This is a genomic window from Kaistella rhinocerotis (assembly GCF_030243905.1).
Classification (GTDB): domain Bacteria; phylum Bacteroidota; class Bacteroidia; order Flavobacteriales; family Weeksellaceae; genus Kaistella; species Kaistella rhinocerotis.
Window position 1 is genome coordinate 1 of sequence record NZ_JASSYY010000002.1, and the last position, 57,671, is coordinate 57,671.

46 protein-coding genes, 2 tRNA genes and 1 pseudogene (1 of these 49 running past the window's edge) are annotated in these 57,671 nt (G+C 43.4%); 18 read left to right on the forward strand and 31 right to left on the reverse strand.

From position 1 onward, the window contains the following. Positions 1-13: 13 nt before the first annotated feature. The 8 genes from QEP06_RS05260 to QEP06_RS05295 all read right to left on the reverse strand — a co-directional run bounded on the left by QEP06_RS05260 (position 14) and on the right by QEP06_RS05295 (position 9,644). Positions 14-1,669: a tetratricopeptide repeat protein gene (locus QEP06_RS05260; protein WP_285269382.1), complete on the reverse strand. Its 1,656-nt coding sequence runs from the start codon at positions 1,667-1,669 to the stop codon at positions 14-16. 105 nt (positions 1,670-1,774) lie between these two features. Continuing rightward, positions 1,775-2,644, reverse strand: a complete 870-nt coding sequence (locus QEP06_RS05265) for a PstS family phosphate ABC transporter substrate-binding protein (protein WP_285269383.1) — start codon at positions 2,642-2,644, stop codon at positions 1,775-1,777. A 262-nt stretch (positions 2,645-2,906) separates the two neighbouring features. After that, entirely contained in the window at positions 2,907-3,746 is an 840-nt protein-coding gene (locus QEP06_RS05270; RefSeq protein WP_285269384.1) for an energy transducer TonB, read from the reverse strand. A gap of 22 nt (positions 3,747-3,768) precedes the next feature. Continuing rightward, positions 3,769-4,344, reverse strand: coding sequence for an ExbD/TolR family protein (locus tag QEP06_RS05275; protein ID WP_285269385.1), 576 nt, complete (start codon positions 4,342-4,344; stop codon positions 3,769-3,771). A gap of 7 nt (positions 4,345-4,351) precedes the next feature. Beyond that, entirely contained in the window at positions 4,352-4,954 is a 603-nt protein-coding gene (locus tag QEP06_RS05280; RefSeq protein ID WP_285269386.1) for an ExbD/TolR family protein, read from the reverse strand. A 91-nt stretch (positions 4,955-5,045) separates the two neighbouring features. After that, the gene (locus QEP06_RS05285) at positions 5,046-5,912 is read right to left on the reverse strand and encodes a MotA/TolQ/ExbB proton channel family protein (protein WP_251832894.1); all 867 of its coding nucleotides are present in this window, start codon (positions 5,910-5,912) and stop codon (positions 5,046-5,048) included. A 256-nt stretch (positions 5,913-6,168) separates the two neighbouring features. After that, positions 6,169-8,982, reverse strand: a complete 2,814-nt coding sequence (gene leuS, locus QEP06_RS05290; protein ID WP_285269387.1) for a leucine--tRNA ligase — start codon at positions 8,980-8,982, stop codon at positions 6,169-6,171. 140 nt (positions 8,983-9,122) lie between these two features. Further along, positions 9,123-9,644 carry a lipocalin-like domain-containing protein gene (locus QEP06_RS05295; RefSeq protein WP_285269388.1) on the reverse strand — a complete coding sequence of 174 codons (522 nt, stop codon included), beginning with the start codon at positions 9,642-9,644 and terminating at the stop codon, positions 9,123-9,125. Positions 9,645-9,745: 101 nt separating this feature from the next. Here QEP06_RS05295 and QEP06_RS05300 point away from each other — a divergent pair, with 101 nt between their 5' ends. Both QEP06_RS05300 and QEP06_RS05305 read left to right on the forward strand, forming a co-directional pair. Then, the gene (locus tag QEP06_RS05300; RefSeq protein WP_285269389.1) at positions 9,746-10,498 is read left to right on the forward strand and encodes a glycosyltransferase family 2 protein; all 753 of its coding nucleotides are present in this window, start codon (positions 9,746-9,748) and stop codon (positions 10,496-10,498) included. Then, on the forward strand, positions 10,498-11,109 hold the full coding sequence (locus QEP06_RS05305; protein ID WP_285269390.1) for a deoxyuridine 5'-triphosphate nucleotidohydrolase: 612 nt from the start codon (positions 10,498-10,500) through the stop codon (positions 11,107-11,109). The genes QEP06_RS05300 and QEP06_RS05305 overlap by 1 nt, the downstream gene beginning before the upstream one ends. Here the strand turns inward: QEP06_RS05305 and QEP06_RS05310 are convergent. The 5 genes from QEP06_RS05310 to QEP06_RS05330 form a co-directional block, all read right to left on the reverse strand. Beyond that, a complete protein-coding gene (locus tag QEP06_RS05310) occupies positions 11,101-12,336 on the reverse strand; it encodes a 3-deoxy-D-manno-octulosonic acid transferase (RefSeq protein ID WP_285269391.1) in 1,236 nt (411 codons plus the stop codon). The two genes, QEP06_RS05305 and QEP06_RS05310, sit on opposite strands and share 9 nt — an antisense overlap. Before the next feature lie 18 nt (positions 12,337-12,354). Continuing rightward, positions 12,355-12,825, reverse strand: a complete 471-nt coding sequence (locus QEP06_RS05315; RefSeq protein WP_251832888.1) for a DUF1648 domain-containing protein — start codon at positions 12,823-12,825, stop codon at positions 12,355-12,357. Between the two features lie 12 nt (positions 12,826-12,837). Continuing rightward, the gene (locus QEP06_RS05320; protein ID WP_285269392.1) at positions 12,838-13,545 is read right to left on the reverse strand and encodes a C40 family peptidase; all 708 of its coding nucleotides are present in this window, start codon (positions 13,543-13,545) and stop codon (positions 12,838-12,840) included. A 9-nt stretch (positions 13,546-13,554) separates the two neighbouring features. After that, positions 13,555-14,202 (reverse strand): O-methyltransferase, encoded by a 648-nt coding sequence (locus QEP06_RS05325; protein ID WP_285269393.1) that lies wholly within the window; start codon positions 14,200-14,202, stop codon positions 13,555-13,557. 90 nt (positions 14,203-14,292) lie between these two features. Beyond that, complete coding sequence (locus tag QEP06_RS05330) at positions 14,293-15,126, reverse strand: OmpA family protein (RefSeq protein WP_251832885.1); 834 nt, start codon at positions 15,124-15,126, stop codon at positions 14,293-14,295. A gap of 109 nt (positions 15,127-15,235) precedes the next feature. Between QEP06_RS05330 and tilS the strand changes: the two genes are divergently transcribed. Both tilS and QEP06_RS05340 read left to right on the forward strand, forming a co-directional pair. After that, positions 15,236-16,510 carry a tRNA lysidine(34) synthetase TilS gene (gene tilS / locus QEP06_RS05335; protein ID WP_285269394.1) on the forward strand — a complete coding sequence of 425 codons (1,275 nt, stop codon included), beginning with the start codon at positions 15,236-15,238 and terminating at the stop codon, positions 16,508-16,510. 34 nt (positions 16,511-16,544) lie between these two features. Then, positions 16,545-18,620, forward strand: coding sequence for a protein-disulfide reductase DsbD family protein (locus QEP06_RS05340; RefSeq protein ID WP_285269395.1), 2,076 nt, complete (start codon positions 16,545-16,547; stop codon positions 18,618-18,620). A gap of 75 nt (positions 18,621-18,695) precedes the next feature. Here QEP06_RS05340 and QEP06_RS05345 read toward each other — a convergent pair whose 3' ends face one another. The 7 genes from QEP06_RS05345 to ruvA form a co-directional block, all read right to left on the reverse strand. Further along, positions 18,696-19,100, reverse strand: a complete 405-nt coding sequence (locus QEP06_RS05345) for a hypothetical protein (RefSeq protein ID WP_251832882.1) — start codon at positions 19,098-19,100, stop codon at positions 18,696-18,698. A 184-nt stretch (positions 19,101-19,284) separates the two neighbouring features. Beyond that, positions 19,285-20,223, reverse strand: a complete 939-nt coding sequence (locus tag QEP06_RS05350) for a hypothetical protein (RefSeq protein ID WP_285269396.1) — start codon at positions 20,221-20,223, stop codon at positions 19,285-19,287. A 251-nt stretch (positions 20,224-20,474) separates the two neighbouring features. Further along, positions 20,475-23,132, reverse strand: coding sequence for a 4-alpha-glucanotransferase (locus QEP06_RS05355; protein ID WP_285269397.1), 2,658 nt, complete (start codon positions 23,130-23,132; stop codon positions 20,475-20,477). A gap of 179 nt (positions 23,133-23,311) precedes the next feature. Further along, positions 23,312-24,781 (reverse strand): cysteine--tRNA ligase, encoded by a 1,470-nt coding sequence (gene cysS, locus QEP06_RS05360; RefSeq protein ID WP_285269398.1) that lies wholly within the window; start codon positions 24,779-24,781, stop codon positions 23,312-23,314. A 132-nt stretch (positions 24,782-24,913) separates the two neighbouring features. Next, positions 24,914-25,579 carry a GTP cyclohydrolase I FolE gene (gene folE / locus QEP06_RS05365; RefSeq protein ID WP_285269399.1) on the reverse strand — a complete coding sequence of 222 codons (666 nt, stop codon included), beginning with the start codon at positions 25,577-25,579 and terminating at the stop codon, positions 24,914-24,916. A 185-nt stretch (positions 25,580-25,764) separates the two neighbouring features. Then, entirely contained in the window at positions 25,765-32,835 is a 7,071-nt protein-coding gene (sov, locus tag QEP06_RS05370) for a T9SS outer membrane translocon Sov/SprA (protein ID WP_425256188.1), read from the reverse strand. Between the two features lie 3 nt (positions 32,836-32,838). Beyond that, positions 32,839-33,423, reverse strand: a complete 585-nt coding sequence (gene ruvA / locus QEP06_RS05375) for a Holliday junction branch migration protein RuvA (protein ID WP_251832877.1) — start codon at positions 33,421-33,423, stop codon at positions 32,839-32,841. Between the two features lie 161 nt (positions 33,424-33,584). On the opposite strand from ruvA, the gene guaB reads away from it, so the two are divergent. The 5 genes and pseudogenes from guaB (at position 33,585) to QEP06_RS05400 (ending at position 38,211) form a co-directional block, all read left to right on the forward strand. Continuing rightward, on the forward strand, positions 33,585-35,045 hold the full coding sequence (gene guaB / locus QEP06_RS05380; RefSeq protein WP_285269400.1) for an IMP dehydrogenase: 1,461 nt from the start codon (positions 33,585-33,587) through the stop codon (positions 35,043-35,045). A 112-nt stretch (positions 35,046-35,157) separates the two neighbouring features. Further along, complete coding sequence (locus QEP06_RS05385; RefSeq protein ID WP_285269401.1) at positions 35,158-35,601, forward strand: DUF6759 domain-containing protein; 444 nt, start codon at positions 35,158-35,160, stop codon at positions 35,599-35,601. A gap of 136 nt (positions 35,602-35,737) precedes the next feature. Beyond that, positions 35,738-36,757 (forward strand): annotated as a pseudogene (gene nirK / locus QEP06_RS05390) (copper-containing nitrite reductase); the annotation flags it as partial. 87 nt (positions 36,758-36,844) lie between these two features. Further along, positions 36,845-37,630, forward strand: a complete 786-nt coding sequence (locus QEP06_RS05395) for a formylglycine-generating enzyme family protein (protein ID WP_285269402.1) — start codon at positions 36,845-36,847, stop codon at positions 37,628-37,630. Positions 37,631-37,638: 8 nt separating this feature from the next. Then, entirely contained in the window at positions 37,639-38,211 is a 573-nt protein-coding gene (locus QEP06_RS05400; protein ID WP_285269403.1) for an SCO family protein, read from the forward strand. A gap of 57 nt (positions 38,212-38,268) precedes the next feature. On the opposite strand, the gene QEP06_RS05405 is transcribed toward QEP06_RS05400, so the two are convergent. From QEP06_RS05405 to QEP06_RS05415, 3 genes are all read right to left on the reverse strand, one after another. After that, positions 38,269-39,336 carry a DUF4407 domain-containing protein gene (locus QEP06_RS05405; RefSeq protein WP_285269404.1) on the reverse strand — a complete coding sequence of 356 codons (1,068 nt, stop codon included), beginning with the start codon at positions 39,334-39,336 and terminating at the stop codon, positions 38,269-38,271. 247 nt (positions 39,337-39,583) lie between these two features. Further along, complete coding sequence (gene ruvC, locus QEP06_RS05410; protein WP_285269405.1) at positions 39,584-40,138, reverse strand: crossover junction endodeoxyribonuclease RuvC; 555 nt, start codon at positions 40,136-40,138, stop codon at positions 39,584-39,586. An 88-nt stretch (positions 40,139-40,226) separates the two neighbouring features. After that, positions 40,227-40,808 (reverse strand): outer membrane beta-barrel protein, encoded by a 582-nt coding sequence (locus QEP06_RS05415; protein WP_251832870.1) that lies wholly within the window; start codon positions 40,806-40,808, stop codon positions 40,227-40,229. Positions 40,809-40,902: 94 nt separating this feature from the next. Between QEP06_RS05415 and QEP06_RS05420 the strand changes: the two genes are divergently transcribed. The 3 genes from QEP06_RS05420 (at position 40,903) to QEP06_RS05430 (ending at position 43,216) form a co-directional block, all read left to right on the forward strand. After that, positions 40,903-41,826 (forward strand): MBL fold metallo-hydrolase, encoded by a 924-nt coding sequence (locus tag QEP06_RS05420; RefSeq protein ID WP_285269406.1) that lies wholly within the window; start codon positions 40,903-40,905, stop codon positions 41,824-41,826. 82 nt (positions 41,827-41,908) lie between these two features. Then, complete coding sequence (gntA, locus tag QEP06_RS05425; RefSeq protein WP_285269407.1) at positions 41,909-42,619, forward strand: guanitoxin biosynthesis heme-dependent pre-guanitoxin N-hydroxylase GntA; 711 nt, start codon at positions 41,909-41,911, stop codon at positions 42,617-42,619. Then, entirely contained in the window at positions 42,620-43,216 is a 597-nt protein-coding gene (locus QEP06_RS05430; protein ID WP_285269408.1) for a DUF1989 domain-containing protein, read from the forward strand. Here the strand turns inward: QEP06_RS05430 and QEP06_RS05435 are convergent. Next, positions 43,208-44,317, reverse strand: a complete 1,110-nt coding sequence (locus QEP06_RS05435; RefSeq protein WP_285269409.1) for a serine hydrolase domain-containing protein — start codon at positions 44,315-44,317, stop codon at positions 43,208-43,210. The two genes, QEP06_RS05430 and QEP06_RS05435, sit on opposite strands and share 9 nt — an antisense overlap. 139 nt (positions 44,318-44,456) lie before the next feature. On the opposite strand from QEP06_RS05435, the gene QEP06_RS05440 reads away from it, so the two are divergent. Next, positions 44,457-44,777 (forward strand): four-helix bundle copper-binding protein, encoded by a 321-nt coding sequence (locus QEP06_RS05440; RefSeq protein WP_285269410.1) that lies wholly within the window; start codon positions 44,457-44,459, stop codon positions 44,775-44,777. A gap of 214 nt (positions 44,778-44,991) precedes the next feature. On the opposite strand, the gene QEP06_RS05445 is transcribed toward QEP06_RS05440, so the two are convergent. From QEP06_RS05445 to QEP06_RS05465, 5 genes are all read right to left on the reverse strand, one after another. Continuing rightward, positions 44,992-48,354 (reverse strand): methylmalonyl-CoA mutase family protein, encoded by a 3,363-nt coding sequence (locus QEP06_RS05445; RefSeq protein ID WP_285269411.1) that lies wholly within the window; start codon positions 48,352-48,354, stop codon positions 44,992-44,994. A 159-nt stretch (positions 48,355-48,513) separates the two neighbouring features. After that, a tRNA-Glu gene (locus QEP06_RS05450) sits at positions 48,514-48,585 on the reverse strand. Between the two features lie 17 nt (positions 48,586-48,602). After that, complete coding sequence (rpsT, locus tag QEP06_RS05455; RefSeq protein WP_015806952.1) at positions 48,603-48,857, reverse strand: 30S ribosomal protein S20; 255 nt, start codon at positions 48,855-48,857, stop codon at positions 48,603-48,605. Positions 48,858-48,946: 89 nt separating this feature from the next. After that, positions 48,947-49,018: transfer RNA gene (locus QEP06_RS05460), tRNA-Glu, on the reverse strand. A gap of 59 nt (positions 49,019-49,077) precedes the next feature. Continuing rightward, complete coding sequence (locus tag QEP06_RS05465; protein ID WP_285269412.1) at positions 49,078-50,364, reverse strand: N-acetylmuramoyl-L-alanine amidase family protein; 1,287 nt, start codon at positions 50,362-50,364, stop codon at positions 49,078-49,080. A gap of 56 nt (positions 50,365-50,420) precedes the next feature. Here QEP06_RS05465 and QEP06_RS05470 point away from each other — a divergent pair, with 56 nt between their 5' ends. From QEP06_RS05470 to QEP06_RS05480, 3 genes are read left to right on the forward strand one after another with little or no spacing between them, the layout of a single operon-like run. After that, the gene (locus tag QEP06_RS05470; protein ID WP_285269413.1) at positions 50,421-53,012 is read left to right on the forward strand and encodes a putative LPS assembly protein LptD; all 2,592 of its coding nucleotides are present in this window, start codon (positions 50,421-50,423) and stop codon (positions 53,010-53,012) included. A gap of 55 nt (positions 53,013-53,067) precedes the next feature. Beyond that, entirely contained in the window at positions 53,068-53,448 is a 381-nt protein-coding gene (locus QEP06_RS05475) for a RidA family protein (RefSeq protein ID WP_285269414.1), read from the forward strand. Then, on the forward strand, positions 53,449-53,910 hold the full coding sequence (locus QEP06_RS05480; protein WP_251832860.1) for a hypothetical protein: 462 nt from the start codon (positions 53,449-53,451) through the stop codon (positions 53,908-53,910). It abuts the gene before it with no gap. Between the two features lie 32 nt (positions 53,911-53,942). Here QEP06_RS05480 and QEP06_RS05485 read toward each other — a convergent pair whose 3' ends face one another. Beyond that, positions 53,943-55,457: a trypsin-like peptidase domain-containing protein gene (locus tag QEP06_RS05485; protein WP_251832859.1), complete on the reverse strand. Its 1,515-nt coding sequence runs from the start codon at positions 55,455-55,457 to the stop codon at positions 53,943-53,945. A gap of 261 nt (positions 55,458-55,718) precedes the next feature. On the opposite strand from QEP06_RS05485, the gene QEP06_RS05490 reads away from it, so the two are divergent. Then, positions 55,719-56,633 (forward strand): dimethylarginine dimethylaminohydrolase family protein, encoded by a 915-nt coding sequence (locus QEP06_RS05490; RefSeq protein WP_285269415.1) that lies wholly within the window; start codon positions 55,719-55,721, stop codon positions 56,631-56,633. On the opposite strand, the gene QEP06_RS05495 is transcribed toward QEP06_RS05490, so the two are convergent. Continuing rightward, positions 56,634-57,296 (reverse strand): copper homeostasis protein CutC, encoded by a 663-nt coding sequence (locus tag QEP06_RS05495; RefSeq protein ID WP_285269416.1) that lies wholly within the window; start codon positions 57,294-57,296, stop codon positions 56,634-56,636. 78 nt (positions 57,297-57,374) lie between these two features. Here QEP06_RS05495 and ctlX point away from each other — a divergent pair, with 78 nt between their 5' ends. Then, positions 57,375-57,671, forward strand: partial view of a citrulline utilization hydrolase CtlX gene (gene ctlX, locus QEP06_RS05500; RefSeq protein WP_251832856.1) — the 5' portion only. Its footprint extends 627 nt past the window's final position; 297 of the gene's 924 nt are visible here — the first part of the coding sequence; the start codon lies at positions 57,375-57,377; its stop codon lies beyond the right edge, outside the window.

Genomic DNA, 57,671 nt, shown 5'->3' on the forward strand with positions numbered 1-57,671 from the left:
AATTATAAGAAGATTATTTCTTGCTTAGATTATTATTGAGATTAATCGCGTCCTGATAAGTAGGATTAAGTTCAACAGATTTCGCTGCATATTGTTTAGCCTTTGCAAGATCACTATCCTGAACTAAATATGCGATTGCAAAATAAGCGTAAGACAATGTTTCCTTATTGGCCTCCAGGTCGGCAGGTTTTACCGTAGTAATGAATTTTTCATAAGCGATTTTCGCTAACTCATTATTTCCGGCTTGCTGGTACGCATAACCCTGGCTATAATAAGCCGGCGCCCAACCTGGAAGTAAACCGCTCATCTTTTGCCATGAAAGGATTGCTCCGTTCCAGTTTTTGGCTTCATGATAGGCATTTGCCAAACGAAACAGAGCGTCTGTATCCTGTGGCTTAGTGGCTACTTCTTTCTTTAAAGCTTCGATTTGTGGGTTGGTAGGACCAGCATCAACAGACGCCTGGCTTACACCGCCACCACCTTTAATCTTAACGAGCTCCAAATCCCAGTTCAAAGTCTCATCCTTAGCAGCTTTCGCAAGTGCAATCTTTTGCTGTGCATCTGACATCAAAGCAGATTTTTTCGCAGCATCAGATTCCTTTTCGGCCAGGCCGGCTGAAATAAGACCCAATAAACCCTGATCGGCTGGCTGAACTCTGCTTTTTTCAGCTTTAGCTAAAAACTGATCCATGCTTGACTTCGCACCTGTATAATCTCCATCTGCATATAATAAGTATGCACGCAACTTGAATTTAATAGGATCACTTACTTTATCGAATACTTTGTCCAGATATAATTTCGAGTTTCCGTAATCTTCATTCGTGAAAAAGAGTTTTGAAATCTCAAGCTGAGTATCCGGATCTTCGTCGGCATATTTGGCATAATTAAGCAAATCTTGTGTTGCAAGCGCATTCTGCTGATATCTGATATTATAGGCCGCTTTTGCTTTATAAGCTGGCGCAAAAGATGGATCGGCGGAAATGGCACGGTCAATATTTTCTTTTGCTTTCTGCCACTGCTGCGCCTGCATCCACAACGTTCCTATTCTGGTATAAACTGAAGCTTTGTTTTTTGCAACCGGCAATGCTTTGTCATAAGCTGTCATCGCTGATCCCGCAACTTGAGGGCTATTTGTAAGTTTCAGGCGATAAGCATCACCTAAAGTATAATAGTAATAAGCCGGCGTACCGCCTTTCTGAGATTTCTCCACAGCCCGATTGAGATAATCAATAGCCAAATCTGCGTTCGGAGCTCCACCGAAAAGCGTAAGTGCTTCCGCTGCGCGGTACAAAACTTCCGCATCTTTATCACGTGCATCCTTTACAATATTTTGGATCTCAGTGATGCCGGACTTATCTCCCTTGCCCAATTTCACTGAGGCAAGACCTATTTTATTAAGATTGCTCTTTTTATCTGCTGTTAAACCTTTATTAAAGTTTTCCTGCGCTAGTTCGAAATTGGGTTCAAACTGCGTGAGATATGAATTTCCTAAGTAAAAATAATTCTCTGCCGTAGGTGATTTTGCGATCATCTCTGTGAATACGGACTTGGCCTTTGCATATTTATGGCTATCTGCATTCGCAATCCCTTCCTGAAGGGTCTGTGAAAACGCAAAATTCGAAAAGAAAACCGTTGCAATTCCTAGGGCAACTTTCTTTGATACATTCATCTTTATTCTTAATTTTTAATTTGTTAAACGTTATGATTCCGTTCCGATAATATTTCCAACTATCGTACCATTAATCAAGGTCACGAATCTGTGGCTAAACTATGCTCAACGCATCTGGACTTCCCGCGGAATAATGTTGTATGGCTGCAAGCCTTCTTTTTGCACAACAATCTGCCCGAGTTGCTGGCAGGAAAACCTGATCAAGCCATTACCTAATCCATAATAGGGTTCATTGGTAATGAAATACAAAACCCGCGTAAATGGATAAGACATATTCCGAAGCGTAGTAATATCGGGTGAGTAAACTTTTCCTTCAGATTCTACCCCAAGTATTTTTACTGAATTCCGTAATTCCTCTGACTCCTTATCATATGGCCGGCTAAGTGTATTCAAACTCACTACACCGATCTTACCAGGGTAATTGTTGATTTGTTGAATAATATTGCGGTTACCAGCGATCACCGAAAACTTAAGGTCTGACGGCAACATTTTAAACTTCTGCGCTACAAAATTGAGGTTGCTGGCATTGGCTCCATCGAAAATAATATTTTTCTCATCGGATAGAAGCTCACTTTTAAGATGCTCCAAAGAGACAGAAGTTAAAGGAGAGTTCTTGGCCACAACAAATACTACGGCATCAACAGCAAATTTTGCCGGCTGGATTTCCAGATCAATTTTGTCTTTGAATGCCTTCTTTTCACGGACGGTAAGATCTCGGGATAACACGATAGCGCGAACCTTGTTTTCCAATAAATCCAAAAAGGCTAAATCTTCCTTCTTTATTTCAACATTAATCTTGGTAGCGGGGTTAAGAGCCATGTAGCGACTGGTGAGTGCTTCTGTAACGCTCTGGAAAGATTCATCCGCCGCGATCGTTATGGTTCCCTGGCTGGGATCGTCTATCACACGTTCATTTTTCTTACATGATGACGCGAGTGTGAAAAGCGCTATTAATAATATGATTCTATACTTCATTTCTATCCTGTCGTAATCTGTAGATTGCACGGCCAATTCTGAACAAACCGTAGAGTATTAACAATGCACCCAGCGAATATGCGATAAGCGGTTCGAGGTAAATAATAAAGAATTTATAAATAATCACCACAACACCTAAAATGATATAAAATATTCCGGTTATCAGGGACAGCCAATTAAAGATCATAGACAAAAATAAAGAAAATAAAAAAGAGAAGCGGTGTGCTTCTCTTTTAAATAATGTTAAACTTTATTAAGATTATTATTCAAACTGCATCGTAAGAGGCATCCTGAATCTGTATCGAACTGCCTGACCATTGATTTTTGCAGGCGCCCATTTATTCTTAATAGATTTTACTGTACGTATTGCTTCCGCGTTGAAATCCCTATTGCTACCATTAGCTTTCACATCAGTAATAGTGCCGTCACGTTCCACAACGAAAGTAATTTCAGTTCTTACAGTCCCTTCATCACCATCCATCACCGAACCATCAAAACTGTTCTGAACTTTACTTCTGAACGAGTTAATACCTCCAGGGAATTCAGCCAGCTGCTCAACCTCCGTGTAAACTTGTGTTTCTGAAACCTGAGGCTTCACTTCCACAGTAGTGGATCTGGTAGGACCCGGTGGCGGTGGCGGCGGTGCGTAGGTCGGTGTTTTTACACCTTCCTGGTTTACCAAACCTGTTGTTGTTTCTAATTGCTTAGTAATTGGCGGCGGCGGTGTTTCCACTTTCGGCGCTTTCACCGGCTCCGGTACCACGTTCTGGATGATTTCCTGCTTAGGCTCCTCTTTTGGCGGTGGTGGCGGCGGTGGTGGTTCTTCCTCTTTTATCTCTTCGATAATTGGCTCTTCCTCTATGATGTCAATCAGATTGGCATTCACTTCGGTAGATTCTTTAGCATTCATCTCCTGGATCTTCATGATCACAAACGGAGTCAAAGCTGCTACGAGGAAAAGTATGGTTCCAAAAATAAATGACTTTGTGAGCACGGACCTGTAGTTCGTCCGCAGATCATAAGCGCCATATGCTTTATTTCTGTTCTCAAATACAATTTCATCTAATGTAAGATTGCTATTGTATGCGTTATCTTCTGCCATTTTTCTTCTTTATTTACTACGATTAATTTGTATCCGCAGCCGGTGCAGCCGGTGCTGCTCCTCCTACCTTTCTGTCATAAATAGCCTGTTCCCAAGGTTTCACATCGGTAATACCGTAAATTTCGTTCTTGGTAATAGCCATTTCATCCAGAATGTCTACAAAGTTCTTATATACGGCATCGTCAGTCGGTTTAATGATCACAGTGAATTTACTTTGATCTTTAGCTCTTGCTTTTGCCTGCTCGATTACTTTTGTAATCCCTTCTCTATCAAAAGATGTTTCCTGAAGCGTCTGCTCATTGAGACCCGCCTGATCAAGTTGATGATAGAAAATCCTGTTGTCTTTTCCTATGATTAATGAAATCGAATTTGAAAGGTCAATCTCAGTTGTCTGCGGTTTAGGCATATTCTCTTTCGGTTTTGCCGGAAGGCCCAAATCCATCACATTCGGTTTGTTAAACGTGGTAACCAACATAAAGAATGTAATCAAAAGGAACGCCAAATCCACCATTGGGGTAAGGTCTACGTGGGGTGGCTGCTTCTGCGAGCGCACCTTGCCACCTTTCCCGCTGCTATCTTTTACTTGTACTTCTGCCATTTCTTTATTATTGTGCTGTCTCCTGACTTGTGATTAACCAGAATTTCAAGAAATCTATATCACGCAATCCTTCGAACAGAGATTTTACTTTTGGATATTCTGTCTGAACATCGCCCTTGATAGCCAACTTATAGTCGGGATTTACGGCTAAGCTTTGCTGTACCCAATCGATTACCTGCTTGTTTGTGCTGTCCATCGGAATCCCGTTAGGGCTCTTGTAAGCTTTACGTTCCTCATCAGACAGGTTCAGATATCCTTTCAGCTGGTTCATAGGCACGCCTACAGACTGAATATTTGCGAAGTTCACTTTCTCCTGGTTAGTGAAACTCATTCCATATTTTGCTCCCATCTTATCGAGTAGCTGCATTCTTTCCGTTCCGTTCTCTACCGGCGTGAAATAGAATTTCCCGTCAGTAGTAGCCAGAACAGTCATTAAACTCGCATCTGGAAGTAACTTCTCAGAAATCGAAGATGGCGTGGTTACCGTCTCGACATCGGGTACGTTGAACTGAGCCGTGAGGATAAAGAACGTAAGGAGTAGAAACGATACATCGGTCATCGCCGTCATATCCACCCTTATGTTATGTCTTTTTGGTTTGACTCTCGCCATTATTTTTATATTTATTTATTATACTTCACTACTTTAGACCACCACACAACCATCAGGTTAAATATGAAGGTCCGCACTCAACACAGATTTCTTAGTGAAATTCTGCGAATGACTGCTGGATTGACATTGCGATCTCGTCAATTTTGAACGTTAATCCGTCAATCTTAGAAGTAAAATAGTTATAAAGAATAATTGCAACCGCAGATGTACCAATACCTAATGCAGTATTTACAAGTGCTTCAGAGATACCGATAGAAAGTGCTGCTGAATCTGGTGTTCCTCCACCTGCACCCAGCGCGCTAAATGCCTTGATCATCCCGATTACCGTTCCAAGTAGTGCTACAAGCGTTGCAACTGTACCTAAGGTTGAAAGGATCATCATGTTTTTCTCAAGCATTGGCATCTCAAGTGTCGTAGCTTCTTCGATAGACTTGTTCAGTGCTACCATTTTTTGCTCTTTATTCATTGCTGTATCGTGAGCCAAAGCTTTGTAAGTCGTAAGACCTTCTTTCACTACGTTACCTACAGAACCTTCCTGTCTGTCGCACTCTTCTAAAGCTTCGTCTACTTTATTCTGGTTAAGCAGGTTTCTTACAGTAAGTACAAACTGGTCTACGTTACCTTTACCTGAAGCCTTGCTAAGAACCATTGCTCTCTCTACAGAGAATACGATTACGATAATCATGAAAGAAATAAGGATTGGTACGATAGGTCCACCCATGTAGATAATTCCCATAAAACCGTCAGGATGCAGCTCCTTTGTTTCCAAACCTGAGAATGATACTGAAGAAAGACCTTCAAGTCTTGGATCAGCCTTAAAGTTACCCGGACTACCCAAAACAAATAAATAAATAGCCACACCTATCAGGATAAGAATAGGTATGATTAGCGCAGGATTCAATCCTCCTACTTTTTTAGCAACTACTTGCTCCCCATTGTTTGAAACATTCATTTCCATACTAAACTAAATTATAATTGTTATTTTTTAAATTTTTCGAGTGTAAATTAAAGTCAAATTAATTTATCGTGCAAATGCAAGCCGTTGTATGCGTGCTTTTTCACTGCTTGAAAGACTCGGCTTCCATTATTGATTTGATAAATTTTAAAATGTATTTTATTTAAAATTGGCGTTTACAAAAATACCTTTGAAAACAAGCGTAAAATCTGGAAGGATTTTTACGATTACAGCACAAAAATTTTTTTTCCAATAATTTTTATGAGACAATATTAACGATTTTTTTCTGTACTACGATTATTTTTTTAGGCGTATTTCCCGCCAGTTGCTTGATAACCCGTTCGTCTTTCAGCACATTTTCTTCGATTTGTTCAACGCTTAAATCTGAAGGTAATGAAAGCTTAAATTTCATCTTACCATTAAAGCTCACAGGATATTCAAATTCATCTTCCACAAGGTATTTCCCCTCAAATTCAGGGAAATTTTCAAACTCAATGGAAGTTGAATGCCCTAGACGGCTCCATAGATCCTCACAAATGTGCGGTGCATACGGTGAAACCACTATTGCAAGGGCTTCCAGGATCTTCCGCTTGTTTGTTTTCAGCTTCTGATATTCGTTCACCGCGATCATAAATGACGAAACAGATGTATTGAATGAAAAATTATCAATGTCTGAAACCACTTTTTTAATAAGTGTATGCAGTATCTTATATTCTTCTTTAGTTGGCTCTTCATCTGAAACATTGAAGCTATCTCCGTCAAAATAAAGATTATAGAATTTCTTCAGGAAACCGTAAACACCACTCAAACCCTGCGTATTCCATGGTTTGGACTGTTCTAATGGTCCAAGGAACATCTCATAGAGTCTTAAACAGTCAGCGCCGTATTCTTCGCAGATATCGTCCGGATTCACGACGTTGTATTTAGACTTCGACATCTTCTCCACTTCGCGTTCGCAGATGTATTTCTCGTCCTCCAAAATGAATTCAGCGTCAGCAAATTCCGGACGCCAGTTTTTAAATTTCTCGATATCGAGCTCGTCTGTTGTTCCTTTTAATAAGGAAACGTCCACGTGAATTTTTTGGGTTTGATGCTCTGGCGCAGCATTTTTAGACACGAATTTGTTAGAACCTTCGATTCTGTAAACAAACGCACTCATACCTAAAATCATGCCTTGGTTGATCAGTTTTTTGAAAGGCTCATCATTATTGATATATCCGCGGTCCTTCAAGAACATATTCCAGAAACGCGAGTACAGCAAATGTCCCGTTGCGTGCTCGCTTCCACCAATGTACAGATCTACCTGACCCCAATAATCCGAAAGGTCTTTTTCCGTGAAAACCTCATCGTTCTCAGGATCCATATAGCGCAGGAAATACCACGAACTCCCTGCCCAACCCGGCATTGTAGAAAGTTCTAACGGAAAAACGGTAAGATTATCAATCAGGTCCGTATCTACAATTTCCTGTGTAGCTTCATTCCAGGCGAATGTTTTGGCATTGCCCAAAGGCGGATCACCGTCTTCAGTAGGCAAATATTTCTCCACTTCCGGAAGTTCCAACGGCAAAGCTGAAATGGGCAAAGTATACGGCATACCGTCTTTGTAATAAACCGGAACCGGCTCTCCCCAGTAGCGCTGACGTGAAAAAATGGCGTCGCGCTGGCGGTAATTGGTTGTTCCATGACCAATTCCGAGTTCTTCAATCTTTTGAATGATTGCTTTTTTAGCATCATTAAAATTCAGACCGTCCAAAAAACCTGAGTTGACGCAAACAGAATCCTTAGAATCAAATGAAGTTTCATTGATATCCTGATCATTTTTAATGACATTTCGGATTTCCAAACCAAACTTTTTCGCAAAACGGTGGTCACGTTCGTCGTGTGCCGGAACTGCCATCACAGCGCCAGTTCCATAACCCATCAAAACATAATCTGAAATATAAACCGGCATTTTCTGCTGTGTGAACGGATTCATCGCATATGCACCCGTGAAGGCTCCGCTTACGTTTTTCACGTCCGCCATCCGGTCGCGTTCGGTTTTCTTTGATGTTTCTAAAATGTATTTTTCTACTTCCGCCTTGTTGGCTGCAGCCGTAAGGGCCTCCACAAGCGGGTTTTCAGGCGCCAAAACCATGAAGGTTGCACCAAAAATAGTATCCGGACGTGTGGTGAACACCGAAATATTGGCATCAGATCCGTCAACTTTAAAATGTACTTTTGCACCGACAGATTTCCCGATCCAGTATTCCTGCGCATCTTTCAGCGGCTGTGGCCAGTAATTATGCTGCAAACCCTGCAAAAGTCTTTCAGAATACGCCGTGATACGCATACTCCACTGCATCATTTTCTTTTGGAATACCGGAAAACCGCCACGTTCAGATTTGCCGTCTTTTACCTCATCATTCGCCAACACGGTCCCCAACCCCGGGCACCAGTTCACTGTTGTTTCGGCGCGGTAGGCCAAACGGTAGTTCAAGAGGATGTCCTGTTTATCAAGTTCGGAAGCAGTATTCCACTCGTCTGCAGTAAAGTTTAGTTCTTCAGTTTGCGTCGCTGAAAGATTTTGCGAACCGTTTTGTTCAAAATATTCAATCAAACTGCTGATCGGCTCCGCTTTATCGGTGGTTTTATTGTACCACGAATTAAAAAGCTCGATGAAGATCCACTGCGTCCATTTATAATAGGATGGATCTGAAGTGCGGACTTCGCGGCTCCAGTCGAATGAGAAACCTATTTTACGCAACTGCTCTTCGTATCTGGTAATGTTCTGCTCCGTCGTGATCGCCGGATGTGTACCGGTTTGAATGGCATACTGCTCGGCCGGCAAACCAAAACTGTCATATCCCACCGGATGTAGCACATTGAAACCTTTGTGCCTTTTGTATCTCGCATAGATATCAGACGCGATATATCCTAGTGGATGCCCTACATGCAAACCCGCACCTGACGGATACGGAAACATATCGAGCACGTAAAACTTTGGTTTTTCTGTATTATTTTCGGTGCGGAATGTCTGATTTTCGTGCCAGAACTTTTGCCACTTTTTTTCAATCGATTGATGGTCGTAAAACATTAATGAAGTTTGTTTTCGTTTAAATTTTCCTTTAAAAGATGTGAATCTGCTGCAGAAATCACATCCCACAAAAATAGCACTTTCACACGAGAAATCCCCACTCGGGAAGTGGGGACCTACTGTTTTGAAGCCTGCTGGGTTTAATCTTTAGCGCGTCGGGCTGTAACCGTCGTCGTCACCTTGACATTTGGCTCGCCCTGGAAGGTATAAGTGCCGGAAACTTCATAAACGAGTTCGCTGTCACTAAGCGCTTTCACCAAACCGGTCTGTTTGATGCCTGCAGCGTCTGTAATACTAAATTCCATCGTCACCGGATTAAAAGTATAACTGAAATTGCTTTCATCCTGCAGTACACACGAACCTCCTGTTTCACCGTAAGTCTTGGCGGTAGCCGTTCCGTCCATGTTAAAAATAATTCTTCCGCGTTGTTGGCAGCTTGTGTACGCTACATCATTTACATAGGCTCCGGTGCTTAGCGTGGCAGTTTGTGATAATTTATAAGGTTGCCAAATTCCCACGATTGTGTTTTCGGGGATATCGGTTTCATCGTCATCGGTTCTGCAAGCGGATAAAGTAAGGATGGCCAGAAGCGCAAGCACAGGAAATTTAAGGTAAAAAAGCCAGGAACTATTAGTTTTTGAGCTGTTAAAATAATTTTTCATGACATTTTGATTTTGTGGATTATCAAAAAAGGGTTCCAAGTATTATGCCAGCAATACTTTCAGCTTAAGTGATATTGATATCTTTGTCCAAACATAATTAGATGCCGGAAGTTTCAATCATCACGCCCGTTTACAATTCTTCAAAATTCTTAAAGCAAACAATCGGCTGTGTCCTGAACCAGACCTTCACCGATTTTGAATGGCTGATTACCGATGACGCCTCCAGCGATGATTCGGTGGCAATTCTTCATGAATGTAAAGACCCGCGTATCAAACTGACTTTCTCTGAAACTAACGGTGGCGCCGGTCATGCCCGGAATATTTCACTTTCAAATGCAACGGGCCGCTATATCACTTTTCTGGATTCAGATGATTTCTGGGAACCCAATTTTCTGCTGGAAATGGTGCAGTTTTTAAAACAGGAAGGCGCAGAACTGGCCTATTCGAATTACGCGCGGTGTGAAGAAAATCTAACACCCATCCTCGATGATTTCAAAGCGGACAAAGAAGTTGATTTTCACAGTTTGCTGAAGACTTGCAGACTTTCGCTTTTAAGTTCAATGTATGATTCGCGTCGTGTCGGTATTGAATATTTCCCAAACGGCAGCAAGCGCGAAGACCACGTAATGTGGCTTAATCTTTTGAAAAAAATCCCGACAGCCAAACCATTAAACAAAACCATGGCAAAATACCGGATGCACAGCAACGGAATCTCGCGGCGGAAATCATCGATCATCAAAGACCAATATTTGGTTTACAGAGACCATATGAGATTCAACACTTTAAAATCGGGGTTTTACACCGCACAATGGGCGCTGAACGGTTTCCTGAAATATTCTAAATTTTTTAACTGATGGAGTACTCAAAAGAATTTAAGCAGGCCATAAGCGCGTTTTCGTCGGTTGAAAAAGACAGGCTGATCATACGTTTGCTGAAAAAGGACAGAATTCTATCGGAAAAATTATATTTTGAACTCATCGATCCCGAAACTCAGGATGAGAAACGGGCGCAACTGGAAGATTCAGTAAAGGAAGAGGTCGCAGCGGCGTCAAATTATATAAAGAATGCCAAACATTTTCTGCGGCTAATCCGCAAAATCAGCGCAAAAATCACCGAACACGTAAAGATAACTTCGGACAAATTCGGCGAGGTTTCGTTGAATCTGCTCCTAATCAATGAGATTTTAGCGCTCGCCACGCACTTCCGCGATGGCTACAAGCTTTATATTTATCTGCTTAATAAAATTTTCAGGACGCTGGTACTCACCCAAAAACTCGATTCAGATTATTTTATAGAACTGAACGAATACTTTGAAAATCTTCACGAATCGATCCTCAAAAACACTGAACTTGCGCAGCTCGCCTTGCAGCACGGCCTCGATTTAAACTGGCTGCATCCGGAAAACATCCCCGAACATATTGCCATTATTCTGAAAGATCTGAAAAGCGACGGATTTTTAAGATAAGATTTTAGACAAAATAGCTTGTGTGGCGTTCGGTTGTGAATCTATGAAACGCCGCGCGTTCTCGCCGATTTGTCGCCTAAGTTCATCATTCCGAAGAAGTTCGAGCAAATACGGCGCTGCAAAGAATTCATCTTCGAAACATTTTGCACCGGAGATTGCAATCAAACCATCGGCCTCAGGATTTTTGCGGAACTGGTCGCCAAACAGCACGGGAACGCCAAAAGCTGCAGCCTCCAGGATGTTGTGCAGACCTTTGGTGTGAAAACCACCGCCAACTACCGCTACATCTGCGTAGGAGTAAAGTTTTTGAAGCAGTCCGATGCAATCTATTATTAAAATCTGAGCATTGGTAAATTGTGCAAGTGTGGAATTATCAAATTCCGAATAGAGAACCGCCGATGGAAATAGTTGGCGGATCGCGGGCACACGTTTCAGGTCATGCGGCGCAATGATGATTTTCACCTCGCGGTTTTTTGAAATCAAAAGTTCTACCAGCCTTTCCTCAGATTCCCACGAGCTTCCGAAGACAACCACTTTCCGGCTTTGTATAAAATCATCGATACAATCCACAAAATTATCCTGGCCACGCAATTTCTTCACCCTGTCAAAGCGTGTGTCGCCGGCTGTTGAAGAGTTTTTCAGGCCAAGTCCTTTCGCGAGAGCAGTAGACTGCGGAGTCTGATGAAAAAACCAGTCGACATTGTTTTTGAGCTGACGAACAAACCATTTCCCATAGGCTTTGAAGAAGACCTGTGTTTCGTAAAACAGCGCGGAAATCACGTAAATTTTTACGTTACGTTTCTTTAAAATATCGAGAAGATTGTACCAGTACTCGTATTTTACGGTAATGAAAATTTCGGGTGTAAAATTATTCACAAATTCGCTCACCCACTTATCTGTATCGAACGGCAGATAACATACAGCATCAGCAATGTGGTTTTTCCGAATGACATTATCATAACCAGAGGGCGAAAAAAATGTAACTAAAATCTTGTGTTCGTGAAATTCTGTTTTTAATCTTTCCAGAACCGGCAAACCCTGCTCATATTCGCCGAGGCTGGCGGCATGCATCCAGATCACGCGGTCTTGCGGCGAAAAAACATTTTGCACCACATCACAGCTCTGTCTTCTGCCGGCCAGACCTTTCTTGAGTTTATAGTTGAAAACCGCGCCAATCTTCATGGCGGTTATCAGCAGACTTACGAATATGTTGTAGATGGTTTTCAACAGTATTTTCTTTAAAAGTTAACCAGCTTGGTTTTTACTGATCCTTGCCGAATAAATTAAGATTGCCACAACAAGCACCAGGCAAAATCCGAGCAGATAACTGATCGCAGAACTTAACCCTTCAGCATTTCCGAGGCCGGCCTGAATACTTTCAAATGCAATTATCGCGAAAAGCGTAACCACCAAAATCATTAAAATGCAGACAATCAACTGAGTTAAAGGCTTATTCTGGCGGATATTATCCGGAATATTAAGCAAACCTGAATCAGTGTTTCGGAACAGATAATTCAGGAAGATAAAAACGGCAGTATTAATCGATAAAAGTAACCAAATTGAGTGGCGCGAACCATATCGGTCCGGAGAACCTGAAAAATCGTAATGAACAGGAATCTGATCTGGCAAATGCTCAAAATTCAAGGCGGTGTAAGCCCAGACGCCGATCAGGATTATAAATGAAATAATGCGTAAAATGAGAGAAACATATTTCACTGCTATTATTTTTTAATCGCGCTGCATTCTTTTCACGAAGCGCAGTTTGTGGGTGTGCCTGTTAAGGTCTTTATTGAATATCCCAAGAGAATCCAGCGTATCGATGCGTACCTTTCCATAGGCATGAATGATCTGCTGATCGGCTAACATTATGCCTACATGCACAATTTTGCCTTCACTGTCATCGAAGAAAGCCAGATCGCCGGGTTCACTTTCTTCAATAAAATCAAGCACACTGCCAATCTCAGCCTGCTGATACGCATCGCGCGGAAGCTTGCGGCCGTGAATTTTATATACAATTTGGGTAAATCCGCTACAATCTATACCGAAATAGCTTCTACCGCTCCACAGATACGGCACATTCAAAAATGACAACGCAGTTTCGCTTATTGTGGATACCGTATTTTGAGCATGCGATAAATATTTTACATCAACTTCACTTCCTGCAGATAACAGAATCTTACCTTCGGGAAGTTCTGTTGAAATAAAATTATCAGTAATTATTATGCTATTTGAATCTCCAGAATCGAACATATTAATTTGCTTAGAATCTACCCAACCTTCATACTGATCAAAATCCATCCGGATTTTTGAAAAACCGCCCAGCGTTTCTAAAATCTCAACGCTTTCTCCGTACAGCAGCTGAGAAACCATCTCCGACTGATGCGAATTTTCTCCGCGCAAAGGCGCTACTGAAACGTTGCAAACCGCTCTTTTCATAGGCAGAACTTATATTTTCCGGATTAAATTTACCCCGTCACGCAAAGGTAAAATAAGATTTTCGAAATCGGTATCCGCGGCCACCAAATCGTTGAGTTCTTTAATTTTTTGTGTTGATTTCTGTTTTGGGCTTTCATCAAGAACTTTCCCGTACCAAAGTACATTGTCAAAAAGCACCACCGATCCGGAGCGCAGCTTTGGCGTGATCAGATTAAAATATTCTACATAGTTTTCCTTGTCTGCATCGATGAATACAAGATCGAAAACCATATCGGTTTCTTTAAGGAAATCTTTGGCGTCCTGAATGCGGAAATCAATCTGTGCTGAAAATTCACTTTCGTTAAAATATTTTCGTGGCAGGTATTCTAATTCTTCGTTTACATCAAGTGTGATTATTTTTCCGTCTTTGTGCAGACCTTCAGCAAGGCAAAGCGTGGCGTAACCGGTAAAAGTACCGATCTCTAAAACCATTTTCGGACGCATCATCTTCGAAATTATCGTGAGCAGCCTACCTTGCTGATAACCGGAGATCATATGTGGCTGCGTAGTTTTGCGGTATGTTTCCTGGCGCAGCCTTTTCAGGATTTCGGGTTCCCGGGAAGCATGGATTTCTAAATATCGGTCCATCTCAGGATAGTTTTCTTCAAAAAAACTCATTCATTCTATTTTTTTCAAATTTAAAGCTTTAAAAACAAAAAACGCCGCCCGGACTCACCCGCGCGACGTTTTTGTTCTTTTGAATCCCGATTATTTCACCGGTGCGATGTCCATCAGTTTCATGAATTCATCAAGTTTCGGCATGATGATGATTTCAGTTCTTCTGTTTTCCGCTCTTCCGCTTACAGAAGCGTTGGTGGTTTTAGGATTGTATTCGCTGCGTCCACCTGCAGTGATTCTCGCAGGATTCACGCCAAATTTTGTCTGAAGGATTTTGGCCATAGAAGTTGCTCTAAGCGCAGACAGATCCCAGTTGTCTTTCGGCAGAGTGGAAGAATTAAGCGGCACATTGTCTGTGTTACCTTCGATCAGTACAGAATAAGTATCGTAATCATTGATCACCTGTGCTACTTTGCCCAAAACATCCTGCGCAGCCGGCAAAACATTATAATCTCCGGTTCTGTAAAGCATTTTGTCGCTAAGTGAGATCATCACCACGCCTTTCAGCACTTTTACCTGAACATCGTTATCTGCAATGTTATCAAGAGAACGCTTAAGTTTGTTAGACAGCGCAAGGTTTAGGCTGTCGTTTTTCGCGTTGGTAGAGATGAGTTGTTTGATGTATTTGTTTGAGGCATTGATCTCGCCAATCAGCTTATCAATATTTGCGGAACCTTTGCCGGTATTAGACAGACACGCATCCAAGGAAGATTTAAGGGCTTCGTTTTGGCTTTTCAACAGGTTGTTTTCACTTGTCAGACCCGAATTCAATGATTTTAGGTCCTGAATTTCACGCTGTCTTTCGCCGATATTTGTGATACATTGGTTGTAATTTTCGTTTAATGCGTCAAACTGCTTCCTGCTTACACATGATGTCAGTGTGAGAGCCATCATCACGATCGCAAAAATTTTTCCTGTTCTCATAAGTATATTTTTAGTTGTTTCAAAAGTAGAGATTTCATTTTAAACGGAAGAATTATCTTTGCTAAATATTCCTTAAAAATTGCTTACTGAAGCCACTTTCCGAGAGAAATTGAATCAACTTGCAGCAGACGCTGAAAATTCCACTTACCTGTTAGCAGTAAGTGGCGGCGCCGATTCCATGGTACTTCTAAACCTGTTTCTAAAAGCAGACCTGAAGTTTCATGTAGCCCATGTCAACTACAAGTTGCGTGGCGAAGATTCAGATGCTGATCAAAGGTTGGTTGAAGAGTTTTGCACCTTAAATGAAATTCCGCTGCACGTGTATGAAGTCTCAGTAAAGGACGAAAAACCCGAAGGTTCCATTCAGGTTTGGGCCAGAGATCTACGGTATCGCTTTTTTAAGGAAATTAAGGATTCCAACGGGTTCAATTACCTTGTAACCGCGCATCACCTGAATGACCAGCTTGAAACTTTTGTCATTAATCTTTGCCGCGCGGCCGGTCTGCAGGGACTTTCGGCCATTCCGGCGAATAAAAACGGAATCATCAGACCTTTGCTTTCATTTACGAAAGACGAAATCTACGAATTTGCGAAAGCAGGAAATATTGCATTCCGCGAGGACTTGTCAAACAAAAAGAACGACTATCAGCGAAATTTTATCCGAAACGAAATCGTGCCTGCACTTAATAAGATGAACCCGAATTTTCTTCAGAATTTCTCTAAAAGCCTTGGGTTTCTGAGCCAAACCAACGATTTTGTTGCACAACAAATCCTTGCAATTGAAAGCAAACTGATCACACACCGTGACGGATCCGTCTTGGTCGACAAGCAAAAATTAGGACAAGAAAGCGATTTTGTACATTTTGAAATCCTTCGGAAATACGGATTTGAAGCCGTCAAAGAAATCAAAAAAATTCTTGCCGCACCCAAGGGTAAGATCTTCCGTTCGCCAACGTTTATACTTGAAGTTGACCGGGATTTTTTAATCATCAAAGATCAAAATCCTTTAGAATCAGATTTGAAAAACGAGGAGATTACCGTCGCTGAATCTTTACCCGAAAACCGCTGTATAAATTTGAAGCAAATAATCAATAAGCAAAAGACTTCTAAAAAAACACAGTGGGAAATCGATGTTTCAAAGATCAGTTTTCCGCTCAAACTCCGGAAAAAAGCATCTGGAGACCTAATTTGTCCGGTCGGGATGAGCGGCCGCAAGACCGTTGCCAAGTTTTTTAAGGACGAAAAATTGCCTACCTTTGAGCAGCAAAATATTTGGCTCCTCACAGACGGTAACAACAATGTTTTAGGCATTGTTCCGCTTCGGCAAGACCGGCGTTTCGCCGCAGGTGAAGACTGCCAAAATAAAATTCTGATTACACTATAGCAGGCATTTCAGCCGCACAAAAGCGATATTTATAATGAAATTAAAGCATTTCTTAGTTCTCTCTTTACTATTTCTCTCACAGGTTTTCGCGGCTCAAATAAAAAATCCGGTAAAATTCAGCTACAGCGTCAATCCACTTCCAAATAACGAATACGAGGCTGTACTGACAGCAACAATCGACAAAAACTGGAAGATATATTCCAAAGACCTTCCGCCAGATTCCGGCATCCCAACGGAAATGATCGTACGCTCAAAACAGGGTATCGAACTGATCGGTGGCGTGGTGGAAGTAGGTAAAAAGCATGACGAGTTTTCAGAAGCATTCGGGGTGCAAATCGTTTATTATTCCGACCGGGCACTATTCAAACAAAAATTCCGGCTTAAAAATAATGCGGCGCCAGCGACGGTAACCGCTGAAATCACCTACATGACGTGTGATGACCGAATCTGTCTCGCGCCAAATACGCTGGAATTTGATCAAACCATCAAACCTACCGCGGCTGCAGGAAGTTCCGAAGAAGTAGAAGTACCGGCTGAAGTGACGCAAACCGCTGACTCCGCTATTACCGCCGCACCTGAGGAAGCTCCAGTTGCTGCTTCTGAGATTGTGACGGAAAACAAAAAAGACCTGAAGGTGGCGACCATCGACTTTCAGAATCCGCTGACAAACTGCGGGACGCAAGCACCACAAAATTCGGAGAATTTCTGGACCTACCTTCTGCTCGGTTTCATCGGTGGGCTGATCGCCTTGCTTACACCATGCGTTTTCCCGATGATTCCACTTACTGTTTCGTTTTTCACCAAGGGAACTTTAAACAAATCAAAAGGAAAGCGCGACGCGATTATCTACGGATTTTTCATCCTGTTGATTTTTGTGCTATTAAGCGTTCCGTTCCACATCATCGACGGAATCGCGGGTAATATTTTCAACCAGATTTCAACAAGTGTTTGGCTGAATGTGGCCTTTTTCATCATCTTCCTGTTTTTTGCCGGAAGTTTCTTTGGCTATTATGACATCACATTGCCGAGTGCGATCGCAAACCGTTCATCAAAGGCAGAAGATGCGGGCGGAATCATCGGGATTTTCTTCATGGCGCTGACATTGGTAATCGTGTCATTTTCATGTACCGGACCCATCCTCGGAAGTTTGCTGGGCAGCGCAGTAACCGGTTCGGCAGACGTTCCGATGCTTTTGACGCTTGCACTTGCAGGTTTTGGTCTTAGCTGGGCAATTGTTTTTGGTCTGTTAGCACTGTTTCCACAGGCACTTCAGAATCTGCCAAAATCGGGAGGTTGGATGAACACCGTAAAAGTGGTTTTAGGATTTATTGAACTTGGCCTTGCCTTGAAGTTCTTATCAAAAGCAGATTTGGTTTCGAAGACATTCTTCCTCAAAAGAGAACTTTTTATCGTGCTGTGGATCCTCATCGCCATCGGTTTGGTGCTGTATCTGTTTGGAAAAATTCGTTTTCCTCACGACGACAAAAAACCACAGATTTCGCTTACCCGCACGATCATCGGCTTCCTCGGCATCGGTTTCATCATTTATCTGGTGCAGGGATTAATTCCGGGTGACCGACCAAAACTCCAGCATTTGAGCGGAATCTTGCCCCCGATCAATGTGAGTTATCTTCACAACGAAGAAGACGGAATTCTGGGCATGCATCCTTCGCACGATTATTTTGATGCCATTGAACTTGCCAAAAAAGAAAATAAACCACTGTTAATCGACTTCACCGGTTACGGTTGCGAAAACTGCCGTAAGATGGAAGAGTTCGTGTGGAGTGAGCCTGATATCCTGCCGATTCTTCAGAACGATCTGGTGCTGGCATCACTGTATGTTGATGATAAGGAAGCGCTGCCCGAAAATGAGCAGATTTCAATTGACATGGGCAACGGTCAGCGTAAAAGGATAAAAACCATCGGTGATAAATGGAGCCTTTTCCAGCAGATAAACTTTAATAATAATTCGCAACCGCATTATGTCTTGCTGATGCCGGACGGAAAGGTGATCAACACGCCGGTGAGTGGATATATGTCTAAGGAAGATTTCAAGGCATTTCTCACGTGTGGAATTGAATACTTTAAAAATTCAAAGTCAGCCGAATAAATTACAAGCTCATATTACCAAAACAAAAAGCGGAAAATTTCTTTTCCGCTTTTTTAGTTTAGTGAGAAATACACTTTAGTTGGCCGCCGGCATTCTTTTCATCTGCATCTTGCCTTGTCGCGCCTGCATTTTTGCCTTTTTGTTAGCTTCCCATTTTTGGTACTGTGCCGGCGTAAGGATTTGTCGCATTTCCTCGTTCATCGCCTCACGCTTTGCTTTCATATGCTCCATCTTCGCTTTTCTTTCCGCCTGCATTTGAGGAGCAACTTGCTTTCTTTCGGCCATTCTTTTGTCCTGTAACTCTTTTATTTTGGTTACCTGAGCATCAGAAAGCTGTAGCTCGGTCTGCATCTGCTTCATTTTTTCCTGTCTCATCTTCTCCATTTGAGCCGGATCTTTCTTTTGCATCACTGGAGACTGCTGTGCCATCGCGAAAGTTCCGATTGCTACGAATGCTGCACTTAAAAATAACTTTTTCATTTTTAAAAATTTTATTATTGGTAATTTGAGGTTTTGATACTGAATGCTTGTTTAGGTTAAATCCGAACTCAATTTATTTTTAAGTTTTTAAACTTTATGTTACAGACATGAATAAAAAAAGAAAGCAACCGCTCAAAAAACGGTTGCTCTCAAAAAACACATCAATATAACTTAACCTAAACACTTATCTTGAAGTAAGCCTCATCCCAGGCGTTCCGGCTGACATACCCGGATTTCCCGTTGCGGGAGACTGCTGACGCGGGCTCGGTGCACTGTTTTCCATTTTTCTCAACGGAGCTTTGGTGTTGCCCGAGTTGTTATCATTTCTGAAACCACTGTCATTGCGCAGAGATTCGTTTGGCGTGCGCATTCCGTTTTGTCTTGTATTATCATTTTGACGAGGAGCAGTGCGTGGCGCCGGCGCCGTTCCGTTTCTCAAACCTTTTGTATCCGCCGTGTTCGGTGTAGAATGATCACGGAAACCATTTGCCCGCGGCGCGACATTTTGCGCATTTGCATTTCCATGGGTATCACGGAAGCCAATTTTCTGGCGCGGATTGGTTTTATGATACTGAACACGGTCTACGCGGTAGCGATTTACATTGATATTCCGGTAGCGTGGCACAATATACACGTGCGGCGCATAGTGCTGACGGCGGTAATTCTGATAATAAATCACAGGATTGTATCCGTGATAATAATTATTCTGGAAGATTACAAAAATCCGCGGCCCGAGAATTCGCTCAAGTGCGTAGAAACGGTCATAATACCAACGGTCCGGATTATAGCGGTAGAAGGAATTCCACGCGTTATAGGACTGGAACTGGTCGTTGAGCATCATGATCTCGCGGATTTGCCATGGAGACAGTCTGTACATAGAGAAGAACCGGTTCCAGTTCACATCATAGATACTGCGGCGATAATCATCATAGTAAGACCTGTAGAAATCCTGCGTATAATAATCTGAGGGATATTCATAATAATAATCGTCCGGAAAATAAAACTCGTCGTATTCTTCGTAATAACCCACCGAACTTCCGGAGGTAGGATAATAATCCTGATAAATCTGTGCGGACATCCAGCTGCTGAAAACCACTGCAAGTCCAAAAAGTAATTTTTTCATTTCAAATATTGCTTTAAATTGCTGTTCGCTGAAGGCTATAAGAATAACGTGCCAAAACAAACATTAAAAACAGCCTAACACGCTATAAGTAAATACTTTACGGGCAGCATGCTTATGTTGGATTGCGAACTAAAAAAGAAGTTAAACCCGGGGGTCTAACTTCCTGTTAATTTCAGCTAATAAGCTGATTTTCAAATTGTAAAAAATAAGCTGTTGTTGAGCCGTTTTTTATCTAAATTCTTAAAATAAATTTAAAATCTGTTCGAATCTTTCACCCAACCTGCAATCTTCGTATTAAAATCCGTCTCAGTCAGCAAAGATTCAAGGTTGAGATGCATCCTGTAACGCCAGTAATGTGGGAAAACCGCTGGATTGTTGATCCTTTCCTCGTCCATGTTTTCACGTGTAAGCGCAGCATCGGTCGCCAAAAACTCCTGGATTGGAAATATGGCAAGCATCGCTTCATTATAAAGATGCTGCTTCATAATGATCTCCGCGAGCTCCGGTTCCAGGTTTTCAGGTGCGGTTCCGGCTTGGCCAAGCTGATAGCGGAAGTATTGCTGCGTCACTTCCCGATCCTCATGCCACCACTGCCGCAAAGTAGAACTGTCATGAGAACTCGCCGTCACCACGTTCATGTACGAAGCGTTTTTTGGGTCGTACCAGGACACATCGTCGGACGGCATACGCTGTACTTTGAGAGCGGTGATTGCCAAACGCTCCATCACGAGCGGAACCGATTCCGGTACAAGGCCGAGGTCTTCACCGCAGATCAGCATATCCGTCGCATTAAGGATCATCGGGAGCTTTTCCATTGCCATTCGGTACCACAGACCATCTTGCCGGCGGAAGAAATAATCGTTGTAGAGATCCTGTAGTTTTCCTTTATCCGCATCCGGCAAATATTGGAAAGATTTCGTCTGCGCAAAATTAAACCGCGGATGATAGACTGTTTCGCCATCATCTTTGGTTTCCTTCAGAAAAAGAACATTCGCACATAGCGAAATAAGCTTTTCCTCTGCCCACGAATGTGGATTTTGCTTAAAATAGTTGGTGAGCTTTCTTTGGGAATTAAATTCATCTTTAAAACTATACGTCCCGTTAAAATGATTATTCATAAACTGATTATGAATTGCATCACGCTCATTGCCAAATTCATCCCAAAGGACTTGATCATTAATGAACGGCTTGCAAAATCGGTCCTCATCAAATGCGATATCCCTTGTACCGAATTCAGCCCGTGTCACCGGTAAAGCCGGGTAGAAATAGCCTAAAATCCCCTGCGTGGCGTCCATCGGCATCCGCCAAATCCTGAAAAATCCGAGGATATGGTCGATTCGCATCGCGTCAAAATAGTGCTCCAACGCTTTGAAGCGGTTTTTCCACCATCGGTAACCGTCTGCTTTCATCGCCTCCCAGTTGTACGTTGGGAATTCCCAGTTTTGTCCGAGTTCCGTAAACTGATCTGGCGGTGCACCCGCCTGGAAATCCATTCCGAAAAGATTCGGCTCCGTCCAGGCCTCCACAGAATGGCGGTAAATACCGATTGGTAAATCTCCCTTCACAGAAATCCCTAGTTGATGCGTATAATCTATCGCATCTTTCAATTGCAGATGAAGCTGAAACTGAACCCAGGCGTGCAGCATTGTGGCCTCAAAATCTTTGCTTTTCGGGCTGAAAAACTGTGCAACTTTGCCCGGAATGTACTTCCGGTGCGTTTTCCAAAGTTTAAAATCGGGTGTATTGTATTTATCTCTTTGAACACAGAAAGCCGCGTACGGCAAGAGCCACGCTTCATTCTCCTTCAGGAACTTTTTAAACGCGCGGTCTTTTAAAATTTCGGTTTTGTTAGCTTCAAAAGTGGCATTTAAGTATTTCCATTTGCCACGGATCATCCTTTCATAATCTATGAGACCAAGTTCGTTCAGCTCATTTTTTTCATTTTTAAATGCTTCAAGCACATCCTCGGGCAACGTATAAGAAAGATTTTCAAGTGCAAGGTATTGCGGATGCAGCGCGTATACCGAAATTGCGGCGTACGGATAAGAATCCGTCCAGGTATAATTTGCCGTGGTATCGTTTATCGGTAAGATTTGCAGCACCGAAAGGTTGGTTTCTTTAGCCCAGTTGGCCAGGTCTTTGAGGTCAGCAAATTCTCCGACCCCAAATCCGTTTGCTGTTCTTAATGCGAAAACCGGCACCGCGACGCCGGCCGCATGCCACATCTCAAAACCTTTGAACCTGAAAAAGTGATCCGCATTTATCTGAAGTATATTTTTCTCTGTATTTCCCCCTGCGAAGCGGTTTTCACCATATTCAATATCGAAGACTTCGCCGGACTGCAGATCCTTTAAGCCATATTTATATTGAAATCCTTTGCTTTCAGTACTTTCGATTGCCGCTTCCCAAACACCAAAATCGGTCTGTGTCATCGGCACGGTCTTGAAATATTCCCAGTTGCCTAAAGCTTTGCCATCACCCAAAAGCACAACCTGCCAATTCGGATTATAAATTGGCGCCTCAAGACGAAACAGGTGCGTATGTCTCTTCAGAACCGGCAGTTTCGAAGCCTTAAAACCACTTAATTTATTCTTCAGGATTTTGTTGTTAAGGTAATTTTCCGGAAAGTTTTTCAGATTCCAGACATCATAGATTACAAACTCATCATACTGATAAGGAAAATCGAGCTGATGCAACCTGAATTCTTCATCCAGGACATTGCCAGTGTTGTCCGTAACCTGATATCGGTACGAAATATTTCGTGTGAAATAGTCGAGTTCTGCTTCCCAGTTACCGTGACCGGCATATGAAAGCGGAAAAATCTTACTTACGTGCTGATTTTCAATGATAAGGAGCTGCAGATTCTCACCAACCTTCGTCTGGAAATTAATACTGAAAAATAGTTTCATTTTAAACGTAATTTGTTCTGCAATTTAGGAATTTACGCCCTTTTTTCTGGAGTTTTCAGTATTAAATTTAAAGTCCTTAGCTATTGAAAATCAGTTGTTTAAAGAGAATAATTATTCCTACAAAGAAAAACTTCCGGAAAAACAGGTTTTCCGGAAGTCTATGATAGATTAAGAACAGTTTAAAAAAGTGAATATGTGGTTCCTTCGCGGCCGTCTTTCAGCTCAATACCTTCAGCCAGCAGCCGGTCGCGTATTTGGTCTGAAAGTTCAAAGTTTTTGGCTTTGCGTGCCTGGTTCCGAAGCTCAATTAATACCTGAAGGGCCTGATCAAGCTTTTCGGGGTTACTTTCCTCAGTGGTTTTCAGACCGAGTACATCAAACACAAATCCGTTCAGCAAGTTCTGTAGTTCCTTGAAATCTTCAAGTGCTAAGCTCTCCTTTCCGTCCTTAAGCTTAAATATAAAGTTTACAGCCTCAAAAAGATGCGAGATCAATATCGGCGAATTAAAATCATCCGTAAGCGCTTCATAACATTTGTCTTTCCACGTTTTAAGATCAAATGTTGACTGAGATTTACAACTGCTTTCATCGAACTCAGACACGATTTTCACCGCTTCCATAAGCCTTTGGTGACCTTTCTCGCTCGCCAGCATCGCCTCGTTCGAAATATCGAGCACACTGCGGTAATGCGCCTGCAGGAAATTGAACCTTACAACCGACGGATCAAAAGCTTTGTCAAAAAAATCGTTACTGCCCGATACCAGTTCCATCGGCAGGATGTAGTTTCCGGTTGATTTGCTCATTCGCTGGCCATTCATGGTAAGCATGTTGGCATGAAGCCAATAATTCACAGGTGACACGCCGTTGCAGGCTTTCCCCTGCGCTATTTCACATTCATGGTGCGGAAATTTAAGGTCCATCCCGCCACCGTGTATATCGAAGTTTTCACCTAAATATTTGGTTGACATCGCCGTACATTCAAGGTGCCAGCCGGGAAAACCTTCGCCCCACGGCGAATTCCAGCGCATGATGTGTGCTGGTGACGCGGCTTTCCAAAGCGCGAAGTCCTGCGGGTTTTTCTTTTCGTTTTGCCCATCAAGATCGCGGGTATTCGCGAAGAGTTCTTCAATATTTCTGCGCGAAAGTTCACCGTAGTTCAGTCCACGTTCGTTATAAGCTGCCACATCAAAGTACACCGAACCATTGCTCTCGTACGCGAATCCGCTGTCGATGAGCTTTTGGGTGAGTTCAATCTGTTCGAGGATATGTCCCGTCGCAGTTGGCTCAATGGTTGGCGGCAGCAAATTGAAAACATCCAGAACTTTGTGGAAATCTACCGTGTATTTCTGCACGATCTCCATCGGTTCCAGTTTCTCGAGCCGCGATTGCTTCACGAAACGATCATTATCCACATCGCCATCATCGGTCAAATGTCCGGCATCGGTGATATTCCGCACATAACGTACGTTGTAACCGAGATGGGTAAGTGAGCGGAAAATAAAATCGAAGGACATGAAGGTGCGCACGTTGCCGAGATGCACATTGCTGTAAACCGTAGGACCGCAGACATACATGCCGATGGTTTTCGGATTGATGGGTTTGAAGACTTCTTTTTCGCCGCTAAGGGAATTGTATATTTTTAAGGTCATCGGTTTCTGTTCTAGGTTTAAGTTCGTTCAAGAATGTTTAAAAATTAAAAAATGCGCTTGCCATTAAAGCAATTTTCACATTTTTAAATTCACACATTCTCAAATCATCAAATCACCATATTCAAATTAATTCTAATCCAGTTTTGCGTGGCTACCCACATAATGCAGGAATTCCTGGCGCGTGATTGGATTCGTCCGGAAGATGCCGCTGAGTTCTGCGGTGATAGTTGAGCTGGCTGTATCTTTTATGCCGCGGCAGTTTACGCACAGATGTTTCGCATCAATAATACAAGCAACATCTTTGGTATTCAGGGCAGATTTTAATGCATCAACGATCTGCATCGTCAGCCTTTCCTGAACCTGCGGGCGCCGTGCATAATAATCAACCAATCTGTTGATTTTTGAAAGACCAATCACCTCGCCATTTGAGATATAGGCCACATGTGCGCGACCGATGATCGGCAGAAAATGATGCTCGCAAAAAGAATACACCGTGATATCTTTTTCCACCAGCATCTGGCGGTATTTGTATTTATTCGAAAATGTAGAGATTCCGGGTCTGTTCTCCGGTAGAAGACCACCGAAAATTTCGTTTACGTACATCTTTGCGACGCGTTTTGGAGAATCTTTCAATGAATCGTCTGTCATATCCAGACCTAAAGTTTCCATAATCTGGTGGAAATGGTGCTGGATAATCTCCATTTTTTCCGCGGGCGTTTTGCCGAAAGCGTCATCGCGCAGTGGCGTGTGCTCTTTTCCCGTGAATACATCGTCGTCGTTATCGATATCCTGGTTCATATTTTGAATTATAAAGGACAAATTTAACGATTTAATCTTTTTAAACCTTACGCGTACGGCGGTTGTGTGAAATGCGCTGCCTCGCGAAAAAATAAATATCGGGAGTTGAATAAAAATTAAAAACGCTTCACCGGTCATTTTAAAAATAAAAAAACTCAGAACTGAAGTCCTGAGTTTTAGTTTGATTAGAATCCGCCTGCACCCGAGAAGGTGAATGTTGCTGATATTCCGGCCCGAATTGTTGATAGCGGGAAGGAGGTCGAAATTTTATACTTCGTGAGCAGCTGGTCGTAGAAAAACCTTAGATTAAAATTCTGCGACATATTATAGTCCGCCGAAAGTTTCACGCTCATCATACGCTGTCCGCCCGTCACCTGAGAATCATTCTGCAGGATGTTCGTGATGCGTGTTTGGCTGTCTCTAAGTGAGAAATCTCCGCGGATATTGAGGTCACTCTTGATGTTTCGGGCCTTACCTTTAAAGTTGATTTTCATCTTCAAATCTTTCAGTATATAACCAAAACCTACGATATACTCATTACCCGCGTCTTCGGTGAGAGTATGATTGATGAGTCCGAGCATATACATACGGTCACGGTTATACTGCGCACGGAACTGCATGTTGTTTCGCATGGTAACGTCAGCACCGATAAGTGGCGCGAAAGTTTCCACATAACCTACCTGCGAGAACGTATACGGATTAAATTCATTCCTGAAAGTATCAAATCTCGGCGCATCCGCATTGTTTTGAAGGTTATAATAGTCAACGCTCGACTGGATCCCGGAAGCGGTGTAAGTAGAACTGTAGCCGTGAAGAATATCGAATTTAGAGAACTGGCTGTTCACCAACGGGATATTTTTAAGCCCTGAATACGTCACACGCCAGTTCGGCAGCGGGAAGCCGGATTTTTTAGGATCCGTGAGCTCACCGTTTACAGATTTACCTTCGATTGCCGCCTGGAAGGCCGGAATCAAAATATACGCATCTCCGAGACCTTTTCCGGCTGCAAACTCAGCTTCGTTGTAGGACGCACCCGTTTGCTGATAAATCTGGCGGGCGTTATTCACCATCGTTTCGTAGATGTTTGTGCCGTCCTGGAACGCCGTTCCGAATGTCCATGCAGTGCGTGAATAGGTGATCATATCCGTCCCGAAAGAGAACTGGAACCCGTTCGCGGAGTTAGAATCTGCATCCACATTATAACCGCCCTGCGTGAAGATGCTGTTGTAATTTTTAAGGAAATTTACATCAATCCTGAACTCATTCACCGGCACGATCTGCACATTGGCGAGGAAGTTTTGGTTCTTCAGCTGGGTGTACGGATCATTCATATACGGAGAATCTGAGATCCAGCCGTTTTCAATTACCGTTCTGCGGATATCGGCCTGCGAACCTAAAAGGAATCCATACGTCGGGCCTCCCAAAGTCTGGCCGTAACCATACCAATTTGGCGCAGAAAGCAGTCCCGGAAGCACAGTCCCGTTGTTTTCGTTGTACGAAATGTCAAACTGTTTGATCGAAGTCAATGCGTACGCGATGCTCTGCATCGGGTTCAGTTTGTTTTTAAACTTATAGGATTTGAAGTTCCGCTTCGTATTTTTCTTCTGCCACGCAAGGTTGTAAACGTTGTTCAAGGAATCTATTTCCTGCTTGCGTTTCTGCATCTTGGCGTTGATATTCTGGAAATATTTAAACTTACTGAAGAATTTAGGCACATCAACAGTTGAAGTAGCAACTACATTATTTGTATTCTGCCCGATGCTTCCCAAGCTTTCACTGATGCCGGTTTCCGGATTCGTAAAGCCCGTCATCACTGTACTCCGCGCATTCCAGTTATAGGTGAATCCATAGCCGAGTTCTGCGTTGATAAAGTCGAGATACGGCAAATATTCGAACGGGAAGCGGTAGTTCAGCTGCACGCGGTGGTTGTAAAGTACCGGACGGCCAGCACGCAACGGATCAGAGAATATCGATTTCGAGTTCATATCCGCCACGTTAAGGTGATCGTTCAGCGTACGCATGGCCGAATTGATCTCAAGTTTCAGAGATTTAGTAAAATTAAATCCTAAACCATACTGCCAGCCGAAATAGAAATTCCGGTTTTTGATCACATCGAAATTCTGTCCGCCGGTTCCATTTAATATGGCTTCAATATTCCTGAATTCAAGCTCGTTATAATTCCTGTCAATTTCTGTTCTGAATGACAAACGCGTCGGAACAGGGTTAAAGTTGACTTCTTTGATGAACCTTAAATATTTATAAGATTTCGCGGTATCACTTACTATTTTGTTGAACGGACGTAGCACCCACGGCTTGAAATTGTAGTTGTAATCTACATAGCCGCGCAGATACTGGCGGTAGTTTTTCTTGGTATAGACATCGCGGAAATAATCGTCATTATAAACCGTAGTAAGTGACAGATTCTCTACGTCATAGAATTTCGGTTTTTTCGCGGCATTCATACGTTCTTTGCGCATGTTCACCACGCCGATGCTTCGCTGTTGTGTGTAGGTACGCGCGACGGTTTTAAGTTCGTCTTTGTTTGGCGCTTCTTCAAAAGTCACATCGTTATCAAGCGGATTGTATTTCGGATCTTCGATGGTCTGTGTGTAAGAGTAATTCACCGGAATTTTTATCCCTAATTTTTCCGGCAGGAATTTATCTACGTTCACCGTAGTGTTTACGTTGTAAGCTGATAAAGTAGACTGCGCTCTTTCGGCCGGCTTTTCAGTGATTCCTCCAAAGCCGATTGTAGAGTAAGACGCGTTAGCATTTACCAGTGCAAAATCCCCAAGATTGAAATTAAGGCTTGCATTTCCGGCATAACCACCTTTATTCTCGATTTCCGAAAGCCGGATCTCATTCACCCACAAAACCACTTCTTTTGTTTCGGCTGTGGCGTTGTTTCGCATCCCGAGCATAATAGTCGTTACATTTCCGAGACTTGGGCGACCTTTGATGAAGATCTTCTTATCCGGATCCAAACTTCCGAATTCGAAATCTTCTGTTCTTTCATCGATCTGAATCTGGTCATTTCCGTCGCGGCGAAGTTTTGCATCCACGAAACTTTGAATCATAAGATCCACATTGTTTTCAGAAGGCCAGATTTCTAGCGGTGAAGTAGCATTTTTCGCGGTGTATTTCAGCGAAGTTTCATATTCATAATAGTTGTCCGTCGCATCGCTACCAAAACGGATGAAGAATTTGGCATCAGGATCCAGTCTGCTGCTGCTCACATCACGAAGGTCTTCCGCATGCACGAAAAGCTCAAGTTTTTTGTAACGGCGCATATCCAGTGCAACATTTTTGAAGACACCACGTGACGTTTTCGGTTCCATCGGCGCCGCCTTTAAGTATAATGATGCTTCGTTCTGTCTCTGTGCGCCCGCATTTCCACTGAGGATCTGTCTGTCGATTCCCGGAGGCAAGACGTATGGCGGCTGGTTCAGGCCGTTTTCTTCAAGATTCACACTTCCTACATCCAGATTTTTATTGTCGATCTGGTTTACACCTTCGCTGTCATTACCTAAGGCCGCGATGTCTTTCGTGTACTTTCTCCAATCGCTTCGAACAAGGTCTAAAGTTCCGAAACGAACTGTAGAAGTTTGGTCAAAACCTGTAAGAAGCATTCTCGCAAAGCGAACGTTATTTAAGATCGAAAGATCGCGAACACCACCAGCATTCGGGTCATCATCGAACTGCGTCACCGGGATGCGGAAAAGATACCACTTGTTGCTGCCCGTCTGCCCGTTCTGGAATTTTACCTCTACTTCCTTTTCATCGACGATGAATTTCTGACCTTTCGCAAGGCTGGCTTTATCAAGATTAATGGTGTATTGTGTATAATTTTCGTTCTGGTCAAGGTTGTAATCGCGGTTGATGTCTTCAGCATCCGGTGTTTGGGTGGCTACTTCTAGGCTGTTGCTCTGGGAGTTTCCTTCCGGGTTGCGGAAATATTTGTAACGTTCCGTCAGCGATGAAGCTTGCGCACCCTGGAATTTATCAGACAGATAAAAAACAAAGTCATCTGAAGCAGGATCGGGCGTATTGGTCACAGGATTAATGAAGTTTGTGCCGAACCTTTCCTGCTCGCCCAATGCATCAAGACCGTCGAAGCCTAAATCCTGTGCTGTTCTTTCTTCATTTTCAGTAGAGAATGCATATAGGACAGGGAATTGGTTGGGCTGTGTTCCCCAGTTCGTGGTTGTTGTATTTGCCGGTACATTCGGTGTAGGCAATCCATTTTCGTATTGCAGTTTGCCGTCTTTGAGGATATCTTCAGAAACATTCCCGAGCTGAAGCAAAAGTTTAGGATTGGCACCAAGCGGGTTGCCGTCAGCATACGGATCCATCATCCAGAATTCCACGTATTCAATGTTTGAATTAATGAAATTCGAAACCGAAATTGGGCGCATAAGTCCGGCCCAGCGCTGCTGTGTGCTTTCTTCAACCGGATTTACATTATAGGGACCTCTTTCCGCCGGGAAATAAGTTATGTCGAAAGTATTCGTGAATAGTTGTTCGCCCGCCACGAAATCCCTCGAATTATAAAGTTCCTGCGTCTGCACGCGGCGTGAAGCGTGATTCGAAACGGCCTGCGCATTGATGCCGCTTGGCGCGGTGCCGCCAATTCCGTAGAAACGCGGGTCAATATTGTACCACGTAATCAATCCGCGACCGTTCCCGTACGCTAAGTTATCGTTCAAAGTCCCATTCTGGAAGTAAGGCTCCGGATTTTTTTCAGGTTTTGAAGCCAAACTCCACATCGCAGGTTCTTTCAAAGATATTTTTGAAGTGGTCTGTTCGAAATCGTCAATATAAGACTGGTCACCAATTCCTTTGTTCTGACCGGGGATCAGATACGCTGCTTCCGCGGCAAAACTGATATTGGAAGGCGCTTCCGTATTTACAAGCGGAATTTTGTCTGTAAGTCTCGTGAGGAACGGCAACTGGTTGTTATAAAGGATATTGAAACCAGCCATCGTGTTATTCACCGCTTCCTGACCGAAATTCACTTTTTGTGTTAACGGTGTTTCGGCATAATTCACCACTGTAGTTCCAACCGTAAGATGCTCATTAAATTTGCGCTCGAGGTTCAAGCCTAAAAAACGTTTACGCTGCGTATTGAATGAAAGCTGGTTTTCAAGTGAAATATTAATCGCCTGACCCGACTGTTTCACCGTTTCATTGATGATATTCACTGAACCGAGCATATAATCTACCGTATAATCTACACCTTCCTGAAGCTGAACGCCATTGGCTGTAACTTTCACCGAACCCTGCGGAACGTTGATCGCGCCCAGAGAAATGCCGGTTCCCTGAGAACCTTTGAAACGTCCTTCAAGTGTATATGCCAATGCCAGACGGTTTTCTGAGGCTACATTCTTAAACTGGTCATAAAGTTCATTGAACACAAATTTCGGATCGCTGCTGCCTAAAACACCTTGCAGATAAGATCCGAACGGTTTGGCTTTGGTGAAGATCACTTTTCCGTTTTCGGGATCAATGGTGATGCCGGGAACAAAATCAAAAATACCGTCACCAGTGACAGAACCATTCTGCTGCAGGTCATTGTTCATGTTCAGTCGGTCCCAATTGAAAAGTTTAAGCAAATTAATGTCCTGAACAGAGGTGTTCGGCAAATAATTCACCTTTCCGTTTTGGGCATCGCGCAGGTAAACATTTAATAAAAATCCGTCCTGATTGATATCGTTCGAGTTCAGCGAGTAGATATTCTTCATCATCAAATTCCACATCGGTGTCGTAGTAGTGGTTTTGATGTTTGATTTTAAAAGTTTAGTGACAAGAACCGGACTTTCCTCCGAAAATTCTCCGACTTTGTAAACTTTGTTATCACCATTTAAGGTGTAAGAATATGCGACCGCCAGCAACTGATTGTCATTCAGCCTTTGATTCAAAGACATATAACCGAGCTGCGGATGATATTTAAATTCGTTTTGGTTAAGTTTTCGGGCTTTACGGTTGAAAATAAACTGTTCGCCGTCTGTATAAGTTTCCGGTGAGCCGTTGGCATTAGGAAAAGACTGTCCGTTGATGGTGTTGTAAGCCGTATTCACATCCCGGATTCCACCACCAAGATTCACGATTCCCTGATAAAGTCCGTTCTGTGAGTTATCAGGAAAACCAGATACGCCTTCACCCAAATCCCGGATGCCCAAGATTCCTTTTTGATCCTGAAGATTACCCGAACCCTGATCCAGAACCCACGCTTCGATACGCGTAATGCTGATGCGGGAATTGATTTGCGGATAGTTTAGCAGCGCATTATCGTAGCTGTTCAGAAAGTAGTGGCTCAGGAAATAGTGCTGATTGTCTTCGTAGTCTATGGCGTTGAGTTTGAAAGTATTCATCACACCTCCACCCTGCGCCACGATGGTTCGGGCCTCACCCTGCTGCTGCGAGAAAACTACGGTTCCGTAGGTTTTGCCGAGCTGAAATTCGGTCTTTAGACCAAATAGCGATTCCGAACCGCGAATGAGGCTCGTGGAAAGCGGCATATTTACGTTACCGAACTCCACACGTTTGATGATCTTGTCTTCACCGCCGGTGGTTTTATCATTTAAACCTTTAGACTGCAGATCACGCCAGGTTCCTTTGGCCTGCCAAACGAGATTCATCCGGTTTTCAAATGCGAAACCGCTTTGTGTATCGTAGTTTGCTTTAAGCTGAAGATTTTCTCCCACCTTACCCAAAAGTCCGAGCTGAATCCTTTGCTGGATATCTATCGCGAAATTGGTTCGGTTTTGAGGCAGGATTAACGGATTGTCAATTTTTTGGTAAAGTCCGCCAATATCAAATGAAGCAAAACCCTGGGGGATCAATTCGATTTTATTGCCGCCAAATATGGATTCGAAAAGTTTGTTTTTAATGTTTACACTTGGCAGAAGACCTTTACTCAGCGCATCGGTCTTATCTTTTCGGTAACCGAGATTATTTACGGAAGATTTTTCACGGTAATATTCGCTGAGCTGATTATTCAGCATGTACTGGTAATACTCTTCCGAAGTCATTGAAACCGGATTGCCTACAACCATATTCCCGATTTTCGGGTAAAGCACGTACATATTGCTTGATACATCGTAAAATGCATCGTACCTGATAGGATTGGGCAATGAAAAATCCTGACGCAAAGACGAGCTGTCTGATGGCGTTACCTGGGCCGAAAGCGGAACAGAGCAGAATAACAGGATTACAAAAACGAAAAATTTATGCTGAAAAAAAGTATTCTTCTCCAAATGTTAAATATTTTTTAAAATTTGCTTCACTAAATCTTCTACCGAAAGTTCAGCATCAGCCTTCAATAAACGGTCGGCGATCCGCTCACTCATCTTGCGTGAAATGCCCAAAACCTCTAATGCAGATAACGCCTCATCCTTCACTTTATTATTCACAAAGTTAGAAATATTCTCCGCTGAAACGGTGAATTTCTGCACCTTATCACGAAGATCAACGATGATTCTTTCCGCGGTTTTTCCACCGATTCCTTTCACCTTTTGCAGAAGCAAACTATTGTTGTTCATAATCGCCGCAGAAATCTCAGAAAGCGAAAGCGACGAGAGCATGATGATTGCAGAAACGGGTCCAACACCGTTAACAGAAATTAACAGATTGAACATTTCTTTTTCCGAAATTGTGTTAAATCCGAACAGCAGGTGCGCATCCTCGCGGATAATCTGCTGGACCTGAAGGAAAGTCGGCTGGCCGAGGACCAGTTTTTCAGAGGTTTGCAAACTGATGCCGACATAGTATCCTACACCGTTTACATCGATAATTACAGAGGTGGGATTAAGTTCCTGAACGGTCCCTTTAAGCGAATAAATCATTTGTATCTTAAGAATTTCAAAGATAAAATTTTAAATTAACATGTTATGCCCATAAGACATGCAAAAGTGGCAAATATAAGGAGATCATGCTGCGGTTTATAAAGAGACGAACTTGTTTTTCTTTTCGGTAAAAAAACTTTAATTTTGCACAGAAAGTAAAGATGTCTATACATAACAAAATCGTGGAGACAGCCATCACTTTCGATGACGTACTTCTTATCCCTTCATACTCTGAAGTTCTACCAAATCAAGTTTCACTAAAATCAAGACTTTCCGACAAAATTACGCTTAACGCACCCATCGTCTCCGCAGCGATGGATACAGTAACGGAGGCTGAAATGGCAATTGCGATGGCACGTGTTGGCGGCATCGGTTTTATCCATAAAAACATGCCGGTCGAGGAGCAAGCTGCGCAGGTCTACCGCGTAAAACGCTCCGAAAATGGGATGATCTCAGATCCCGTGACTTTGTCTAAAGATCACACCCTTGCCGAAGCAAAGGAAATGATGTCACATTTCAAAATCTCCGGTTTGCCGGTTGTGGATGCGGAAAATACACTGGTTGGGATCATTACCAACCGCGACGTGAAGTATCAGGAAAACCTCAGCGCTAAGGTGGAAGAACTGATGACCAAAGACAAGCTGATCACTTCCGATAAAGAAACCAACCTCGAGCAGGCGAAAGAGATCCTGCTTCAAAACCGGGTCGAGAAATTGCCAATTGTAGATAAAGAATTCAAACTTGTAGGTTTGATTACGATAAAAGATATTGACAATCAACTGGAATATCCGAATGCGAACAAAGACCAAAGCGGCCGCCTGATTGTAGGAGCGGGCGTCGGCGTGGGCGAAGACACGATGGACCGGGTTTCTGCTTTGGTGGAAGCTGGTGTAGACATTATCGCGGTAGATTCAGCGCATGGACATTCGCGCGGCGTCTTAGATAAGATCAAAGAAATTCGTGCAGGTTTTCCGGAACTTGATATTGTGGGCGGGAATATCGTTACAGCAGATGGCGCCAAAGATTTGATTGAGGCAGGTGCAAATATCCTGAAAGTAGGCGTCGGCCCAGGTTCGATCTGTACAACGCGTGTTGTGGCAGGCGTGGGCGTTCCTCAGCTTTCTGCGATTTATAATGTTTTCGAATATGCAAAAACCAAAAATGTCGCGGTGATCGCAGACGGTGGAATAAAGCTGTCTGGTGATATCGTGAAAGCTTTAGCATCCGGCGCAAATGCTGTAATGCTCGGTTCTTTGCTTGCCGGAACAGATGAAGCACCCGGTGAGGAAATCATTTTCCAGGGACGAAAGTTCAAGGCTTATCAGGGCATGGGATCACTTTCGGCGATGAGACGTGGCGGCAAAGAAAGATATTTCCAGAGCGAAGCGAAGAAATTTGTGCCGGAAGGTATCGAAGGCCGCGTTCCCCACAAAGGAAAACTGGAAGAAGTGGTTTTCCAGCTTACCGGCGGAATTCGGGCCGGTATGGGTTACTGCGGTACAAAAGACATTGAAACTCTGCAGCGCGAAGGCAAAATGGTGATGATTACAGGTAGCGGACTGAAAGAATCGCATCCGCATGATGTAATTATCACACAGGAAGCGCCGAACTATTCGCTTTAAGCTTTAAAATAAATATAACAGAGGCCGCAATATTTGCGGTCTTTTTTCGTGTTTAACTGGGAAAATGATCCTCTTTTTCCATTTGAGATATTTGGTTATATTTGTTAGGACGATGAAGAAATTACTGACGCTGACGATGCTCTCCCTCCTACTTGTGCAGTGCGACGCACTTTCCGCGCCGTCAGTTGCAGGACCCCGAAATCCTATTGGCAGTATAAATGATGAATCCGCGGAATATGCTACACTTTTTGCGAAAGATCAGCAACACAAAACCCAGGAAACCGCTGAAGTGCTGAATTATCTCCTCAATGACAACGATCCGGAAGATTCATTCACCGCTTTGGTCATAGAAAACACTTCGAACTGCAACATTATCGTTCGTGCAATTGCAGTAGATCAAAAGCATATTTACAATTTGCCGGTACCGCGGAAAGCAAAAAATCATTTTAAGATCTATAAAGGAAATTACACGCTGAAATCTAATGTGTGTACTGCCAAATACTATTCCCAAAAAAGCGTCTTTGATTCTGTAATCCTGACGATTAGAACAAATTGAATACAATGGTTTTGGGATTACTGTTGCAATTTAGCTGGATTTTAATGTGTGGTGACATAACTCATACCGGGTAATTTTCAGAATTCCTATAAATCGGATATCTTTGTCCTATTAAAAATGATTAAATATTATTAGCATGAATAAGATCCTCGCAACCCTTGCACTCGCTCTTCTCACACTGCATGCCTGCAAACAAAATCCCGAAAATTCTTCTGCAACAGCAACCGAGAACGCCATCGACATCAAAGTAAGTGGTGAAACCGAAACTCAAAAACATTTCAATCCTCCGATGCTTCCAGCGGCAATTGGTGACCGTGCGGCTAAAAAAGTCATCGTTCATCTTGAGTCTACTGAAGAAGAAGGTACGCTGGCGGACGGCGTTACTTATAAATTCTGGACTTTCAACCGCACTGTTCCGGGCTCTTTCATCCGCGTGCGCGTTGGTGATGAGGTAGAACTTCACCTCAAAAATGCCAGCAACAGCGTAATGCCGCACAACATCGACCTTCATGCGGTAAACGGCCCGGGCGGCGGTGCAGAAGCGACCAATGTGGCTCCCGGCAAAACGGCAATTTTCAACTTTAAAGCTTTAAATCCCGGATTATATGTTTACCACTGTGCCGCAGCACCCGTTCCGCTGCACATCGCGAACGGAATGTACGGTTTGATCCTGGTAGAACCTGCCGGCGGACTTCCAAAAGTTGACCGTGAATATTACATCATGCAGTCTGAATTCTATACAAAAGGTAAAACCGATGAAAAAGGACTTCAGGAGTTTGATCAGGACAAAGGCGTAGATGAAAAGCCGACCTATGTGGTTTTCAACGGAAAGAAAAACGCGTTGATGGGTGAAAATAAACTTGAAGCAAAAGTGGGTGAAACCGTAAGACTATATGTAGGTAATGCAGGTCCGAACCTCGCCTCTTCTTTCCACGTAATCGGTGAAATTTTCGACCGCGTTTATATGGAAGGCGGCAGCAAAATCAATGAAAATGTACAAACTACCCTGATTCCCGCAGGTGGCGCAACCATCGTAGAATTCAAAGTGGAAGAACCCGGAGAATATATCATGGTAGACCACTCGATCTTCCGGGCATTCAACAAAGGTGCGATCGGCATCCTGAAAGTGACCGGTGAGAAAAACCCTAAAGTTTATCACAAAGTTCAGTAATCATTTAAAAGAGAAACTGCTGTGCAAGCATTTTTAAAAACAATTCTCTGGTCCGGCAGTTTCTTTTTTCTGATGCAAAGCTGCGGGGAGGCCGCGGCCGAAAACCAGGCGAATAACTACAGTACTATTGCGAAGGAAGTAAAAATAAGGCCCGACGTAAAGATGGTGACCATCAAAGGTGGCGAATATCAGCCATTTTACGGTGAAGACAGTTCGCTGGTGGAAATTAAAGATTTCCTGCTCGATGAAAGACCGGTGACCAACCGTGAGTTTCTCGATTTTGTAAAGAAAAACCCTAAATGGAAACGCAGCAATGTGAAAGCTATCTTTGCTGATGACACCTATCTGGAGGATTGGCAGGACGATGAAACACTCCCGAAAAATGCGGATCCGGATGCGGCTGTGACGTACGTCTCGTGGTTTGCGGCAAAAGCTTACGCCAAAAGTGCCGGCAAAAGACTTCCGACATTGGATGAATGGGAATATGTGGCGATGGCCGATGAAGAAACCGCCAATGCAAGGGAAAAACCCACCTACTCATCTAATCTGATCAATCTTTACAACGAAAAAGAACGCCAGCTGAAACCTACGATGGTCTCAAAACCCAATTATTGGGGTGCTTACAATATGTTCGATTTGGTTTGGGAGTGGACGGATGACTTTAATTCTATCATGACCACCAGCGACACGCGCAGCGGAACTTTCGATGACAAAGGACTTTTCTGCGCGGCAGCGGCTACCACGTCGACAGACGCGCTCAATTACGCTTCGTACATGCGTTACGCGTTCCGGGCAAGTCTGAAGGCTAATTTCACGGTTTCGAATCTCGGGTTCCGGTGCGCGAAGGACCTTAACTAAACAAACAAATGAAAAATTTAGCACTGATCATATTTTCGTTTTTAATGCTTTTTTCGTGCAAAGAGAACGAAGCAAAATCAATGGAAAAGGACGAACACGCCAACTCCATCTTTCAGCTTGAATCTAAATGGCAAAACCAGGAGGGTAAGGAACTGTATCTGAAAGACCTGAAAGGTAAAAACCTTGTGGTTGTACTTATTTTCACCTCTTGCCAAACGGCTTGTCCGCTTCTTGTTGCTGATATGAAAAGCGTTGAAAAGAAGATAGACAAAGACAAACTGAAAGAAACGAAGCTGGTTTTGGTTTCGATAGACCCGGTGAATGATACGCCTGAAGTCCTGAAAAAATACGCTCAGCGTGAAAATATCGACCGGGAACCCTATATGCTGCTTCGCGGAGATCTGGAATCGACACGTGAACTGGCCAATGTGCTTGCGGTGAAATACAAGGAAATCACGCCGATACTTTTTTCACACTCTAATATCATCAGCGTGTTCGATAAGAACGGCGAAATGGTGAGTCAGGAAGAAGGAACCGTGAAAGCCGGTGATATTGCGAATGTGGTGAACGGCTTGAACTAAGAATCTGATAATAAAGAAAAATGTCATTGGGAATTCCAATGACATTTTTTATCTGAATTAATTGCCCAGTTTATCTTTAAAATCCTCGATTCGCCAATCGGTACCGGCATTTCCTTTTTCAATTTTTTCCTTTGAATATAGCCAATAATCGTTTTCGGTCTTTTCGAGCAGGTAATCATAAGGTCCGGCAGCGGAAATCAGTTTCACCAGCACCGGCGCTATCTCGAGCGTTATGAAAAGACCCATGATGAACGCGGCTGCAAGTGCGATGACTGCAGAATTCTTCCCGAGTTCGTCGAGTGCCTGCAGCCGCGCTGCAAAACCATTGAATTTATCTTCGAAGGTTTCGGTTTTGTTTCTTTCGGTTTCAATATTGGTATAGACTTTCGAGATTTCTTTATCTAAATATTCGAGGCGTGGCGCAACGGATTTCTGATAATTTTCGAGATCCTGACGTCGCTGTTCCTTTAGTTCCGCTTTACGTTTCGCGTTGGTACCAAAACCGACTTTGCCGGAAGTAAGACCGCTTTGTTTACCTAGAATTTCTTTTTCAAGTTCTACAGCAGCCGAATCATACGCTCGCTGATAATCGGCAGCACGCGCGGCAATCTGTTTTTTCTCGGTTTCAAACGGACCCGATTGTTGCATAATCCGACCGTTCATTTCAGCCTGAAGCTGGGTTTTATTGCGCTGGATGATCGTGTTGAGCTGTTTGTTGACTTCTTTTTCAAATATTTTGAGTTCGAGCGGTTTCGAAATGATGATTCCCAGGAATGCAGCCAAAATCAATCGAGGCAGCGACATCAACAGCTGATTCCACCAGGTTCCCGTTTTCTTAATTGAAGAAACGATGTAGCGGTCCAAATTGAAGATCATCAATCCCCAAACAATGGCGAATGCCACCGAAATCCAGATATCATCAAAGACCGTGAACATCGCATAACCCGCGGAAAGCGTAGCAAATATCGCCGTGAACAATACGATGCCGCCGATGCCGGCGAACTTGTTCCATTCAGACGGTGTTTTACGTAAAATATGAATATTGCCTCCCGAACAGATGAGCAGAAACTTCTGGAACCAATTCATTCGGTGGCTGATGACAGGTTGTGGTTGTGAAACTTTCATAATCTGATTTGTAGCTTTTAACGTATCAATGTTACAAATAGTATTAGGTTTAGCCAAGTAAATGTGTTGTATAATCGGCGTAAATTGTTTTACAAAATCGTTTTGTTGAAACAGAGCACATTACCGTGGAAAGGTGAGGTTCCGGTCTTTTAGCCCGGATTGAAACGGCATCCCCGCCGCGGCGGGATAGAGTTGAAAGCCGGTACCACCCGCCGCAAGTGTAATACCTGTGTTGCTCCTTGAAAAATTACTTCAGACGGTCCGGATTTGCTTTCAGAAAACTCTCCCAACCGGTGTAATTCTTTTCTGTCACAGCATTCCCGGAATTGAAGTGATGGCAAACCGCCACGGCGAGACCATCTGATGCATCGAGGTATTTTGTAGGAAATTCTTTGAGGTTCAGCAGGCTCTGCAGCATGCCGGCGACCTGCTCTTTGCTCGCATTTCCGTTTCCTGTGATCGCCATTTTTATTTTTTTTGGTGAATACTCCGTGATCGGAATGTTGCGGTGCAGCGAGGCGGCCATCGCGACACCCTGCGCGCGGCCCAACTTCAGCATAGATTGCACGTTTTTGCCAAAGAAAGGTGCTTCCAGCGCGACTTCATCAGGATGGAATTCGTCGATAAGCGCGAGCGTTTTGTCGAAGATCACTTTCAGTTTGGTTTCGTGGTTTGGATATTTCTTAAGAATAAGCTCGTGGATTGAGATCATTTCCATCTTTCCTTTCTTTACAGAAATGAGTCCGAAACCCATAATTGTGGTTCCCGGATCGATCCCTAATATTATTTTTTCGCTTTGCACGCTACAAAAATAGATGGTTTAAATTAAACCGCTTCACCTGTTGTACATAAAAAAACCGGAACTTAATCCGGCTTTAATCATTGAAGATTTAATTTTGAAAGTAGTAACCTACACCGATCTGCAGAAAATTGTTTTTCATCACCACACCCGGACTTTCCTTTGCGATATTGCTGGTTCCGATATTGTATTTCGCTTCCGCTGAAAAGTTTGGCGTAAAACGGTATTCTGCACCAAAGGAAAACGAACTGTTGCCTTTGTGAAGGTCTTCAAAATCTACTTCTTCGCCATCCTGTTTGCCTAAAGCATTGGTCACAAAGCCAAAATTATACGCGCCTACCAACGCAAATCTTTCTACCGGATAAAGCTTTACACCAACAGGGAAATAAACCGTCGTAAGGTGTAGTCTGCTGCGTTCGCCACCAAAATTCAGGTTTTCACCACCCAAACCTGCCATTGCAAGCTCCGTGAATATTGAAACGTTTTTGTGCGCATGGTACTCGATAGGAACGCTCATGTATACGTTGTGCTTAGGATCTACCTGTTGCTTTTGGCCATCAACAGTAAGGTCTAATGTAGAGTTTACATAACCCACTTTAATTCCTGCTTCGAATTTTTGGGCGTTTAAAAAAGTAGCAGCGAAAACCGCCGCAGCAAGTACAATTCTGTTCATATATAATTTTCGCCAAAAATAAACTTAATGCGGTGGAGACACAAATCGGGATTAATATTTTTTGTAGTTTTAATTTAACCAAAATCACCTCATTATGACACGCAAAGAATTCCTCTCAAACACTGCGCTGGCCGGACTAGGCCTCGCCACATTACCTGCCATCATAAGCTGTATGCCTCAGCGCATGCTTTATCAGCCTCTAGAACTTGCATCAGGCGGCGATTTAAAAACTGTTCGCGGAAATGTTTCACGCTACACCAACAAAGGCGGTACCGTAGGTATTTTCGAAACTAAAGAAGGTTTTGTGGTCGTCGATTCCCAGTTTCCGGATTCGATACAGCCGGTGTTAGACGGAATTTCAGCTAAAGGAAAACCGGTCCTGTATCTTTTGAACACCCATCACCACGGCGATCACACCTCGGGAAACATTGCATTCAAAGATCAAAAAATAAAGGTTGTGGCACACAGTCGCGTGCCCGAACTTCAGCGGCTTGCAGCTGAAAAAAGCAATAAACTGACTGAGCAGCGGTACGCAACTGAACTTTTCGATGAAACGCTTGCCATAGATCTGGGTCGGGAAAAAATACGTGCATACCATTTCGGGAACGGCCACACTTTTGGTGACGCAATCTATCATTTCGAAAAAGACAATATAGTACATATGGGCGACCTTATGTTTATCAACATGATACCAGTCTACCGAACGCCTGACGGATCGGACTCGAGAAGCTGGATAAAAGTACTGGAGAAAGCCCTTGAGACCTTCAGTGATGACACTCAGTTTATTTTTGGTCATGCGCCCACTCCCGAACTTGCGACTGGCACAAAGGAAAATCTGCGGGAGATGATAAATTTTCTTGAAGCTTCAAATACGTTTATGTTGAAAGCGTTAGCGGAAGGTAAATCTACCGAGCAACTATTAAAGGAACACGCCTATATTCCGGAGTTTGAGAACCGAAAGACGCCCGAAAGATTTGCCGGCTTCCTCACCGAACTCCGCAAAACCTTAGAGAGCTAAAGAGATCAGTTTTAGCAATACCATGACCTTTGGTGGTATCATTGTTGTATTTACAGCGTCGCACTGCGTACAAAAAAAATTAATGTACAAGCGCCAAACTGTAAAATCAATGATGATGAGAACTTCTACTATACCGACTACTGATCAAAAAAACATCGAGACAAAATTCAGCGCTTTTGTGCAGGAGGGTGCGCACCCATGCATCATGGCGAAATCTGTCTTTAAGATGAAAAATTACGATATGCATACCTATGGAGACATGCACACTCCCGAATGCATCACCACGCTGCTCGATGACTTAAAAACATACATAAGCAATATAAAACATGACACGATGGAATTCCGGTCGTTCATTGCTGTATTTCCGAATAATTACTTCAGCGACGAAGTAGGTTTTGAGAATGCGCTCTGGAAAACCCTTCAGTCTCTGCACGATGCCGATCCAAGTGAATGGGATTCAACTGTGAGTCACAATCCGGATGATGCAGAATTCAGTTTCAGTCTTCATGGCAAAGCTTTCTATGTGATCGGCATGCATCCTGCAAGTTCACGAATGGCAAGGCAGGCGCCGTTTACGGCTTTAACTTTCAACCTGCACAGTCAGTTTGAAAAGCTTCGTTCAATGGGAACGTACGAAAAAGTGCGCGACATGATCCGGCAGAATGACAAAAATCTGCAGGGAAGCATTAATCCTGTGCTGAAAGATTTCGGTGATGACTCAGAAAGTCGGCAGTATAGCGGACGAAACGTAGAAGATGCCTGGAAATGCCCTTTTCACCACAAACACAACTAAATGTCGCACCAAATACAGATTATCAAGCCGCAAACGGGAAAGGCTTTCCTACTGAATAAAGGTCAGATTCTCACCGTGACTGATCCGCAAGGGCAGCAGGTAAGCGATATGGTAATGCTGAACCGTCACGATCACTCAGAGAAAATTTCTTCCGGAAAAACGCTGGATTTTGAGGAATCAATCCTGCTGACTGCCGGAAATTTTTTGTGGAGCAACCGATCAAACAAAATGGTGAAAATCACTGAGGACACCAACGGCCGCAATGATTTCCTGCTCGCGCCGTGCAGTAAGGAAACATTTGAAATAATGTATGACCACAAAGGTTATCACCCGAGTTGCCTGGAAAACCTGACCAAAAACCTGGAACCTTTCGGCTTAACGCAAGACGATATCCCAACCGCTTTCAATATTTTCATGAATGTGCAGTTTGACGAAAAGGGTAAGATTTCTGTTCTGCCACCTACTTCGAAGGCGGGTGACTTTGTGCGTTTTGAAGCGATGATGGATTTGCTCGTGTGCCTGACGGCCTGTTCCGCTGAGGACAGCAATGGCGGTACTTTCAAACCAATCCATTATTCAATTTCAGATTCAGTTTAGATTCCAGAGTTTATTACGTTCCATGCCATCCATTATTTCCTTAATTTTCTTGTGCGGACCGAATACGAATGCTTTACCTTTATCCATATCGGCAATGTTTGAAAGAATAACAACCGAAGTTCCCGACGCGGGATAATAGATCAGCAGCGATGGCGAACCCTTCACATAGCCCGAATGAAAGTACGCTCTGGGACTTTCACTCATCATAATTCCGTAGCCATAACCCACTTCTCCTAATATCGGATGTTTGGTACCAGAGGTTTTTGTACGCATTTTTTCTAAAGTTTCGGTTTTGAAAAGTCTTCCTTCATGCAGCGCCAGATTCCACTTGTGGAGATCTGCCGAAGTGGACAAAACTCCGCCGGCGGCTACCGATATTGTGGCCTGGGCCAAGCGTTCGGGCATATTCGGAACCGCTTTATAACGTTCTGGACTTCCAAAATAGGCTCCCGCCAAATATTCACCTTCAAAGTGGTCAGCGGTAAAACTGGAAACCATACCTGCCTTTCGCGAAAGTTCACGAAAATTATCGTCATACGATTTGCCTGAAACTTTTTCAATGATTTCACCCAAAACCCGGTATCCTCTATTTGAATAATGAAATTCTGCTCCGGGTTTCGATATCAGCCCGGGACCCACATCAGTAATCCCTGAAGTGTGATTTAAAATTTGATGAATCGTGATTTTATCGAACGGCTTTCTGCTAAAACTTTTCAAATATTTACCCGCCAGATCTGCGGTGGATAATTTACCCTGTTCTTCGAGCGCAAGTATCAGCGCCGCCGTAAACTGCTTACTTACCGAACCGATTGCAAATACAGATTTATCTGTCAAGGCTTTTTTAGTCCTGAAATCCTCAAAACCTGCCACCCGCTTATAGATAAGTTTTTCGGCTTTAGTGACCGAAACAGAACCGTTAAAACCTGAATTTGAGAAAACAGAATCAATCCTCGAGGCCAATATTTTGTCCTGAACTTCAGCTAAGGCATCAATATATAGTTGGTGTTGGGAAATTTCCGGTTTTGCGGGAACCGCCTTTTCGGTAGAGCACGACGTTCCAATACTTAAAATAAGTAAGATCCACAGATAGTTTTTCTTCAAGACGCTGAGTTTTATTCCTTCCCAAGTGCAAAAACCGTGGCAGAAGGTAATATGACGGCATCAAAATTCAGGTTCAAATTTTATTTCTGCATCATGGCAGGAACCTTGTTGCAGTTTTACCAACCAAAAAAGCAAAATTATGAACAAGGAAATGCTATTAGAAAAAATGGCAGCCTGCATCGCGGCATGTAATCACTGCGCAGATGCGTGTCTGGAAGAAGAACATGTGCATCATATGGTCAACTGCATCCGTACGGACCGCGTTTGCGCGGCGGTGTGTACGGCGGTACATCACGTGGCCGCGACCCAATACACCAACATTGTTGATTTGCTTGAAGTCTGCATCCGGATCTGTGACGAATGTGCAGCAGAGTGTGAGAAGCACGAACACGATCACTGCCGCGAATGTGCCCGTGCCTGCCGCGAATGTGCGGAAGCTTGCCGATCATTTATGAATTGATTTTTGGGAGCCGGGAACCTGCTTTCGCGGCTCGCTTTTTCCCTGGGGCGGCGAAGCCGCCGCACCAGGGAAAAGAGCTCAAACAAACCGCTCAATCAGGGCTAAATAAAAAACCGTGTCAGGCAAAGCACTTGACACGGTTTTTATATAAATGGATTAATTGTTTATGGTCTCCAGTCTAACTTCTAACTTCTAACCTCTAACTTCTAACCATCTACATATTCCTTCTGTACATACCACCCACTTCAAACAGCGCATTGGTAATCTGACCCAACGAACAGTATTTTACCGCTTCCATCATCAGTTCAAACAAGTTTTGCTGATTGATGGCGCCATGCTGAAGGGATTTCAGCGCGTTTTGGGTATTGGCGGAATTGGAACTTTGGTAATTGTGCAGGTTTCTAATCTGCATCTGCTTTTCTTCCTCGGTAGAACGGATGACTTCTCCTGGCAATATAGTTGGGGAACCGTCCTTCCCAAGGAAAGTGTTCACACCGATAATCGGATATTCACCCGTATGTTTCAGCCATTCGTAATGCATGGATTCTTCCTGGATCTTGGAACGCTGGTACATCGTTTCCATAGCACCCAGCACGCCGCCTCTTTCCGTGATCCTGTCAAATTCCGCATAGACAGCTTCTTCCACCAAATCGGTTAGCTCTTCGATAATGAATGAACCCTGTAGTGGATTCTCGTTTTTCGCCAGACCGAGTTCTTTATTGATGATCAGCTGGATGGCCATCGCACGTCTTACCGACTCTTCAGTTGGCGTCGTAATGGCTTCGTCATAAGCATTGGTATGGAGTGAGTTACAGTTGTCGTAGATGGCGTAAAGTGCCTGCAGAGAAGTCCTGATATCATTGAAGTCAATTTCCTGCGCGTGCAGCGAACGACCGGAAGTCTGGATGTGATATTTCAGCATCTGGCTTCTTTCGTTGGCGTTGTATTTTTCGCGCATTGCTTTGGCCCAAATTCTTCTGGCTACACGCCCGATTACCGCATATTCCGGATCGATGCCGTTGGAGAAGAAGAACGATAGGTTTGGAGCAAAATCGTTGATGTCCATGCCGCGGCTCAGGTAGTATTCCACATAAGTGAAACCGTTGGCCAGGGTAAAGGCCAGCTGCGAAATTGGGTTGGCGCCCGCTTCAGCAATATGGTAACCTGAAATGGATACGGAATAGAAATTCCTTACTTTTTCGTCGATGAAGTATTGCTGAACGTCACCCATGAGCCTTAAAGCAAATTCGGTGGAGAAAATACAGGTGTTCTGCGCCTGGTCTTCTTTCAGGATATCGGCCTGAACGGTACCGCGAACTGTCGCGATGGTTTCAGCTTTAATTTTAGCATAAACATCAGCCTCAATAATTTCGTCACCGGTAAGGCCCAGTAATTTAAGACCCAAACCATTGTTGCTTGGTGGCAGTTCACCGCTGTAAGTAGGTCTTGTTAAACCTTTATCATCAAACTTTTCCTTTAGCTTAGCCTCTACCTTATCCCAAAGGTTATTTTCTTCAATATATTTCTCACAGTTCTGGTCAATGGCGGCGTTCATGAAGAAGGCGAGCAGCATTGGCGCCGGACCGTTTATCGTCATGGAAACGGATGTCATGGCATTTACAAGATCGAAACCTGAATACAGTTTTTTAGCGTCATCAAGCGTTGCAATAGAAACTCCGGCATTACCGATTTTACCGTAAATATCGGGTGGGAATGCCGGGTCCTGCCCATAAAGCGTCACCGAATCGAATGCCGTGGAAAGCCTTTTTGCATCCATTTCCGCCGACACATAATGGAATCTTCTGTTGGTTCTTTCCGGTCCGCCTTCACCCGCGAACATCCTTGTCGGATCTTCACCCGTTCTTTTAAATGGATAGATTCCCGCAGTAAAAGGGAAGGCTCCGGGAACATTTTCCTGGCCTTTCCAGCGGATGAGGTCGCCCCAGTCCTGGAATTTAGGCAATGCGATCTTTGGAATCTTAAGGTGTGAGAGTGTTTCAGATTTGGTCTGAACTTTAATTTCTTTTCCGCGGACAAAGTAGGAGTAGGTATCCGCTTCCAGTTCTTCTTTGAAATGATGCCAACCGTGCAAAAACGCAGCGTTTTCTTCAGAAAGTTCCTTTTTTGTTTTCAGGAATACCTTTTCGAGTTTGTCATGCGTATGCTGGTCGTCCTGGATAAGTGCTTTCGCGCCTTCCACGAGGTACATTTTTTTGGCGATGAGTGCCTGTTCCTCTACTTCTTTATCGTAATTTCTGTTGGTTTCTACTATTTCAGACAGATAACGGACTCTTTTCGGCGGGATGATTGTGGTTTCTTCAGAAATATTTTGCTCCTCGTATTCACTAAGGTTCAAACCTTCAAACTTCGCATTTACTTTTTTAATCAATTCATTATAAAGCTCTGTAGTTCCCCAATCGTTGAACTGGCTGGCTTTTGTGGAATAAACCGGCATTTCTTCCAGCGGTTGCTCGAAGAGTACATGATTTCTCTGGTATTGCTTCTTCACGGCCTGCAGCGCGTCCAGCGCACCGCGTTTGTCCGATTTGTTCAGTGCGATAAGGTCGGCATAATCCAGCATGTCGATTTTCTCCAGCTGAGTAGAAGCTCCGTATTCCGGTGTCATTACATACATTGAAACATCTGCGATATCCGTAATTTCGGAACCCGACTGACCAATACCGGAAGTTTCCAGTACGATGACATCAGGTTTTGCAATTTTTAAAATGTTAAGAGCCGAATGTATATGTGGTGAGACTGACACATTGTTCTCACGTGTAGCCATGGAACGCATATAAACCCGCGCATCGTCTATGGAATTCATGCGGATTCTGTCGCCAAGTAAGGCACCACCGGTTTTCTTTTTAGATGGATCTATGGAAATAATAGCGATTTTCTTTTCCGGGTTGGATCGGAGGAAACGTCTTACCAGTTCGTCGGTCAGCGATGATTTTCCCGCACCGCCGGTACCGGTAATTCCGATGATTGGAATAGTCGAATCTTTGGCTCTTTCCTCAATTTCCTTCACCAGCTCGGGTTTCTCATCGGAAAAATTCTCCACTGCTGAGATCACTTCTGCAAGAGATTTGGATTCTTCAAACTTAATATTGTCCAGATCAGAAACCTGCACATGTTCACCCGTAGCGAAGTCGGATTTCTGTACCAAATCATCAATCATACCCTGCAGACCAAGTTCACGGCCGTCATCCGGAGAATAAATCCTTGTAATTCCGTAATCCATCAGATCTTTGATCTCCTCCGGAAGGATTACACCTCCACCGCCGCCAAATATCCTGATGTGAGAGGCGTTTTTCTCCTTTAAAAGATCGTAGATATATTTAAAATACTCGTTGTGTCCACCTTGGTAAGAAGTTAGCGCAATGGCATTTGCATCTTCCTGCACGGCACAGTTCACAACTTCTTCAGCAGATTTGTCGTGTCCCAGGTGAATCACTTCCACGCCGGTGGCCTGGATCACGCGGCGCATGATATTGATGGCAGCATCGTGCCCGTCGAAGAGCGCAGCAGCAGTTACAATCCGTATTTTGTTTTTAGGAGAATATTTTTGGGTTTCCATAAGTAATTTCGATAAGGCCCAAAGATAGGTTTTTTTGAAATTTTAGGAAAACAGAAGAATAAGGAAGAGAGAGAATTCTCCCTTTTTAAAGGGAATTTTCAGCCTGACAATGGGAAACTCAGCCATAAAAAAACTTCCGAAATAAATTCGGAAGTTTTGTAGCCCGTAGGGGAATCGAACCCCTCTTACCAGAATGAAAATCTGAGGTCCTAACCGATAGACGAACGGGCCGGACGCTTTTTATAAAATTAAGCCAGTTTGTTAACGTGCTTAGTTAATTTGCTTTTTAAGTTAGCCGCTTTGTTTTTGTGGATAATGTTTTTCTTGACCAATTTATCCAACAAAGAGATTACTTTTGGCAATTGCTCTGTAGCAGCAGTCTTATCCTCTTCATTACGCAGTACCTTCAAAGCTGTTCTAGCAGTCTTATGATAGTATCTGTTTCTTAGTCTCTTCTTTTCGTTTTGTCTGAGTCTCTTCAGCGCTGATTTATGATTTGCCATATCCTTTTAAAAACTTGGGTGCAAAGATATAAAATCTTTTTAAGTTACAAAATATATTTTCTTTTTTTTCTAAATTTTCTATTCTTTAGTAGCCTATAGGGGAATCGAACCCCTGTTGCAAGAATGAAAATCTTGAGTCCTTACCACTAGACGAATAGGCCTTTGTTTTAGGGACTGCAAAACTATCAATAAACTTTTAATCCTGCAATACCGAAAAGTCTTATTTTAAAACTTTTTCGATGACGGTATTCTTGATTCCTTTATCCTCCAGTGTTTTCTGCATCTTCACAGCCTCTTCCAGTGTGCTGAAACGTCCGTAAGTGTAGTAAAACTTGCCGTTTTCCTTGGTACGCGTAATATCTTTCACTGTATTCAGCATATAAGAATTTGAACTGAGTTTTTGCGCAGTCACGGCCAACTCTAGTCTGTAATAACCTACACCAAGTTTTTGATTAGGCACAAATGAGATAGAAGTCGCGTTTCGGAAGCCGGCATCTTTGGCAGTTTTCAGGTTATTATCCCGCACCGACGCGAGATTGGTAGTGCTGTAATAATATTTATACATGCCGTTTTCTTTTATTGGCAGTATATAGTTTAATCCTTTCAGTGCCGGATCCGTGCTGGTGTATTTAGTAGGTGTAGACATCAACAAAATGCGGAAGTCATTCTTCAACGGTTTTTCTTCCGGTTTTTCCACTTCACGGGGCCCTGATGCAGACCCGTTGCGTTCCAACGCTTTTTTATAACTCAGCACCGCCTGGTAAATACTTTCCGCAATCTCATCCTGACCTTTTTCTGAAGCCAGATAAACAGCCTCGTCATAATTACTTACAAAGCCTGTTTCGATAAGCACCGATGGCATTGCATTCAGTCTCAGCACGTGAAGGTTTTGCTGCTTCACCCCGCGCGAAAAGCGCTTGTCCCTCTTCACGAAGTTTTCTTCTACAAAACTCCCGAAAAGAAGGCTGCTCTCGAGATACTTGCTTTGCTGTATTTTCAGTGCAATGAGCGATTCCGGAGATTTCGGGTCATAGGAGGCGAACATCTCACGGTCTTTTTCATCCAGAAAAATCACATCGTTTTCTGCCTTGGCAACTTCTAAATTGGTTTTGTTCTGATCAGGGCCCTGCACGAAAGTTTCGGTTCCGTAGGGTGATGTTTTCGTATTTGCGTTTACGTGAACGGAGATAAATAAATCTGCTTTACTACGGTTTGCCAATGTTGTACGCTCCGTAAGCGATGGATATTCGTCGATTTTCCGGGTGTAGATCACTTTGTAATCTTTGTTCTTCTCGAGCATACGCCCCACCTTCAGCACGACGGACAGCGTAATATCCTTTTCGCGCACCGTTCCCAAGTCACCGTAATAACGGCTGGCACCATGATCTGAGCCGCCATGGCCCGCATCGAGCACGATGGTGAATTTCTTTTGACCGAAACTGAAAATGGAGATTAAGAGACCGAGAAGGAGAAAATATTTTTTAGGAGAAAAACTGGAGTTAATCATCTGCAAAGTTTAAAATTTATGCTAATTTTGACCCCAAATTCCACAAAAACAACGCATTGGTCAAAACTGGCTTCAAAAATATATTTCTATTCCTAATAATCCTAATTTTTAACAATATTTTAGCAAATATATATGCTCAAAATTTGTCTGAAAATAAGGCACTTACCGATACCGCAACAGTCGGTGATACACTGAAAGTCACACCTGAGCAACTTCAGGCAGTGGTAGAATCGAAGGCGGAAAACATCCGGAATGACATCCCTAAAAAGATGACTTACCTCAACCGCAAGGCGCAGGTAAAATATCAGGATATGCAGATCGATGCAGATTATATATCGATCGACTGGAACAAATCTTTGATCTTCGCGCGCGGCGAGCTCGATTCTCTGGGCCGCATAAAAACCCCGGCCGTGGCCGACCAGGGCGGTAAAAAGTACGAATACGACGAATTTACCTACAATATAAAGACGCGCCAAGCTATTGCCTTCAATGCCCGAACGGAGGAAAGCGAAGGTGTGATCATCGCGGAAAGAACCAAAAAATACAACGATTCGGTCTTCTATATGCGTCGCGGAAAGTACACCACAGACGAATATTTTATCCAAAAGAAAGATACGATCGCCGATTACTATCTGTTGGCGCCCAACATCAAACTTATCAAAGGAAAAGATAAATCACAGGTGATCACCGGGCCCATCCAGCTGTATGTGGAGCAGGTTCCTACCCCGCTCGTCATGCCCTTTGCCATTTTGCCTTTCTCCGACAAGCGCAGCGCGGGGATATTGATCCCGAGTTTTGGTGAGCGTGAAGATGTAGGCTTTTTCCTTAACTCTTTGGGATATTACCAGCCGATCGGTGACCATTTTGACCTTAAAATACTCGCAGATATTTACACAAAAGGCAGCTGGACATTAAGGCCCGAGGTCAATTACAAGAAAAATTACCGCTACACCGGCAACTTTTCCGCGGATATAGGTACTACAATACGTGGCATTAAAGGACTTTCAGATTATTCGAAAACCGGGACCTACCGTATCGCCTGGCGTCATCAGCAGGATGCGAAAGCCAACCCATTCCTTACATTTGCGGCCTCAGTAGATGTGGTGAGCAACAAATTTTACAACAATACGGTAAACAACAATTACGCATTCAACCAGAACAACCTCAACGCACAGCAAAACTCCAGTGTCAGTGTTGTAAAACGATTCCTTACGCTGCCTGTTACCATCACTGGAACATCATCATATTCGCAGAACTTTTCAACAGGACTCGCAGATCTGAAACTTCCGGTACTTAATGTAGCCATTAACCAATTTTATCTGTTCAAGCCGAAAACCGGCATCAGACAGGGATTATTAGAAAACATCACCGTCAATACAGGCCTGAATTTTAATAATTACGTTCAGACCAATGAGAACGAGCTATTTACCGGTGCAATGTGGGATAAAATGCAAACCGGTCTTAAAAATAATATCGTTCTTGGAACCAATACCACAATTGCTAAATATTTCACCTTCTCACTAAACGCAAACGTAGATAACGCACTGACTACCAAATCACTGTCACGCGCTTATAACCCTGTAACCAATACTGTAGAAGATACCTTTAATAAGAAAATCACCGGCTACTCGTCCTTTTCCACAGGTGCCAGCCTCCAAACTGTACTTTACGGAATGCTGAATTTCAAAAGAAGTTCGGCTGTGCAGGCAATCAGGCACATGATGACACCGCAGATTGGGTTTACTTATTCACCTGATTTTTCTGCACCTGGTTTTGGTTACTATAAAAACTACTACAATGACCGGGGTGAGATGACGCCCTACTCCATTTTTGACCGTGGAATCATTGGATCGCCGAATTCCGGACTTGTGCAGGCACTGAGTTTTTCCATCAACAACAACCTGGAGATGAAGGTGAAATCTAAAAACGATTCTGTAGGCACACGCAAGATCAAGATCTTTGAAAGCTTAAATTTTAATACGAATTACAACTTCGCTGCACCTTCAAACCGTTGGTCCATATTTTCATTTAATGGTCAGACGACAATTTTTGAAAAGCTGAATATCAATACAGGTTTGAATCTTGAACCCTACGAAATCACGTTCGAACCTGGCGAGAATATTGGTGTAAGGACTGAGAATTTCGGTCATTTCAGTGTTCAGGGTTTCAATGCGCAACTTTCTTATCCGCTGAGCAGCGATATCTTTAAGAAAAAAGATGCGGAAGATATCTCCAAAAAATACACGAAGAAGGGTGAGATCCGGAATGAGAACTATTATTTCGATGAGGATAACTATTCACAGTTTTCACAACCCTGGACTTTAAATATCAATGCGCAATACAGCTACACAAGAAGTCTCACACGTTTCGGCAACAAGATGGCTTCAATTGGGCTTGACGGCAGCATAAAACTCACGCCTTACTGGAACATTACCGGAAACCTATACTATGACGTGATTTCAAAGGAAATCGCCACAACACAGCTAGGTTTCTCACGTGACCAGCGAAGTTTCACCATTAATTTCAACTGGATCCCGTACGGCCCATATAAAGTGTACGATTTCTTCATCGGCATCAAAGCAAATATTCTTCGGGACGCGCTGAAGTACAAAGACCGCAGCATTAACCAGCCGAACGCGCCATTCTAAGAATATTTTTGAAAGAATTAAACATTAGTTTATATTTGCCACACAATAATTTGATATGAAAACGATTATATCTACTCCTGACGCTCCGGCTGCAATTGGTCCGTATTCGCAGGCCAATCTCGCCAACGGAATACTGTACATTTCAGGCCAGATACCGCTAAATCCGGAAACCGGAAAATTGGTAGAAGGTATTGAAAAAGAGACTCATCAGGTGATGAAAAACCTTCAGGCCATCTTAAGCGAGGCAGGACTTTCATTTAAAAATGTTGTGAAAGCGACGATTTTCCTTAAAAATATGGATGATTTTGCGGTAATGAACGATATCTACGCGTCCTATCTGGATGCTGATCATTATCCGGCACGCGAAACGGTACAGGTTTCATGCCTGCCAAAAAATGTGGACATCGAAATATCAATGATTGCACATCAATTCTAAATGAATTTCCTTCGAAATACGATAGGGGTACTGGTAGGGCTCGGTGTAGCGGGTGTACTGATCTCACTTGGCGTGAGACTCAATTCGGCCTGGATTACTTACGACGAGTTCGCACCGTTTCAGCATTGGGAAACACTTCTCATGGCAATGGAGCATAAACCTTACTTTTTCGTAGCACTGCTCATTTCTTCAGGTATTGCAGCAACGGTAGGCGGCGTCATCACGGCTATCATTGTGAAATACGCAAAAGTTGCCTATGCAATCCTCATTGGATTCATCCTCCTGTTTATAGCGATGCTGGACATCATAATTTTTCCCTATCATCCCACTTTCTACAAAATTTTGATTTTCCTCACTTTCTTTCCGTTTTCGTGGATTGGCGGGAAGATCACTGAAGTTATTTACGAGCGGAAAAAACGCCGACTCAAGCGCCAAATGCATAGAAAAAGCGCGGCCCAGTAAGAGTCGCGCTTTTTTATATTGTTACCAATTATTTAAGGCATCTTGAAACCACGTGTTGTGATTCTGCCATATTCGTCCACATATTTTACCTGAACGTTACCGCTGTAACCCTGAAGGATTTTTTCTACATCTTTCTGAGAGTTTACCGGTTTCCCGTTCACTTCCACGATGATGTAATTGTCTACCACACCAATCTTAGCCATCTCACTTCCGGAAACAACATTCTTCGCGATCACGCCACTGTTTAAACCATAATCTGTTTTGAATCTGTCGCTTAACGGTTCAAATTCTGACCCAATTTTTTCAGTTACGGTAAGATCGGCTTTACTTCTAAAGCTTGTTCCGCCACGCTCATCACGAAGCGTCACATCTACGGTGTTGCTGCGGCCGTTTCGGGTGTAGGTCACCGCTACTTTGTCCCCCGGACGTTTGCTGCCCACTGCGAAAGACAAGTCATAGTAACTGGAAATCACCGTGTTGTCAACTTTAGTAATGATATCACCAGTTCTCAAACCTGCCGCCTCAGCGCCGCCTTTAGCTACAACCTGAGTCAAATAGACACCTTCGCCGGCTTTCAGATTCGTTTTATTTTGCTGATTGTAAGCAGTTACTTGGCGAGTATCAGAAAGGTCAAGCGTATTCACACCTAAGAAACCACGCTGTACAAGACCAAATTTCTTGATATCTTCAACAACTTTTCTGGCAAGATTTGAAGGAACTGCAAAACCATAACCTTCATAATATCCTGTTTTCGATGAGATCGCAGAGTTGATACCGATCAGTTCACCATTAGGATTTACCAAGGCTCCTCCAGAGTTGCCCGGATTAATAGCGGCATCCGTCTGGATAAAACTCTCGATTGGTGTTCTTGATTGCTGGCTTAACAGATCAATGCTTCGGCCTTTTGCGGAAACGATACCGGCTGTTACAGTAGAGTTCAAGCCCATCGGGTTTCCAACAGCGAGTACCCACTGCCCGACTTCCACATTATCAGAATTTGCAAAATTAAGGTAAGGCAAGCCTTTTTCTTCGATTTTTAGAAGTGCGATATCTGTTGTAGGATCCGTTCCTACAAGGTTTGCAACGTATGATTTTTTATTCGAAAGCACCACTTCGAGTTTGCTGGCACCTGCGATCACGTGGTTGTTTGAAATGATATACCCGTCAGGCGAAATGATCACACCAGAACCCATTCCAGAGGGCATATTTTGAGGTGGCTGCTGCTGTTGACGTGGCTGTCCTCCAAATGGATTCCCAAAAAAGAGGTCGAACATATCCTGTTCGCTGCGGCGGTTTGTGCGGTCCGCGTAGTTTTTAATACTCACTACAGCCGGAACCGTCATTTTAGAAGCTTTCACGAAATCTTCACCAACGCCCGTCATATTAAATGACGCATATCTCGCATCGCTGTTCTTCGGCGCGAAATAGGAAAAGTCGGAATCGCTGTTTTTTTCGTTAAAATAATTGATGGCACCAAAAGTAGTAGCGCCGGAGATAACACCTACGAAGGCATACGGAATTAGTTTTTTTATAATGTTCATCTTCATAAATTTATTTCGATTTTTCGTTTTGCGATTGTCAAATTTAATGCTAAATAAGTAGAGATTATTACAGGATAGTTTCAGTTTTAACTAAACCTTAACAATCATTGGCTATTTTTAGTGTTAGCACACACGTTTGATTCGATTCCAGGCTAAATGTTAAAGGCATTAATGTCTTTTGCACTGCCGTTTTGTCATATTTCGCTCATTTATATAATATTTCGCTACTTCAAAGCATTTGTTTAAATTTGGAACTCTCACGAAATTATGAAACTTAACATTAAAAACGAAACCGGCCGGCTAAAATCCGTGGTGCTCGGTCTTCCAAACTCTATGGGGCCTGTGCATGCCTTGGAGCACAGCTACGATGCCAAATCTTATCACTCCATACAAAACGGGATCTACCCACGCGAAGAAGACATCATCATGGAAATGTCTGAATTCGAAAAAGTACTGCTTAAATATGAGGTAGAAGTTTTCCGTCCGCATCTGATCCACGATTACAACCAGGTTTTTGCACGAGACGTGGCATTTGTAATAGATGATAAAATGATTATTTCAAACATCATTCAGGACCGCTACAATGAGCAGGATGCGTACCGGAAAATTTTCGCACGTGTGGGCTGGAAAAACATAATCAATCTGCCTGATTCCGCTCATATTGAAGGTGGAGACGTGATCGTCTGGAATGATTTCCTTTTCGTAGGCACTTGTTTTTCTGAAGATTACCGAAATTATAAAACCGCGCGTACAAACGAATACGCTATTGAAATATTAAAAGAATACTTCCCAAAAAAACGTATCATCGATCTTGAGCTCACCAAAAACGACTTTGACGCTTTCTCCGGAATTCTACACCTCGACTGCACTTTCAATCCTGTCGGAAAAGACAAATGCATCATTTACAAAGACGGCTTTGTAGATGAAAGCGATTACAGATTGTTGCTCGATATTTTTGGCGAAGAAAACTGTTTCCACGTGACCAAAGAGGAGATGTTCGAGATGAACCCTAATATTTTCTCCATCGCGCCCGATATTGTGGTGTCTGACGGAAGTTTCACACGCATGAATGAGCACTTGCGCAACGAATGGGGAATGACGGTGGAAGAGATTCCGTACCGTGAAATCGCCAAAATGGGCGGTCTACTGCGCTGCTCCACCCTGCCGCTGGCCCGGGAATAATCAGGATATCAGCTTTTTAATATCTTTTATTTCGGCGGTACTGGCGAGAGTGTCATATTTCAGAATTGCCGAGGAATGAAAGCTGGTTGCTCCGGTGAATTCTTTGATTTCAGCCACGTTTTCAGACCTTACGCCGCCTCCGATGAGGATTTCAATTTGATTGGAATATTTCCCGATCAGCTGTTTTAAATTTTCCTTTCCTTCCATCGCGTTCTTTTTTCCGCCCGACGTCAGCACGGTCTTAAAGCCAAGTTTGATCAGTGTTTCCACCGATTTGTCGAGATCCGCCGTGCGGTCTACAGCACGGTGAAAGGTACACGGAATACCAGCTGCAAGTGTGATAAGTTCAGCATTTCTTTGCACATCTACTTCGTTCTGAGGCGTTAGGATTCCAAAGACAAAACCGTCTGCTCCCGCTTCACCGAATGAGATGATGCTGTTTTTCATCTCAATGAATTCAGTTTCAGAATAATAAAACGGGCCGCCTTTGGGCCTGATCATCACATAAACCGGTTTGCTGAACGTGCGTTTCAGATGCAGGAACTCATAAAAATCCGGCGTTGTGCCGCCCAGTTCCAGATCAGCGCAGAACTCGATTCGGTCTGCCATGGAGCGCAGTGCAGTCTCGGCGGAAGTCATTTCAAAACAGGCTATTTCTAACATTTACCTTTTTTAATTATTGTCTTTAAATTTAAGTATTTTTGCCCGACTTCAATTTTAACTCTTAAAATAAAATTCAGCATGCAGACAGCCAGTACGGTTCTGATGATTGAACCTGTAGCATTCGGATACAACGAGCAGACGGCTCTGAACAATTATTTTCAGGTAGAGCAGACCGGCAACGATATCCAGGAAAAAGCGCTCGGTGAATTCCGAAATTTCGTAGAAAAACTGCGCAGCAAAGGCATCAACGTAATCGTGGTGAAAGACACGCCGGAGCCGCACACCCCCGACTCGATTTTCCCAAACAACTGGGTGAGTTTTCACCCCGACGGTATGGTGCGCCTGTACCCAATGTTCGCCCCAAACCGCCGTGTA

Excerpts from the sequence above, each read along its gene's own strand:
- QEP06_RS05260 (WP_285269382.1), bottom strand. The coding sequence starts at position 1,669 with ATGAATGTATCAAAGAAAGTTGCCCTAGGAATTGCAACGGTTTTCTTT.
- QEP06_RS05265 (WP_285269383.1), bottom strand. The coding sequence starts at position 2,644 with ATGAAGTATAGAATCATATTATTAATAGCGCTTTTCACACTCGCGTCA.
- QEP06_RS05270 (WP_285269384.1), bottom strand. The coding sequence starts at position 3,746 with ATGGCAGAAGATAACGCATACAATAGCAATCTTACATTAGATGAAATT.
- QEP06_RS05275 (WP_285269385.1), bottom strand. The coding sequence starts at position 4,344 with ATGGCAGAAGTACAAGTAAAAGATAGCAGCGGGAAAGGTGGCAAGGTG.
- QEP06_RS05280 (WP_285269386.1), bottom strand. The coding sequence starts at position 4,954 with ATGGCGAGAGTCAAACCAAAAAGACATAACATAAGGGTGGATATGACG.
- QEP06_RS05285 (WP_251832894.1), bottom strand. The coding sequence starts at position 5,912 with ATGGAAATGAATGTTTCAAACAATGGGGAGCAAGTAGTTGCTAAAAAA.
- leuS (WP_285269387.1), bottom strand. The coding sequence starts at position 8,982 with ATGTTTTACGACCATCAATCGATTGAAAAAAAGTGGCAAAAGTTCTGG.
- QEP06_RS05295 (WP_285269388.1), bottom strand. The coding sequence starts at position 9,644 with ATGAAAAATTATTTTAACAGCTCAAAAACTAATAGTTCCTGGCTTTTT.
- QEP06_RS05300 (WP_285269389.1), top strand. The coding sequence starts at position 9,746 with ATGCCGGAAGTTTCAATCATCACGCCCGTTTACAATTCTTCAAAATTC.
- QEP06_RS05305 (WP_285269390.1), top strand. The coding sequence starts at position 10,498 with ATGGAGTACTCAAAAGAATTTAAGCAGGCCATAAGCGCGTTTTCGTCG.
- QEP06_RS05320 (WP_285269392.1), bottom strand. The coding sequence starts at position 13,545 with ATGAAAAGAGCGGTTTGCAACGTTTCAGTAGCGCCTTTGCGCGGAGAA.
- QEP06_RS05325 (WP_285269393.1), bottom strand. The coding sequence starts at position 14,202 with ATGAGTTTTTTTGAAGAAAACTATCCTGAGATGGACCGATATTTAGAA.
- QEP06_RS05330 (WP_251832885.1), bottom strand. The coding sequence starts at position 15,126 with ATGAGAACAGGAAAAATTTTTGCGATCGTGATGATGGCTCTCACACTG.
- QEP06_RS05340 (WP_285269395.1), top strand. The coding sequence starts at position 16,545 with ATGAAATTAAAGCATTTCTTAGTTCTCTCTTTACTATTTCTCTCACAG.
- QEP06_RS05345 (WP_251832882.1), bottom strand. The coding sequence starts at position 19,100 with ATGAAAAAGTTATTTTTAAGTGCAGCATTCGTAGCAATCGGAACTTTC.
- QEP06_RS05350 (WP_285269396.1), bottom strand. The coding sequence starts at position 20,223 with ATGAAAAAATTACTTTTTGGACTTGCAGTGGTTTTCAGCAGCTGGATG.
- QEP06_RS05355 (WP_285269397.1), bottom strand. The coding sequence starts at position 23,132 with ATGAAACTATTTTTCAGTATTAATTTCCAGACGAAGGTTGGTGAGAAT.
- cysS (WP_285269398.1), bottom strand. The coding sequence starts at position 24,781 with ATGACCTTAAAAATATACAATTCCCTTAGCGGCGAAAAAGAAGTCTTC.
- folE (WP_285269399.1), bottom strand. The coding sequence starts at position 25,579 with ATGAACCAGGATATCGATAACGACGACGATGTATTCACGGGAAAAGAG.
- ruvA (WP_251832877.1), bottom strand. The coding sequence starts at position 33,423 with ATGATTTATTCGCTTAAAGGGACCGTTCAGGAACTTAATCCCACCTCT.
- guaB (WP_285269400.1), top strand. The coding sequence starts at position 33,585 with ATGTCTATACATAACAAAATCGTGGAGACAGCCATCACTTTCGATGAC.
- QEP06_RS05385 (WP_285269401.1), top strand. The coding sequence starts at position 35,158 with ATGAAGAAATTACTGACGCTGACGATGCTCTCCCTCCTACTTGTGCAG.
- QEP06_RS05395 (WP_285269402.1), top strand. The coding sequence starts at position 36,845 with ATGCAAAGCTGCGGGGAGGCCGCGGCCGAAAACCAGGCGAATAACTAC.
- QEP06_RS05400 (WP_285269403.1), top strand. The coding sequence starts at position 37,639 with ATGAAAAATTTAGCACTGATCATATTTTCGTTTTTAATGCTTTTTTCG.
- QEP06_RS05405 (WP_285269404.1), bottom strand. The coding sequence starts at position 39,336 with ATGAAAGTTTCACAACCACAACCTGTCATCAGCCACCGAATGAATTGG.
- QEP06_RS05415 (WP_251832870.1), bottom strand. The coding sequence starts at position 40,808 with ATGAACAGAATTGTACTTGCTGCGGCGGTTTTCGCTGCTACTTTTTTA.
- QEP06_RS05420 (WP_285269406.1), top strand. The coding sequence starts at position 40,903 with ATGACACGCAAAGAATTCCTCTCAAACACTGCGCTGGCCGGACTAGGC.
- gntA (WP_285269407.1), top strand. The coding sequence starts at position 41,909 with ATGTACAAGCGCCAAACTGTAAAATCAATGATGATGAGAACTTCTACT.
- QEP06_RS05430 (WP_285269408.1), top strand. The coding sequence starts at position 42,620 with ATGTCGCACCAAATACAGATTATCAAGCCGCAAACGGGAAAGGCTTTC.
- QEP06_RS05440 (WP_285269410.1), top strand. The coding sequence starts at position 44,457 with ATGAACAAGGAAATGCTATTAGAAAAAATGGCAGCCTGCATCGCGGCA.
- QEP06_RS05445 (WP_285269411.1), bottom strand. The coding sequence starts at position 48,354 with ATGGAAACCCAAAAATATTCTCCTAAAAACAAAATACGGATTGTAACT.
- rpsT (WP_015806952.1), bottom strand. The coding sequence starts at position 48,857 with ATGGCAAATCATAAATCAGCGCTGAAGAGACTCAGACAAAACGAAAAG.
- QEP06_RS05465 (WP_285269412.1), bottom strand. The coding sequence starts at position 50,364 with ATGATTAACTCCAGTTTTTCTCCTAAAAAATATTTTCTCCTTCTCGGT.
- QEP06_RS05475 (WP_285269414.1), top strand. The coding sequence starts at position 53,068 with ATGAAAACGATTATATCTACTCCTGACGCTCCGGCTGCAATTGGTCCG.
- QEP06_RS05480 (WP_251832860.1), top strand. The coding sequence starts at position 53,449 with ATGAATTTCCTTCGAAATACGATAGGGGTACTGGTAGGGCTCGGTGTA.
- QEP06_RS05485 (WP_251832859.1), bottom strand. The coding sequence starts at position 55,457 with ATGAAGATGAACATTATAAAAAAACTAATTCCGTATGCCTTCGTAGGT.
- QEP06_RS05490 (WP_285269415.1), top strand. The coding sequence starts at position 55,719 with ATGAAACTTAACATTAAAAACGAAACCGGCCGGCTAAAATCCGTGGTG.
- QEP06_RS05495 (WP_285269416.1), bottom strand. The coding sequence starts at position 57,296 with ATGTTAGAAATAGCCTGTTTTGAAATGACTTCCGCCGAGACTGCACTG.